Here is a 57671-nt window from a genome sequence, read left to right as displayed (position 1 = left end):
TGCACGAGGGCGAACACCGCTAGAGAAGCAATAACTGCGCCGAATCCAACCTCGGATGCGGTAGTAAAGCATGGCAAAATCGCATTTTTCGCACCATCGGAGAATTCTTTGACCGACTGCTTAACGCGCTTTGGGAACATCAGCACCATAACAAAAATGGCAAGCGCCAAAGAGAGCGTCGGTCCCCAGATACCAGTCAAAGATTGAATATCAGTGGCGCCATATTTTTCTCCTGCCAGGTAGGAAGTATCCATAACATCCGCGAAGTAAAAGACAAATGAAAAGTTGACGATGATGACAACCAGGATTGGGATTATTCCGAGCAGGCCTTGAACTTTCACCGAGGGATCGGTCTTCAGGGCCGAGTTTTCGCTCAGTTGCTCATCACCGATTCCAGTTGGAACTGGTTCATCTTCAGCATTAAGCGGCAAAAATTCTTCGCCAGTCTTATGTATTTGCTTCACCCGGTACTCAAGCCAAGCGGTGCCGGCTGCGAGCATAACTGCGGCAGCTCCCAAGCCGAAGTAGGGAGCAGCATAAACATTGGTTCCAAAATGGCTGGTAGGAATCGCATTATGTACCTGCGGGGAGCCAGGTAGCGCAGCTAGGGCAAAGGTAATCGTGCCTAATGCGATCGCAGCAGGCATGAGACGCTTAGGAATACGAGCTTCTTTGAACAGCGCTGTCGCAATTGGCACGATGGTAAAAGCAACGACCCAGGCGGACACACCACCATAAGTGAGCAACGCAGTAGCGACGACAGTTGAGAACATTGCTCGTTTGGGACCAAAGAGCGTGGTTATGCCTTTAGCAAGATAGCGCGCCAGACCCGTGGAGGTCATTAGATACCCAAAAATCGCGCCAAAGAGAAACAGTGGGAAATACTGCACAACAAAGTTGCCAAGAGCAGGCATGAAAATCTGGGTATACGTAGCCAAAATGGGCTGGCCCGAGAAAATTACTGCGATAAGTGCAGCAAATGGTGCAACCACAACCACGGAATGTCCACGGTATGCGAAAGTAATAAGGAAGACGAGGGAGAGCACGACTCCAATAAAAGCGATGATCAAGAGGTACTCCTTAGAAAGGGACACTAGTATTGGAAAGCATGGTTTCTGGTGCCCGTGAGCGGATTTTGGAGTGTTCCCGCCGACTCTTTAGTGAGCGGACGTTTTCGCAGGTGTCTTTGAAGGACATCGCTACTCAAGCTGATGTGTCTGTGGCGTTAATCGTGAAGCACTTTCACAATAAGGACGCCCTGTTTGAGGCCACTGTCGATTTCAGCAATTCCTCAAAGGCACTATTCGCGGGAGAGTTTGCCGATCTCGGTCGCACCGCTATCCGTGAAACTCTCACTGCGCCGCATAATGCGCCTTATTCGATGGCGCGGACTATCTCGGTGTCGGCGGGTAATCCGGATAGTCTCAATGCCATCGGCAAGCGGATTCGCTCCGACCTGCAAGAAGTATTGGTGAAAAGAATCCGAGAAGAAGCGCCGCACCCGACCCCCTCCCCGGAGCTGAGGGCACAATCGGCGCTGGCGCTTCTGCTTGGTTTGTCTATGATGCGCAGGTTTGCCGATACTGAATTTGAATCATTCAGTGAGCAAAGTTTGGAGAATCATTATTCGGAGATTCTCCAAAGCATTATTAACGGCGAACCTCGTTGATTACTGCGGAGAAATCGAGCGCGCCATTACCGGCAGCAACAAATTCTTCATAGGTCTGAGCAGCAATCTTTCCCAGCACGGTGTCGGTGCCGGTGGCTTCGGCTGATTCCATAGCCAAACGCAGATCCTTCAGCATGAGACCGGCGGAGAAACCCGGCTGAAAATCATTATTCGCGGGTGACGTCGGCACCACATCTGGGATGGGAGCGTTGACCGATAGGGACCAAGAGTTACCGGTGGCATTCGACACCACGTCGAAGAATGCCTGGTGCTCAAGACCAAGGCGTTCGCCCAACACGATGGCTTCAGAGAGCACCATCTGTTGCACGGCCAGAATCATGTTATTGCAGGCTTTGACCGCCTGACCATTGCCAGCCTGTCCGCAATGAGTAATGGAACGTCCCATGACATCGAGCACCTCGCGTGCCTGGTTGAAGGCTTCTTCGGTTCCGCCAACCATAAAGGCCAGCGTGCCGGCTTCCGCACCAGAGGTGCCACCTGAAACGGGAGCATCAATAAATTGTGAGCCGTGGTCAGCAACGAGCTCCCCTACCTCGCGGGCGTCCTGCACAGAAATGGTGGAGGAATCAATGAAGAGCTTGGATGCGGAGTCTGTTTCGAGCAGCTCACCGAGAACTTTCTTGACCAGGTCGCCATTCGGCAGCATGGTGATGACAACGTCCGCGCCTTCGGCGGCTTCTGTCGCGGTGTCAAAGGTAGAGATGCCTTGACTTTCTGATTTTTCTCGGGCCTCATCTGAAACATCGAAGCCGCGCACGTTCAGCTCTGCTTTGGCCAAGTTAGCGGCCATCGGACCGCCCATGTGGCCCAGGCCAATGAATGCGATAGTTGGATTAGACATGATGTGAATCCTTCCTTAATCCATAACGGGCATGGAGAACTGTGGGCCAGCATTTTCGTCCTCTGGCCAGCGGCTCGTCACGGTCTTGGTCTTGGTGTAGAAACGGAATGAATCAGGTCCGTGCTGGTTGAGGTCGCCAAAACCAGAGGCTTTCCAACCGCCGAATGTGTGGTAGGCAATCGGTACTGGAATAGGGACATTGATTCCGATCATGCCCACGTTGACGGAGGTTGCGAAGTCACGTGCAGCACCACCATTGGAAGTGAAAATGGCTACGCCATTGCCGTATTCGTGCTCGGTTGGAAGTTTGACGGCTTCCTCCAATGTGTCTGCGCGCACCATGGTCAGCACGGGACCGAAAATCTCGTCCGTGTAGATGGACATATCCGTGGTGACATTATCGAAGAAGGTAGGTCCTGCGAAGAAGCCATCGGCTAGCGATTCCCCTTCGAAGGAGGCAGATGACATGTCCAGGTCGCGGCCATCGGCAAGCAAGGTAGCACCGCTGTCGACGCCCTGCTGAATGTAGTTCTCAACGCGATCTTTGGCGTCCTGGGTGACCAGCGGGCCGTAGTCAGATTCCTTGTCCAAGCTGTGACCGACCTTGAGATTCGGAATCTTGGCAGCGATGGCATCGCGCAGTTTATCGGCGGTTTCTTGGCCGACGGGAACGACTACGGAAAGTGCCATGCAACGCTCGCCGGCTGAACCGAATGCCGCACCGACAATAGTGTCGGCGGTGGCTTCGATGTCGGCATCGGGAAGCACAATGGCATGGTTTTTCGCACCACCGAAGCACTGTGCGCGCTTGCCGGTGGCAGCGCAGCGCTCATAAATGTACTGCGCAATCGGGGTGGAACCCACGAAGCCGATGGCACGGACAACGTCTGAATCCAGCAATGCGTCAACTGATTCTTTACCGCCGTGGACCACGTTGAGGACGCCAGCTGGGCCGCCGGCCTCAATGAAGAGCTCTGCCAGACGATTCGGAACGGAGGGGTCGCGCTCTGAAGGCTTGAGAATAAACGCATTACCTGCTGCCAATGCAGGTCCGGCTTTCCACAGCGGGATCATCGCTGGGAAGTTAAACGGCGTGATACCTGCGACAACGCCGAGTGGCTGGCGCAGCGAATAGGTGTCAATGCCGGTACCGACCTCGCTGGAGTACTCACCCTTGAGCTGGTGAGGCGCACCTAGCGCGAACTCGAGCACCTCTAGACCACGCTGGATATCACCCTTGGCATCGGGGAAAGTCTTTCCGTGCTCGAGCGACAAGGTTTTAGCCAGCTCATCCATGTTGTCATTGATGAGCGCAATCCACTTCATGATGACGCGGACTCGCTTTTGCGGATTCAGACGCGCCCACACCTTCTGGGCTTCCTCAGCGCTAGCAATCGCGTGGTTCACGTCTTCGACATTGGCAAGTGCAACTTCGGCCTGCGCCTTGCCCAGGGAAGGATTGAGGACTGGCTGCGTATTGCCAGAAGTACCTTGATATTCTTTGCCGTCAATGTAGTGATTGATGGTTGTCATGATGAAAAGCCTCCTTGAATCGTGTAAGCCTGAGCCTAATGAGATTCAAGGCACTGTCGATAGGATTCTGTGCACTAAGACACTATTTACCCCCGAGACGACGCACCTAGCTGCGTAGTACGATTTAGTGAGTGGGTGTACACCATTCACCCTTCATCGCGAAAGGACGTTCACAATGGGTTCACGGAAAGACTGGGAAGCAGACGTCATCCTGAATGACGGCGGAATTGCTTCATTGCGCGCTATTCGCCCTGATGACGAGGAGAAATTGCATGATTTCTATTCGCGAGTGTCGGATGAATCCAAATACTTAAGGTTCTTCGGCAACCATCCCGTGCTCAATGAGGAAGACTTGCAGCGTTGGATGGATACTTCCGGATACACCAAAGTCACGCTGGTCATGGTGGAGCGTGATGACATCATCGCCGTAGCCGGATATGAATTGATTGAGATGTTCCTACCCGCGCGCGTGGGTGATGTGTCATTCCTGGTCCAAGACTCGCACCAATCGCGCGGCTGCGGAAATATCCTGCTCGAGCATCTCGCTGAAATCGGCCGCGAAGGCGGGATCGAGCGCTTCTATGCAGAAATGCTCATGAATAACCGCCAAATGGCTCAAGTCTTTATTCGCGCCGGCTATTCCGCCACTCCTGAATATGGCGATGGATTGCTCACGGTTGATTTCACTATCGAGCCCAATGAGAAATCACGCGAGGTCATGGAACGCCGCGAAATGCGGGCAGAGGCCAATTCCATCTCCCGGTTGCTCAACCCGGCTTCCGTTGCGGTCGTGGGATCAATCGAAGGCGTAGGAGAAGTGATCCCGTCTTTGGTACAGGGAAATTACCAGGGAAACCTACACATTTTGACCACTCATTCTGGCGAAGATTCGGTTTCAGAAACCCTGGAGAGACTCGACGTCGATGTCGATGTACTGCTGGTTGAGCATGACCCCGAGAATCTCACGGCAATTATGGCCGCCGCAGCTGCCAAGAATGCTAAAGGCATCATCATGGTGGCCGGAAATCAGATGGCACGAGTCTCAGCCGAAACATCACGAGAGATGGTACTTCTGGCCAGGGATTATGGCTTGCGCGCGCTTGGTCCGGCAGCGCTCGGAGTCATCAATACTGATGACGAGATTTCACTCAACTCCACCCCTGCACCCATGCCACGAGTAGGGCAAGTTGGAATCTTCACTCAATCTTCAGGAGTCGGCGCGCTCGTTCTCTCCCGGGCTATAGAACGAGGATTGGGTATTAGTTCATTCATCGCAGCTGGTTCCTTTGCCGATGTCACCGCTAATGATGTGATGCAATACTGGGGTTCAGATGACAACACCACAATTTGTTTATTATCGCTGGATACAATCGGCAATCCCCGAAAATTCTTCCGGGTGCTCCGCCGACTGGCGCTGGAGAAATTCGTGGTCGTATTCATGCCCTCGCGCGCTTTACGTACCTCCAGCCACTATGACCTGGAGCAAAGCTCCCACTTAGAAGAAGTTGATACCTTCGCGCTGGATGCAACCATCCGAAATACTGGTTCCATGGTGGTCACTAGGCGCGAAGCCATGTATGACATTGCGCAATTACTTGACCTCCAGCCGCAGCCGCAGGGCTACCGGATTGCGCTCATTTCCAATAGCACCGGGCTGACCTCCCAGATGGAGCAGTCAGCACTGCGCTTTGGTTTAATTCCGCAGGTAGTGATTTCTTCCGAAGACATTGTGGAGGCCGCAACTAGCACTCTTAGGAATCCGGAAGTTGACGCGGTCCTGTGCACGGTGGTGGATATTGGCCCAGGCCATGGCCTCAAAGTGGTTCGGGAAGAACTGGAGGCTCTGGCCAACACATCTGAAAGAATTCCGCTCATTGGCTCGTTCATAGGCTTTCATAAGTCTGACATCGCGCAAGGAAGCCTGCCGGTCTTTGACAATTACGCGGACGCGTTGGAAACACTCCAACTGATCCTGAATAATGAAGCCAAGCGCGCCGAAGCACGTCCCCACCCTGAGGATGAGCTGGCGGAAGGAAATGCTGGTCAAGCACAAGCACTGATCGATGAAATTCTGGAGCAGTCCCCGCAAGGCCGGTGGACAACAGATTCCGAGTGCGCGCAGATTCTCAAAGCCTATGGGATTGAAGTTGTTCCTTGGCTGGAAGTTACTTCCATTGAAGAAGCAATAAAGGCCGGCGACAAGCTTGGGTGGGATGTGGTGTTGAAGTCCCTAAGCCCAATGGCGCGCGGGCGCTCGGAGTGGCCGACCGTGATTCGTCATATCCGCGATGAACACAGCATGGAAGACGCGTGGAATACTCTCCGTGAAATGGCCATCGATCTAGATATCATCCCTGCTGAGAGCCGCGATATTTCTACCCTCAAGCCCGTCGTTCAAGCCAACGCCACCACCGGGGCATCACTGACCATCCGTGGCATTGAGAATTCAGTCGTAGGACCAATCGTTTCTGCAGGCATTTCCGGAATCCCGAATGACCTGCTGAATGACAAAGCGTGGCGCGTCCCGCCCATCCGCCGCAGTGATGCAGCCGCCATGTTGGAGTCTTTAGAGTCTTCTCCCCTCCTCACCGGCTACCGCGGGGCAAAAGCTTCCCGCATGTCCACGATTGAAGACATCATCATGGCGGTCTCGAGGTTGAAAGATGACATCAGCTCAATCGTCGAAATAGAGCTCACTCCCGTCATCGCGGGCGTCAATGTCACTGAGGTCGTCGGTGCACGCATGCGCATTGCGCCGCTTCGGTCCGAACGCGATCCGCTCGCACGTGCATTTTCTCAATAGGTGGTTTACATGAAGCATCTACTGATTGATACGGAAGAAATCCACCATTACAGCCTGGGCAACAATCATCCGATGGGCCCCGACCGCGTTGATAATGCTCTCGAGCTGTCCAAGCGGCTGGGCATTCTGGATAGTTTTTCTATTGAGCATCCCGCAGCGCCTGCCGATGAAATCCTAGAATTAGTTCATAGCAAAGAATATCTTCAGGCAACGCGCGTCCATAAGCCTAACCTGAAATTTGGCATTGGAACCGAGGATAATCCGGTGTCGCCAGGGCTTTCCGATGTCGCTGCGCGCATCAGCGGGGGCACCTTAGAAGCAGTGCGCTCGGTCTGGGATGGGAAAACAGAAAGGGCAGCAAACCTCGCGGGAGGATTGCACCACGCTTTTCCGGATTCGATGGCAGGTTTTTGCATGTATAACGATGCCGCAATCGCCATCATGTGGCTATTGAAAAACACGAATGCCCAGCGCATTGCCTACATAGATTTCGATGCCCACCATGGAGATGGCGTAGAGAAAATCTTCTGGGATGAGCCGCGGGTTCTCACCATCTCTGTACATGAGTCCGGTCTCTACATTTTCCCGGGAACTGGTCACGCGCATGAGGTGGGCGGCCCGAATGCGGCAGGAACAGCCGTCAATATTGCGGTCTCTAAAAATGCCGAAGACCATGAATGGCTGCAAAGCATCCACGCTGTAGTACCGGCAATCTTGGAGAAATTTTCGCCAGAACTAATCATCTCGCAGCATGGGGCAGACCCCCACCGTGCAGATCCTTTAACTGACCTGACGTTGAGTATGGATGCCATGGCTTTGGCTTATCATTCAATGTCTGCCTGGGCACGTCAATTTGCAGGTAACCGGTGGGTTGCCTTGGGAGGCGGCGGTTATGAACCACAATCAGTGTCGCGCGCCTGGACACATGTGTTGGCAGCGGTCACTGAGCAACCCATCGATGCCCACACCGAAGCGTTTCGGGGCGTGAAAATGGGAGATGAAGGAGTCGACATTGGGGCTCTAACGCAGTACAGCCCGCAACAGATCGCCACCTGCCAGCCAAGTCCGGCACTGGTGGCTACCACGCGGGCTATCTTCCCCTATTGGGGACTGCAGCCTTATGGCTAAACAAACGCAGAGACGCCGGTGATCGCCCGACCAACAATCAGAGAATTAATTTCATATGTGCCCTCATAGGTGTAGAGAATCTCCGTATCGCTCATCATCTTTGACAAGTCATAGTCTGTGAGAATGCCGTTGCCGCCGCCGATGTTGCGTCCAGCTGCAGCGGATTCGCGTGCCAAACGCGTGCAGGTAGCCTTTGCCAGTGCGGCATGGGGCATTTCCAGCTGTCCGGCTTCTTGAACTCGTGCAATTTGCGCCATCATGGACAGAGAGACTGTCGCATTACCCAAAATCCTGGTCAAGGCTTCTTGAACAAGCTGGAATTTAGCGATGGGACGTCCGAATTGGTCACGGGAGACCGCGTACTCACGGGCTTTATCAAAGATCCCCAGTTGAATGCCTGCTCCCTGCCATGCCACCCACGCGCGGGAGCTGCACAGGAAATCATTGGTGTTGGCGAAGGATTCTGCTCCCGGGATGATGTTCTCAGGCGGAATGAGCACATTATCGAAGGTGATATCTGCATTCTGCATGATGCGGAGTCCCATTTTTCGGGATATCTTCTCTGCTTTCACCCCATCCCGGTCCATTTCCACGATGAAGCCTTTGACCTCATTATTGGCTACATCGCGTGCAAAGCAGATGGCGAAGTCAGCAAAAGTGCCGCCACCGATCCAACGCTTCTTACCATTGATGACCCAGCCATCTGCAGTGCGCTCAGCTGTTGTGGCAAGGCCTCCCGCAATATCAGATCCATGGTCCGGCTCGGTGAGCGCGAAGCAACCGATCTTCTCGAATTTCCGCAAACCATCGAGCCATTTTTCACGCTGGGCATCACTCGCGAGCTGATCAATCAACGCCAACACAAGTTCATTGTGAATACCCACCAGTGCCGATATCGAGACGTCTGCGCGGGTTACCTCCGCATATGCAAGACCTCGATAGAGTCGCGAAGTGCCCGAGACAGCGATTTCCCCGAGCCCAAACTTCGCAAGTTCAGGTAGTAGATGGAATGGGAATTCTTCTGAATCCCAGTACTCTCCTACTTCCGGGCGAATCTTGGTTTGCAGAAACTCATGGAGCTCTTGCAGTCGCTGGGCTTCGTCAGGATCGAGTTGATCCGCAACGCCGAGGATATCTGCGTGCGGGAATGGAATCCCTTCGAATAATGCGTGTGCGGCATCATCGCTCTTTATAATCGGTGGCATAGTAGAACTCTCCCAACGTGGTATGGCTCGGGTCTCCCCAAACACCATGAGTACAATTTTGTTGATTATCGTACACATGAATATGGGCCATGTCACCAGTTTCCAAAACTGACGCAGCACAAGAAGGAATGCCATGACCAAAAAGAAGCCCCTCACACCCCGCCAGCGAGAGCTATTCAACGCCCTCCTGAGGGACTTTTTAGTCGAAGGTTTTGAATCCTTCACCATCGATAACGCCAGCAAACGCTACCACTGTTCGAAGTCGACAATCTATGGACTAGGAACCACCCGCGATGAAATTTTGACGCGAATCCTGGTGAGCTACTTCAAAGAAATTAGCCGCAGGACCGCCCCTGAAATTACCCCAGGGACATCGTTCATTCAGGCCTTCACAGACTACTTCGACGACATTAAAGAGGCACTTTCTGCAGGTAGTCCAAAATTTATGAAAGATCTAGCCAATGACCCGGTCGCGCGCGAAATCTACGCAATCAACACCAAAGCAGCGACGGGCATTATCCACGATCTACTCGAGCGCGGCGTGAAATCCGGTGAATTCACCATCGATTCCATTCCTTTTGCCTCCCGCCTCATCCAGCAGGCCATGGAAGACATCCAACAAGGCACCTATTCTGACGTGCTTGAAACCAAGGAAGCATACGCAAATCTTGGCCAACTCATCCTCAACGGACTGAGGAAATCCTAAAAGATTCCAATATCGCTAGATATTACTTCGACATCGAAGTAAGGTAGGTTAGGACGCAAGTCACATACAGAAGTGATACGTTGCCCAATACACAAAATTTCGGTGGATTTTTGGGCGGTGTCCATAACTAACCTTGAGGAGTCTCATGACTACGGTTACCGAACAATTCCTAGCAGCCCGCGACTTTCTCGTGGACAACCGTGAAAACTACCTTGGCGCAGTCGAAGGATTCGAGTGGCCACGATTTGAAACTTTCAACTTTGCCACTGATTGGTTTGATCATCTGGCCAGCCAACCAGAGTCCAAAGACCGCGCTGCTTTGGTCATCAACGAGCAGGACGGAACAAGCACTCGCCGTACTTTCGCTGAGATGTCTCAGCGCTCTCAGCAGCTGGCCAACTGGTTAACCGACCAAGGTGTTAAGCGCGGAGACCACGTAATGCTGATGCTCAATAACCAGCTTGAGCTGTGGGAAACCATGCTTGCATGTATTCGAGCTGGATTCGTACTCAATCCAGCCACCGCGATGCTGGGTACGGGTGATCTGCAGGATCGTACCGAACGCGCTGAGATTCGCTGGGTGGTGGCAAACGCCGAGGACGCAGCCAAGTTCCAGGATGTGACCGGTGACTTCACTGTCATCCAGATTCAGGATGGTGACGCCACCCAAGATTCCCATCCCACTTTGTACTACTCGGATTCGCACAATGCTGCCGGCGAATATACGCCTACCCAGCAGACCCAAGCCGATGAAACCTTGTTGCTCTACTTCACTTCCGGCACCACATCAAAGGCCAAGTTGGTGGAGCATACGCATACGTCCTACCCTGTTGGCCATCTGACCACTATGTACTGGATTGGTCTAGAGCCCGGCGATGTCCACCTCAATGTTGCGGCGCCCGGCTGGGCGAAGCATGCATGGTCTAACTTCTTTGCTCCATGGATTGCCGGCGCAACCATCTTCATTTACAATTACTCACGCTTTGACGCACCAGCGTTGATGGCTCAAATGGATAAAGAAGGCGTGACTAGTTTCTGCGCCCCACCAACCGTGTGGCGCATGCTCGTTCAGGCAGACCTGTCACTTCTGAAGACTCCACCAAAGAAGATTGTTGGTGCAGGTGAGCCACTTAACCCTGAACTCTTCAACGCGATCAAGCGCGGCTGGGGTGGTGAGATCCGTGATGGCTATGGGCAGACTGAGACCTCGCTTCAGATTGCTAATACCCCAGGTGAGACAGTAAAGCCTGGTGCAATGGGTAAGCCACTGCCGGGCTTTGACATTAGCCTCATTGATCCCGCTACCGGCGAGCATGGCGATACCGGAGAAATCTGCATCAAGATTGAACCGCGCCCGGTGGGACTAACTGTTGGTTATGTCGCTTCCCCAGAGAAGAATGCAGAAGTATTTCGTGATGGCTACTACCACACGGGCGATATCGCTGAGCGTGATGAGGACGGCTACATTTCTTATATCGGCCGTTCAGATGACGTATTCAAAGCATCTGATTACCGTCTCTCCCCCTTTGAGTTGGAGTCCGTGGTTATCGAGCATGCCGCAGTCGCTGAGGTCGCGGTGGTTCCGTCTCCTGACCCCATCCGCCTTGCGGTGCCAAAGGCATACGTTGCACTCACGAACGGCTACGAGCCTGATGCTGAGACCGCCGAATCTATTCTGAAGCATTGTCGTGATGGTCTGGCTCCATATAAGCGGATTCGCCGTTTGGAGTTCTTCGAATTGCCCAAGACTGTTTCCGGAAAGATTCGTCGCGTTGACTTGAGAAAGCGCGAGAATGAAATCCATGCCGAAGACGGCGGAGAGAAGAAGGTATCATCGGAATTCGCAGATTCTGATTTTCCAGCACTCAAAGGATAGAGTAGAAAATCAGTAAATTTTTCAGCAGCCAAGGAGGAACTCGTGAAATCACGCTCCTTGGCTGCTGCTTCTCTTGATTCCATTGCTGAGGTTCATCGGCAGTGGGAAAAGCATAATTCTACTGAAAGTGCTGATGGGCTAGCTACGCTAACGACTGCAGTTCGTATGGCAGAAATCCTGGTCCAAGGCGCAGAAGACGTACTCAAGCCTTTTGGCATAACTTTTGGCCACTTCGAGCTACTAACAATGTTGGTCTACTCTCGTCGCGGGGGCTTGCCGATGTCGAAAATCAGCGCTCGCTTGCAGCTTCCGCCAGCCTCTTTGACTCACAATGTGTCAAAGCTAGAGGCAGCCGGGCTCGTTGAGCGCAGCCAAGACCCCAAGGATAAGCGTTCTACCCTGGTCAATATCACCGATCAGGGGATCGCGCTATCCGGCGCAGCAGCTCCTGTATTAGATAACTATTTTGCTAACTTGCCCATGGCAAAAGCCGACCAAGCTGCCGTGCGCCGCATGGGTGCGGAGCTTCGAAGCCAGGCCGGCGATAAGGTTGATAAAACTTTCTAAGCGTTCTTGAAGTTGGTGTCGCGCTTTTCGGAGAACGCTGCCATGCCTTCCTTCTGATCTGCCGAGGAGAACAAAGCGTGGAACGTGCGGCGTTCAAATAGCAAGCCTTGCGATAGTGAACTCTCGTACACGGTATTGACCTGCTCTTTAATCATCGATGTTGCAATCTGTGACTTGGAAGCAATGAGCGCTGCTGTCTCCAGTGCTTTGTCCACGAGTTCTTCTGGACTCACAATCTGTGCCACTAGGCCGCTTCGTTCTGCTTCATTAGCATCCATCATGCGCCCGGTCAGGCACATTTCCATTGCTTTCGCCTTTCCGACCGCGCGAGTCAGACGCTGTGAGCCACCCATGCCTGGAGTGATACCGAGATTGACTTCGGGTTGACCGAACTTGGCCTTTTCCCCTGCGATGATGAAATCACACATCATGGCGAGCTCGCAGCCACCGCCCAGAGCATAGCCGTTAACCGCGGCAATGATTGGAGTACGCAGAGCAGTGAATTGGTCCCAATTGGCGAACCAATCAGCTTTATACATGTCAATGGCACTTTGTGACGCCATTTCCTTAATGTCAGCACCGGCCGCAAATGCCTTTTCCGAACCGGTCAGCACAATCGCGCCGATATTTGGATCCGCGTCGAAATCCGAGGCTGCCGCAATAATCTCCGTCTGGGTATCTTTATTGAGGGCATTAAGCGCCTTTGGGCGATTGAGGGTGATCAGCCCGACCTTGTCTTTCGCCTCTACGATGATGTTGTTGTATTCCATGATTATCTCCTTAGAACTCGGGTCCATTATCGCCGCGGCGGTCCAAAATCTTAACCGCTAGGTCCGCGTCTACTTCTTCAATACTCGAGTGCTTCCACTGGGGATTCCGGTCTTTTTCAATAATTTGGGCACGAACACCTTCAACGAAATCGCCATCGGTTCTCATGTTCAATGCCATCCAATATTCTGTGGTCAGTGCGTCCCCCAATGTACCGGTGGCTGCTCGGTCAAGCAGTAGCTCAGCCACTTTCAGTGAGAGCGGCGAATGCGCACGCATCTTCTGAGCCGCCTTAACCGCCCACTCATCTTCAAGTCTGTCCAGGCTGTTCAGGGTTTCTTCAACCGTGTCCGCGGAGTAGACATCAACCATCTTCTCGCGTGCGCCGTCAAAGCTCTCCCCTGCATCACCAACAAAAGATTCGATCTGTGCAACGTCGCCGGTCTCTGCCAAAGCTTCAACAAGTTGATCGAGCTGTTCTTCGGAAACGAAATGGTCAGCAAATCCCAGGTCAATTGCTTCAGCTGCACTGACATGAATGGCGGTATAAGCCAAGTGCCGACCAAGACGATCTGGGGACTGCGCAAGCACGTAGGAACCGCCTGCATCCGGCGCAAAACCAATACCGACTTCAGGCATTCCTAGGCGAGTCGTTTCTGTCACGATGCGGTGGGAACCGTGGCTGGAAATTCCAACTCCGCCACCCAGCACAATGCCTTTCATCAACGCGACATAAGGCTTGGGGTAACTGGCAATCGCATGGTTCAGTTCATATTCTTCTTTGAAGAATACTTTTCCCAGTTCTGGGTCCTTATAAAGATTCGCGATATCACCACCGGCGCATAGCGCGCGGTCCCCTGCGCCGCGGACGATGACGAGAGCAACCTCATCATCGTTTTCCCAATCCTTCAGTGCTTGCTTCATGCCCTGAATCATTTCAAGGTCTAAAGCGTTGAGTGCCTTAGGCCTATTGAGGGTGATAATGCCGGCTTGGCCCTGTCGCGTAATAAGTAATGAATCTGTCATATCGATCTCTCTAGTTTCCTTCCAAAAGCAGGGCTTCGCCTTGTCCTCCGCCGCCGCACAGTGCAACGCCAGCTTTCTTAGCACCATTAGCTAATTTATATGCGGCATGGACCACTAGTCGCGCACCCGATGCACCGATGGGATGTCCCATGGCGATGGCGCCGCCTTCAGCATTCACCCGATCTGGTGAAATCCCCAGCTCATTCGCGGAATGAACAACTACCGCGGCGAATGCTTCATTGATTTCAATGACCTCGAGGTCTTCGACGTCCCAGCCTTGGCGTCCGAGCGCCTTGTTCAGTGCGTTGGCGGGCTGCGCCTGCAAGGAACTATCAGGGCCCGCTACTTGGCCAACCGCGCGCAACGTGGCTAAGGGCTTCCATCCATTAGCTGCCGCATTCGCCCGCGTCGTGAGCACGACGGCCGCTGCGCCATCTGAAATTGGAGAGGCATTACCTGCAGTAATCGTTCCGGATTCTTCGAAAGCCGGGCGCAGCTTCGATAGCGAGTCGACAGTAACGCCCTCACGCACGCCTTCGTCTTTCCCGACGCTAAGGGTTTCCTTCCGGTTGCGGACTTCGATGTCAACAATTTCTTCCGAAAAATCCGCGGCAGATGCCCGTTGATGGGACAAAGCTGCTGCAGTGTCCTGTTCTTCACGGGTAACCGGGTACCGATCAGCGTATTTCTCCGACAAACTGCCCATGGAGATCTCAAGGTCAGCTGCGCGAAGACCGTCATAGTCCATGTGGTCGAGGGCCGTCATTGGCCCATACTTATGGCCAGCGCGCGATTGCGGAAGCAGGTGCGGTGCCTGCGACATCGATTCCATACCACCAGCAACAACCATTTCTGCCTCACCCGAGCGGAGAAGTCGCGCACCATCAATAATCGCGCTTAAGCCTGACAAGCAGACCTTATTCACTGTTGTGGTGTGCGCAGTAGCTGGAATCCCGGCGGCCAGAGCTGCTTGTTTCGTCGGATTCTGGCCGCATCCAGCTTGCAGAACTTGACCCATGATGACCGCATCCACGACATCTGCATCAATATTATTTTTGTTCAATGCTCCACTAATTGCATGGGCTCCGAGCTGTGTGGCCGGCACTTTCGACAAGCTTCCTAAAAGCTTTCCAAAAGGTGTTCTAGCTGCTCCAACAATGACAATTTCTGAATCTTCCATCGCTTCTCCTTTGCCCGAGATGCATAAATGAGGAATATGTACGCTTTAGCAACATATCGTACACCTAGCCTGTGTCTTGTGCCACTACTTTTAAACCTTTCGCCCTAAAGTTTCTAAAGAGTGACTTCTGCCATATAGTGGATAGGTTGGTGCTTCAAACCATAACTCCACCGAAGTGTTTCCGATTTTGATTATTTGAAAGCAAGAGGAGAATAGATCCATGTCTGAATTGAAGGTCACGGAGCCTCCTGAAACTAATCGAAAAGTGAATTCGTCATGGACGATCACTTTATTCGGCACCGCTGTCGGCGCCGGAATCTTGTTCTTACCTATCTCCGCCGGAAGCTTTGGTTTCTGGCCTCTTTTGATCGCCACGGTACTCATTGGCCCGATGACGTATTTCGCGCACCTCGCATTCTCGTGGATGATGAGCTCCACACGCATGCAGGGCAAAGATATCCTGGAAATTTTGACCAGCTACCTCGGCAATAAGGCTGGCATTATTATCGCACTGATTTACTGGTGCACTTTCTTCCCCGTCGTGCTCATTTACGGTGTCAGTATCGTCAACACCGTCGACAGCTTCATTGTGAACCAGCTTGATGGGCCATCGATTTCGCGTTGGATTTTGGCGCCCCTCCTGGTTGGCGCCATGACACTGGCGCTGGCTTTTGGTGAGAAGTTCATGCTGATTGTGGCCCAAGTTGTGGTCTATCCATTGATTATTGCCTTGGCTGCAGTCTCGCTCTATCTGATTCCGCAATGGGACTTAAGCTCCTTCATGGAAGCTGGCCCCAAAGACGCTGCTGGCATGACCAGCGCGATGATCCTGATTTTGCCGACCCTCGTCTTTGCGTTTTCTTTCGTCGCCGCAATCTCCCAGTTCGTTCTGGATATGGAAGACCACTACGGCGAGAATCATGGCCGACAGACCACGAAGGTCATCCGCAATAGTGTTTTGATGCTGACGATCTTCACCATGTTCTTCGTCTGGTCCAGTGCGCTATCCATGGGTGCGGATGGCATGCAGACCGCCAACGAGCAAAACCTACCTGTGCTCTCCTACTTCGCTAATGAAACCGGCACCCAGTTCATGGCGTACATGGCACCAATCGTCGTCATTTGTGCGATTACATCTTCCTATATTGGTCACGCCCTGGGCACCGTGGAAGGCACCAAGTACCTAGCGGGACTGGTCGTTCCATCAGCTAAAGACGTTCCTGCTCGAAAGATGGACTTGTGGGTTTATCTCTTCATGTTCGTCGTCACGTCCACCGTAGCTGTAGTCAATCCATCGATCCTGGACATGATTTCTGTAGTTGGCGGCATCTTCTTCGCGCTGATGACCTACCTATTGCCGATGTACACGATTTACAAGGTCAATGCTCTGAAACGCTTCCGCGCACGCAAGACCAACTACTTCGTGATAGTCATGGGCGTGATTGTTCTCATCGCAACTATCTGGGACATGGTCGCATAAATGCTTTAATGGGGCATGACTGAAAAAGCTGATCCTGGCGATCACTGCTTGTCCCACAGGCATCGCCCACACCTACATGGCGGCTGAAAACCTGGAAGCCGCCGCCCAGGACCTGGGTTATCAAATCAAGATTGAAACCCATGGCTCCAATGGCGTGGAGGGCCACTTCACCGCCGAAGACATCGACAAGGCTGATGCCGTGCTCATCGGCGCGGACACCGTCATCAATAAGAACCGATTCATCGGCAAGCGGCTTATTGCTACCGGCGTTGATGAAGCCATCGAGAAGCCCAAAGAGCTGATTGAAAAGGCTTTGAAAGCGCCGACATTTACGCAAGCCGAACAAAATGAGTCCGAACCAGAGGGCACCACAAATCTGTCTTTCGGGCAGACACTCTATAAGGCGCTGATGAACGGCGTCTCCCACATGATTCCATTCGTGGTCACCGGCGGTCTGCTGCTGGCGCTATCTCTATCGATTGGTGGTAACGCGACCGCGGAAGGCCTCGTCATTCCGGAAGGTTCGCCGTGGATGATGATTTCGCAGATTGGCGATTTGGCATTCTCACTCATGATTCCGGTGCTCTCGGGCTTTATCGCGGTTGGCATCGCCGACCGGCCCGGACTTGCGCCAGGTCTGATTACGGGCTTGATTGCTGTCAACGGTGACCTTTATGGTTCAGAAGCCAATGCCGGATTTATTGGCGGCATCATCACCGGTATTTTATCCGGCTACGTGGCGTTGGCGATTAAGAAGATTCCGGTTCATAAATTCGTCGCCCCAATCTGGCCGATTATTGTCATTCCGATCATCACCACGCTGGTGGTTGGCTTGCTATTTACCTGATTGGTGCCCCAGTAGCATCGCTTTTCGATGCTCTCACTGCCGCACTCGCCGGCATGCAAGGCGCATCTACGCTGGTATTGGGCGCGATTCTTGGCGCCATGGTGGTCGCCGATATGGGCGGTCCATTCAATAAGACGGCGTTTCTATTTGGCGGCGGCCTCATTGCCGCTGGCAATCACCTGCCGATGGGCATGGTTGCTACCGCCATCGCTGTTCCCCCCGATTGCCGTGGGCGTGGCAACTTTGCTGAGGCGTTCTTGGTTCAATAAATCAGAAAATGACTCCGGTATTGCCGCCCTCTTCATGGGATTCTTCGGCATCACCGAAGGCGCCATTCCTTTGGCTGCGGCACGACCGCTCCAAGTAATTCCAGCAAATATCGTTGGCGGCGCGGTTGCCGGTGCACTCGCCGGGATGTTCAGCGTGGCCGATAATGTCATGCACGGCGGCCCAATTGTCGCGGTCTTCGGCGCTGTCGATAATGTGCTGGGATTCTTCATCGCCATGGCAGCAGGTATCGCAGTCAACGCTCTGCTCATTATCGTGCTGGTTGGCCTTTCACAAAAGCGTAGCCCGGCAGCTGATTCTGAAACCGAGCCAGAGCATGCGGAAGAAGCCAGCAATTCACCGATTGCAACGAAGACCAAGACTGAGACAATCCCATTAATCTTTGAGGACATCGTTGTCTTAGATCAGACGTATTCTTCCCGTGATGAGGTCATCACCGCCCTAGCTCAGGCTGCGGGTGAAAAATTTAATGACACCAACGGAGTCATAGAAACTGCACTTGCCCGCGAAGAACAGCACTCCACAGCGGTGGACCACCACGTCGCGATCCCTCATGCACGCACCAATGCGGTGTCAGAACCCGCTTTGGCATTTGCCCGATTAAGTGCACCCGGGGTTGTGTGGGCCGAAGTCGAAGACCCATCGCGAAAAGCTTGCGCGCAATGTCATGAAGCAAGAATTCCGCGATGAACTCTACTCAGCACAAACTGCAGAAGAGGCCATCGCATCAATCCGCCAAGTACTGGATTAAGGAAACCCCAGATAGCTTCCTTTGGACCTTGCCACATCGGCACAGCCTTTTGGTTAGCGCAATCCACGCGATAAAAGCCATAACGATGGCTCAAACCTCACTCCGTCCGTTTCCCTAAGACCCGAGCTGCCATCAGTTCAAGATCACCCCTTCATGCAGTCATTTTTAGATGTGGATGGGACATCCGACAATAGTACGGTAATCAGGTAATCCGTATCCTTGATTGCCAAAACGGAACTATTCGCTGGAAGGCTGGACCGAGGCATCTAACGTCCGAGCATGCCTCAACCAGGCCATCTCCATGCGCGTATCCACATCCATCACAGAACGAGATGTGAGCTCTTCAAATTTGGCAACCCGGTAGCGCAACGTATTTTCATGAACGAAGAGCTGCTCACTGGCTTTGCGATAACTAAAACCAGTTCCGATGAATGTCCACACCGAATGCAGCAGCATATCTCCCTGGTCAGGCTCATCCGCCAGGGCATCCAGATAGATGGAACGAGCCAATTGCCCAACGGCCGGCACAGCTGCAACCGCTATGCGCCATGAACGAGAACGCAGATCATGCCAGCCTGCAGCCCCTTTTGGTAAAGAAGCACGAACCAGCTTGGCCTCCTCCCAGGACTCAGAAAGACTGCCCAAAGTTCGTGGCCCACCAACCGCAAAGAGCAAATCGGAATGGGATGGACGGGCCGGCCCAGCTGGGATCACAGCCGCCAAGTGCCCATTAAACTCACCCGCGACGGCAGGGGATCCGCCCGTTGAGCAAGCTCTTTCAATGGTCTCCATCCACTCCAAGCCGCCCTCAATCCCCAGTACTACGCGGTATTGGTAGGTAGTATCCAGCGAAAGGCTGCGAGCCTTGCTCACAATCGCAATGGAGTCAGGTTCCTCTGCCGACAGCAGCATAATCAGCTCATTCTTTTCCGAGCGTCGGTGCATAACCTCCCCGGTTGCGTGCTGCCGATAATCCCGCGCAACAGCAGTCATCAATCTTTCGCTCATGTCCCAGAAGACATCCATGACTTCCAGCCTGTCATCGAAAGGAAGACCCATCTGACCTGAGATTTCCTTGAACCTGTCCTGCGCAGATGCCAGCGTCAATCGGTGCCCACGCATCACTGAGTCGACACCAATATTCTGCCCAATACGTCGGTTTACCACAGCCTCCATCGAGAGGCTGGCGTCCCAGTTTGGTACGGTTCCGACGCCAATTTGGTCTAGCACCAAGTCGATGATTTCACGAACAGTTTTGACCAAATCCGCTCTATCCACAGAACTATATTCAGGTAGTTCATCATGAATCCGGTTCACTGCGGCAATAACGATGATGTCCTTATCTTGCCGAAGTTTGGACAAGACCGAATGAATTGTGGAGTAATGAATGTCCGACATGGAGATAATTGTAGAAAATTACAAAGGGTGCCGTGAGAGATTAGATGTTTTTCCATTGAGTTGATTTGTGCTCCACGTCATAGTTAATACATCGCCGAAGCCCCACAGCTTTTGGCACTCCCTCTTCTACTCTCAACCGAAGGCCCTCTCACTATGACTCAGGCAATGAATAAGGCTGCAGAAGTGATGCAGCCAGTCCGAACTCCTAAGCAAAAGCGCAAAGCATTCATCGGAGCTATCGCTGGCCACCTCATCGAGTGGTATGACTACGGTGTCTACGGCTTTGTCGCCGTATATATCGGCACGGCATTCTTCGCAGCGTCTACGCCAGCAATCGCGTTGCTCTCCTCGTTCGCAACATTCGCGCTGTCCTTCTTTATGCGACCTCTGGGCGGCTTAGTATTCGGCCCTCTGGCAGACCGCATCGGCCGTAAGAACACCATGGCTCTGGTTATGTTCTTGATGTCGGGCTCTACCTTCGCTATTGGCCTCATGCCAACATATGCCTCAATCGGATTCTTTGCCCCTGCACTCTTGATTCTGGCGCGCTGCCTCCAGGGGCTTTCCGCTGGCGGCGAGATCGGCACCGTAACTTCCTACGTCGCTGAGTACGGTGGTGAAAAGCGTCGTGGCCTGGCTACGTCCCTGCTCATGACCATTGCTGTATCTGGCTTGTTGCTAGGTTCCATCGTTGCCAATGGTCTGGCTGCAATCTTGGGCGATGAAGCTATGCAGGCCTACGGCTGGCGTATCCCATTCCTCATTGCCGGCCCGCTCGGCTTAATGGCAGCGTACATCCGTTCACGCCTTGAGGATTCCGCTCAGTTTGAGGCCATCTCCGAATCCGGCTTCCAAGAAAAGAAGCCGATTCGAGCAACGTTTGCTTGGTCCCGCAACCTCGTACTGGTGGCATGCAATATCGCACTGCTGGCGTCCATGTTCTACATGATTTTGACCTATGCTTCCACGTACTTCGTCAACACCTTGGGATTCAGCCCAACCACCCGTTTCTGGTTCATCACCGCAGCCGGACTCACCGCTGCTTGTTTGATGCCACTGGGCGGACTCATCGGTGACGTCATCGGACGCCGCCCACTCTTGGTAACCACATCTGCGCTGACAATCCCAGCACTCTGGTGGTTCTTCAACTCCGCGCCAGATGCAACCTCATCCTCAATCTTCTTGCCATTCATGTGCTGTGCAGTTCTCTTCGGTCTCTACTCATCCACGCCTTATGCAGTGATGACCGATATGATTCCAACTCAGATTCGCGCAACCGGAATCTCCATGTCCTACAACATTCCGGTGGCTGTATTCGGTGGCTCCGCCCCATTCATCGCTACCTACTTGGTAAGCCTGACCGATGATATCCGCTCACCAATGTACTTCTTCATCGGTACCGCAATCCTGTCTCTTATCTCTTCCATCATCATTGCTCCTCGTCACTACCAGGAAGTAAAAATGGCAGATAAGGATCTCCTTAACCGCATTGCCGCTCACAAAGCGTCGGACCGTGAAGAAGAATCTCTCCTGAAGTCACCTCTTCAGTAAATTAACTCCTGAACTTGCGCTTCACAGTGCGGCTTTCCTCTCAAATGGAAAGCCGCACTTTCTATATCCCCGCCACTATTGTTAAAAAAATAGCGTGTAGGGTTAAAGAAATGGAATCTGCTCGCGCATTAAGCGCTATTGCGCTAATCATCATCTGGCTCGCGATTGCTGGTGTGGGCGGTCCGACCTTCGGCAAAATTTCCGAGGTCAGTACAACCGATAAATCCACATTCTTGCCTGCCAGTTCAGAATCCACGCAGGTGGGTGAAATGGTGGAGGATTTCTCCGATAGCCAGGGAGTCCCCGCCATCGTGGTCGGTGAAACCGCTGAGGTCAATGATGAGCTTCTAGGCGCACTGGAATCTGTTGACGGGGTCCAACAGGTAATTGGACCGCAGGTCTCAGAGGACGGTGAAGCCGTTCAATATATAGCGCTCGTCGACTCAACCGACGTGGTCGATGAGCTTACGCCCGTGGTAGCCGACTTCGGGGACTACTATGTTTCCGGCCCCGCTGGTTTCAGTGCGGACTTGGTCAATGCATTTGCTGGTATCGACGGTATCTTGCTGCTCGTTGCGCTCGCTGCAGTGCTCGTGATTTTGATTGCTGTCTATCGCGCCATACTACTGCCACTGATTGTCATCTTGACTGCAGTATCAGCGTTGTGCGCTGCTATCTTGGCAACATATTGGATGGCGAAATCTGGCATTATCGTGCTCAATGGCCAATCCCAGGGCATTCTTTCTATCCTGGTCATCGGTGCGGCCACAGACTATTCCCTTCTCATGGTCGCGCGACAAAGAGAAGAATTACAAAGAACTTCATCAATTTCTAAAGCACTCATATCCTCCTTCAAGGCGTCCTTTGGGGCGATTACGGCATCGGCAGCAACCGTCGCCATCGCGCTTTTGTGCTTGCTGGTCTCCGATTTGAATTCCAATCAGTCTCTTGGCCCAATCGCAGCAACCGGCATTTTCTTCGCGTGGGTTGCTGCATTAACCTTGTTGCCAGCTCTGCTCTACTTAACTGGCAGAGCTGCATATTGGCCGGTCACTCCGAAAATCACGCAAGAACAAGACACCCACAAGTTCTGGCATAAGATCGCGAACTTCGTGGAATCTGGCCCACGCAAGGTCTGGGCGGGAACTTTAGTCTTGCTATTCGTTGGGGCTTCTTTCGTGCCAATGCTCAACGCCAATGGCGTCTCCACCTCGGATATCATTCTGACGCAAACTTCTGCCAAGCAGGGTCAAGAGATCCTCAACGAACATTTCGATGCCGGTGCGGGTGCTCCAGCATCCATTATTGCTCCGGTGGAATTACAAGAAGAAGTGATGGGGATTCTGGAAGAGCATCCAGAAATTTCCACGGTGACGGCGACTTCTGAATCAGGCGCACCGGCCAATACTCCCCCAATGAATCTAGAACCCAATGTGGTCGATGGCCGCGTGTATTTGCAAGCAACGCTCGATTTGGAAGCAGACTCCTTGGAGGCGCAAGACAGTATTGCGCAGCTACGTGAAGAATTCAGCGCACTCGACGGAAACGTCATGGTCGGTGGCGAATCCGCCACTGCCCTGGATTCCAACCTCACGGCGGAACGCGACCTGAAGGTCATTGTTCCGCTGGTACTCATCGTCGTCCTACTGGTGCTGATTGTCCTTCTGCGCTCGGTACTCTTGCCGGTATTGTTGCTTACCGCAACGGTGGTCAGTTTCGCCGCAGCAATGGGTGTATCTGCGCTAGTGTTTGAGCACCTCTTCAACTTCCCTGGTGCGGACCCTTCAGTTCCGCTATATGGATTCATCTTCCTGGTCGCGCTCGGCGTGGACTACACCATCTTCCTCATGACCCGCGCCAAGGAAGAAACCCCACTCATGGGAACACGCAAGGCGGTACTGCATTCACTGACGGTGACGGGCGGAGTGATTACATCGGCAGGCGTAGTGCTCGCCGCAACTTTTGCAGCGCTATCTGTTATTCCATTGATGTTCATGGTGCAGCTTGCGTTCATCGTCGCCTTCGGCGTCCTGGTGGACACATTCATCGTCCGTACACTGCTGATTCCCGGCCTGGTCCTGGATATTGGGCCGAAGGTGTGGTGGCCCAATAAGCAGCAATCAGAGGTAGAAACCAAGAGTTAAGCCTTCAAAATATCCCGAACAATTTCCGCGACGTGTTTGGGTGCAACTCCTGTCCCCTGGTCAATGTGGGTGCGACAGGAGAAACCATCTGCAATGACGGTGTGCTGATTCTTCTCGGCTTCACGCACCTTCGGGAAGAGCTCACGCTCGCCCAGGGCCATGGAGATTTCTCCGTGGCCCTTTTCAAATCCCCAGTTGCCAGCCAGACCGCAACAACCCGTGGCAATATCCGTTTGGGAAACCCCCAGGGCATCAAGCAACTGCGCTGAATGTTGTGGGTCCCCCAGTGACTTTTCATGACAGTGCACTTGGGTCAGCGCGCTGATATTGGCGGGCTGAATACTGCCTTCCGCGACTTTTTCCTTGATGATGGGCGCGATGAATTCGGCAAAACTCATGGTGGAGGCAGCGAGCTGTTGGATTGCCGGGTCTGAGGAAAGCTCAGTCGCTTCATTTTGCAGCATCACCGTGCAGGATGGTTCCACGCCAATCACCGTCAGGCCGCGGTCCAGGTAGGGCTTCATGACTTTGGCGGTTTGGCCCAGGACTTTCTGGGTCATGTCTAGCTGGCCGGTGGAATGCCAGGTCAACCCGCAACAGACGAATTCATGTGGGATTTCCACCTTATAACCGAGCTGCTCTAGAACCTCAACGGCCGCAGTCGCAGGCGAGGTATCCAGCGAAGCATTGAAAGAATCCGGCCACAGCACCACAGTCTGGGTGGCGAGTTGGTGATGTCGCTTCTTATGCCACTTGCGCAGGGACGTTGGTGCGAAACGAATCAACGGACGCGACGTATCCAGGCCACCGATTTTTCCAATCACCGTTTTGAGCCCAGGGGTTTGCATGGCCGCATCAATCAGGCGCGGGACCAGCGGAATCTTTTGCGCTACGTGCCCAAGTAACGGCAGCCAACCCATCATGTAGTGCGCGGCCGGGCGTACTTTACCCTGGTAATGCTTGTGCAGAAACTCTGACTTATAGGTAGCCATATCCACGTTGACTGGGCATTCGGAGGCACATGCCTTGCAGGATAGACACAAGTCAAGGGCTTCCAGTACCTCTTTGGATTGGTAGCCATCGGCCACGGACTCACCGCGGAACATCTCTGAAAGCAGGCGTGCGCGACCGCGGGTGGAATGAACTTCATCGCCAGTGATCTGGAAAGACGGGCACATAGAATGCTCCTCCGAACGGCAGGCAGAGACACCCACGCAGCGGTTGACCGCATTAACCATGGATCCTTTGTCATGGCTCAAAGAGTGCACTGGGGTCAGTTCCAGTTTTCTCTGACCTGGTGCCATACGTAGGCCATCAGTAACCTCATCTGCGTCAACCAAAACGCCCGGGTTAAACAGAGAATCAGGGTCCAGGATCTGTTTGAACTGCGTGAATACGTCACGCATCTCTTCTGAGTACATGCGGTCCAGCAGGGCAGAACGTGCACGGCCATCACCGTGTTCGCCAGACAAAGAACCATCGTAGAAGGCGACCAATTCAGCGGCCTCATTCATGAAATTGCGGAAAATCTTAATGCCTTCATCGGTGCCGAAGTCAAAGGAAATACGCACGTGCACGCAGCCTTCACCGAAGTGACCAAAAGGAATGCCGCGCAGACTGTACTTATCCATCAGCGTATAGAGGTCACGCAGGTAGTCAGCCAGGTTTTCCGGCGGGACAGCGGAGTCTTCCCAATTGGGCCATGCTTCCCCACCATCCGGAAGGCGTGTCACGACACCGGCGGCAGCTTCGCGGATGCGCCAGAGCTCGCGCATCTCACTTGGATCGGAAACCACCACGGCATCCACGGTGTCAACGGTCGCGGCGACTTTTTCGGCATTGGCAATGGCTTCTTCTGCATTGTCTCCGCCGACCTCGCAGTAGAGCCAACCGCCAGCAGGCATTCCTTTGCGGATACCGGGCAGATTGCCTCCGGCCTTTTCTTGACCATTTTTGGTGCGCAGCGCATCAAGCAGGTCACCGCCCATGCCCTCAATAGTGGCAACACCAGGCAGACGAAGCTGTGCTGCTGCCGATGCCGCATCATAGACCGTCTCAAATCCCAGTACAGCTAGGGCTTTTACTTTAGGAACCTCTACGAGTTTGACGGTCAGTTTCGTGATGACACCCACGGTGCCTTCTGACCCTGCAATGGCTTTCGCCGTATCAAAGCCATGCCTATCCAGCAGATAGTGCAGGCCATAGCCAGAGACTTGGCGCGGAAAACGCCCGAGTTCCGCATCAATGAGTTCGGAGTTTTCGTCTATAAGTTTGTGTAATTTCTGGTCGATGCTTTCGTCGGAGGTACCGCCCCTATCAAAGGTGACCTCTTGGCCATCGGCAAGCATGAGCGTTACTGACACCAAATTTTCTGCTGCCGTACCAAAAGCCACCGAGTGCGAGCCGCAGGCATTATTAGCCACCATGCCGCCGATGGTGCAGCGCGAATGTGTCGAAGGATCGGGGCCATAAGTCAAACCGTATTCAGCAACCGCATCCCGCAAGCCATCACACACCACACCCGGCTCCACCGTGGCGGTGCGGTTTTCAACATCAATGTCCAAAATACGGTTGAAGTAGCGGGAGGTATCAATAATGAGCCCTGTACCAATCGCATTACCAGCCACTGATGTGCCACCGCCGCGAGAGACAATTGACCACCCGCGCTGCTTCGCAATAGCGATACCATCACGAATATCTGCAACGGACTTTGGCTCCAAGACCGCCTTGGGTATCCGGCGAAAAATGGATGCATCCGAGGAATAGGCAGCGCGGGTGGTCATGTCCTCGCGCATGCCAGTGCGCGCAATCCGCTTGAATACGCTGGGGTCAACGCGATCAAACTTGATTGTATGCACGGGCATGTTCTTATTCATTAGAGGAACTTCACTCCCTGAGCCAGCGGCAATTCGCCGGAGTAGTTGACGGTGTTGGTCGCGCGGCGCATGTAGGCCTTCCAAGCATCGGAACCGGATTCACGGCCGCCGCCGGTTTCCTTCTCACCGCCGAAAGCGCCACCGATTTCGGCACCAGAAGTACCGATGTTGACGTTCGCGATACCGCAATCAGAACCGGATGCGGAGAGGAAGATCTCTGCTTCGGAGTTGTCCTGGGTGAAGATTGCTGAAGACAGGCCCTGCGGAACGGCGTTATGCAGGGCGATAGCCTCATCCAAATCGGAGTAGGTAATCACGTAAAGAATCGGCGCAAAGGTCTCATTGTGAACGATCTCGGATTGTTCCGGCATGCGCACCACGGCTGGTTCAACGTAGAAGGACTTCTCCGTATCATCCACGATGACGCGGTTGCCGCCGACAAGTACCTCACCGCCCTGTTCCTGGGCAGTCTTCAGCGCCTCTTGCATGCCTTCATATGCACCTTGGTTGACTAGAGGTCCCACCAGCACGGATTCATCGCGCGGGTCGCCGATGGTCAGCGTCTTATACGCAGCCACGATCTTTTCCACGAGGTCATCGGCAATGGACTCATGCACAATGAGGCGGCGCATCGTGGTGCAGCGCTGTCCAGCAGTACCGGCCGCGGCGAAGACGATGCCGCGCAACGCAAGATCCAGGTCAGCGGAAGGAGTCACGATGCCGGCATTATTTCCGCCGAGTTCCAGCAGGTAACGGCCGAATCGGGACGCAACGCGTGGGGCAACCTCACGGCCCATGCGGGTCGAGCCGGTGGCGGAGACCAATTCCACGCGAGGGTCATCCAGGAGTACTTCGCCGACGGTGCGGTCACCGAGGATGAGGTGAGAAATGTTCTGGTCCTCACCGCAGTCTTCGATGGCGCGCGCCAGCAGTGCATGCGCACCGAGCGCGGACAGCGCGCACATTTCAGAAGGCTTCCACACCACGGTATCGCCGCAGACCAGCGCGTTGGCAGTATTCCAGGAGTAGACAGCAACTGGGAAGTTGAATGCGGAAATCACGCCAACCACACCGATGGGGTGCCAGGTTTCCATGAGGCGGTGGCCCGGGCGTTCCGATGGCATGGTCTTGCCATACAGCATGCGGGATTGACCCAGCGCGAAATCACAGATATCAATCATTTCCTGGACTTCGCCTTCGGCCTCAGAAATGGACTTACCTGCTTCAATCTGAACCAACAGGCCCAGGTCATGTTTGTGTTCGGCCAGGAGTTCGCCCCAGCGCTTGACCACATTACCGCGGCGTGGAGCAGGTACTTCGCGCCAAAACTTGAATGCCTCATGCGCGGAGGAAATCATCTCGGTGGCTTCATCCTTGGTGGTGCGCGGAATATCAAAAAGCTCCTCGCCCGTCAGAGGGGTACGGGTGGTGAGTTCACCAGAACCGATCTGACCTTTGTAGCCGCAGGCAGCGAGGGATTCTTTGATAGTGTTCAGCAGCTGGTCATGAGTCTGAGTAGTCATAGTGGATATGTCCTTTCGAAGAGTTTTAGTTTGTGATTGCTGGGGTTGGGTGGATGGTCACTCCCAGTTGGCTGGCTGCCGCATGGAGTGAGGCCTGTTCTTGGGCTTGGTAGAGCTGATACGGTTCTTGGATGTCGCGGCCCACTATCTTCGACATAGCCGCCAGGTCGTAGTCGGTTCCTTGCTGTTCATTGTCGCGGGTTCCTTCATCTTTGAGGTTGGATTGGAAGATGCCCGCGGCAGAACGCGGCAGGAAATCTTCGTAGACGATGGGCTGGGCAACCAGCAAACCAGCATCAATGAGCTGCTCAACGTCATACTCCCCTGGCTCGGCCTCTCCTGAAACTTCATAGGTGAAGTAACCCAGGCCCTGCTCACGCAAGCCCTTTTCGGTATTCGGCAGGTGCTCTTTCCATACCTCACGAGCAAGCTCCACGCGGGTTTTATCTGAATTAGCGAGCAACTCATCGACCTGAGTATTCATGGAGTCATAGAGCGCGCGACCCTTCTCGGTCAACGCGATGCCACGTTGTTCGACCTCGCCGAAGCGCACGCGCAACGCACCCGGCCCAATGGTGCCATCAGCGAATTTGAAGGTGCGTTCTTCATCCAAAGCGCGGAAAGAGGTTTGGCGCAGCAAGATGTCGGGGCCTTCCCAGTCGGGTGGGCCTTGGATTTCATCAATCATCGTGATGCCGCGCGCTTCCATGCGTTCATAGAGGTCATCGATATCTAATACGCGTGGGGTCAGGTGGTTGATGTGGGTATAGCGCACGCCGCCGATATCACTGGCCACCGCGGAGATGGATTCAAGCTCGCGGTACCACTGCTCATCAATCGGTTCATCATTGAGCTCAAAAGCGGCGGTGGCTAATTCGATGAACTTGTCAGCATCTTCTGCTTCCAAGCCATTGCTTTCCGATGCCCTATTCGCCATCGCGATAAGTTCCTCGGAGAAAATACTGCGGCTATCGATGAATTCCTGCAGGCGCGTTTGCAAGTCTTCACTGAAGAAGCGAGGGTCATCGGCAGCCAGCATGGAGGTAAATACGCGGAAAGGATTCTTCGCCAGCTCATCTTTATCAATGGGGCGAAACGCAGTAGATACCACCGGAACAGATGACTTGGCGGCATCGCGCAAGTCATAGAAACCCACTGGGTACATGCCAAATCCGGCAAAGACCTGCGCCACCTGGTTCATTTCCTTCGGGGAGCCCACGCGGATCGCGCCGTGACGCTCCGCAGTGACGCGGCCGATGGAACCGAGACGCTCGCCCTTCTCACCCATCATGCGCATGAAATCCTGGTTGACGGCTTCGGAGACCTCCACCAAGGTGGTGTAGGCAGGGACTTCCTGGCCATACATATCTGACAAGCTGCGCGCGAAGCGGGCGCGAAGCTCCCAAGTTTCTTGAAATACCATGGTTATATTTCATTCCTTTAAGTTGGAAGTATTAGATGATGTTCTTTTCAATGACGGAGTTCAGCTCTTGGTCAAAACGTGCGGTGGAGAATCCATCATGGGGCAAGAATGATTCCTTGCCTTGTACGATGTCCGCGATGAATTCGCCGGCTGCTGGTCCTTGGAGGAAACCATGCCCGGAGAATCCGGTGCAGTAATAGAAGCCAGAAACCTTATCGGATGCGCCGATAATCGCGTTGCGGTCGGGAGTATTTTCATAGAATCCCGCCCAACCGGAATCGAGCTGCGGGTTCTGCAAGGTTGGTGCGAAGATTTTCGCCGCGGAGTTGAAGGCGCCGAGCCATTCAAAGCTGTAATCCCGGTTGAAGCTCGGTTCGGCTGGGTGCGAGATTCCCAGCAGCATGCCGTTGTAATAGTTGTGCATGTACATCGTGGTGGATAGATCCAGTGTAAAAGGCACAGTGGCATGTGCTTGGGGCTGCTGGGATGTCAGCCCAATCATGCGGCGAACAGGCACCACGGGAAGTTCATGGCCTGCCATGTCACCAATCTCGGCACTCCACGCCCCGGCGGCACAAACAATCTGGCTGGTGCGGATGACTCCGCGCTGGGTGGTGATAGATTCAATTGCGCCGCCCGAAGTGCCAATATCCAAGACTTCAGTGTGGTCCATGACGGTGACACCCAGCGAGATTGCTGCGCGCATATAACCTTCGACGGCTGCCGCTGGGCAGGCATAGCCATCATCTGGGGAAAGAGAACCAGCCAGGATGGCCTTGGGGTCAATGAAGGGGTTAACCTCAGCGACCTGCTCAGGAGTGATCATGGAGGAATTCACGCCGAGCTCATTTTGAGTCTTAGTGGCTTCTTCCAGGTTAGCCACTTCTTCATCTGTTCGAGCGAGGAAGAGATAGCCCACTTTTGCGAGTTCAATATTGGTGCCAAAATCCTCTGTCCAAGTGCGGAATGAGTCCAGGGAACGCTTGCCCAGGATGACATTCATGGGATCCGAGAAATTCGCGCGGACCCCACCCATGGGCTTGGCTGAGGAGCCTCGCCCTACCTGGTGCTGTTCAACCACCACGATTCCGGTGACGCCACGGGATGCTAAGTGCCAGGCGGCACTCATCCCCATGATTCCTCCACCAATAATGACGATGCTGGCAATCTCCGGTTGCTGTTGCGTGTAATTCGGAGACAGTGGAACTTTGACGTCGACCATTTCTTCCCCCTTTCGAGAGCAATGTATTTCACATCACTTTTAATCGGTTATCTGTTATCGATAACTCTAACCATGTCCTCGTGATCTGCGCAATAGTTTGAGGAGGGTAAAGTTTCAGAAAATAGAAAATCGCTGCTCATGACGAACATTGAGCAGCGATGAAGGAGGGATGTTTAGCAGTTATGAGGCCGAGCATAATCAAGATGCTTGAGCATAAGCTCGGCCGCCTGGTCAGGATCGCGATCCCTAACCGCATTGGCGATATCCACATGCTCCTGGGCAGAATACTGCAGGCCCTGATTGTTTTCCAGATAACGGTATGCCCCATTGACGCGCGATTCATCACGCAGATTAGAGACAATCTTGGACCACCGTGAATTACCAACGACATCAACCAGCGACATATGAAAATCATGATCCGCATTCAAATATGGCAGCGTCGAATCTGTCGAAGTTTCCGGCAATAGCTCAATCGATCGATGTGCCAGGGTGACAATGTCATCCAATTCATCTGCAGAAATATCGCGACTGGCGGCTTGCCGCACCGCCTCCACCTCGATGAGTACGCGCATTTCATAGACCTCAAAACGATCCTGCTCACTCAGCTGCTTCACCCGAAAACCGCGGTTGCGCACCGGCTCTAATAGTCCCGCGGCAGAAAGCGCCATCATGGCCTCACGCGCAGGTGAGTTAGAAATGCCCAGATGGCTAGCCAAGGAATTCGCCGAGTAGATCTCGCCAGGCCTCATGACGCCAGAAAAGAGCAGCTGGCGAATCAGCGATTGCGTGGATTGCTTCAAGGTTGATTGATTAACCCCCGCTTCACTGCCAACTTGCTCGATGCGCTTCGCCCACCCATCACCAGGTTCCATCGCGATCCACTCCACTTCTTTTCCAACTGAACCAATTTTAATCCTAAGCCCCCAATGTGAGGGTTTGGAAAAAGAATAATCTCAAACGCTTCACTTATTGGTTATCGATAACCTATCATGTAGTTTACGTCACAAATTCCCTTCAAAAGTAATCTTCTTCATTTTGTGACACGTTATCTCCTCTCCTTCATCAACCGAAAGGAAAAGAGTTGAGTACTACACACATCCTCGCCCAAGAAGGCATCGATGGTGCCATCCAAAGTTTCTTCGGCCCTGTCGTTGACGTGCTCGAAGCAGCCGTCTTCTTCTCTATTCCCGTTTTAGGCGCCGATCTTCCCCTCGTCATCGTGTGGCTGGTCGCCGGCGCCGTCTTTTGTAATGTGTACTTGCGCGTACGCCCCATCAAGGACGCCAAGCAGGCCTTTCGCGTGATCCGCGGCATGCTGGCAAAAAAGTCTGATCCTGGCCAAGTAACCAGTTTCCAAGCCTTCGCCACAGAGATGGCCGGCACGATTGGCCTGGGCAATATCGCCGGTGTAGCGGTTGCCATCACCATGGGTGGCCCGGGCGCCGCCTTCTGGATTGCCGCCGCGGGCGTTCTCGGCATGGCGGTCAAGCTCGCGGAAGCCACCCTGGGACAGATGTTTCGGCGAGTCAATAAGGACGGCTCCACGGTGTCTGGCCCGATGTACTTTCTGGAATACGGTCTCAAATCCATCGGCAAGCCAAAGCTCGGAATGGGCTTGGGCTATTTTTATGCCATCGGCATGGCGCTCGCTGTGATGGGTGCGGGCAATATTTTCCAGGCAAACCAGGTGGCACTCCACTTGACAGATATCACAGGTGGTGAAGAAAGCTTCCTCTATGGCAATGGCTGGATTGTTGGTATTGCCATTGCGATTCCGGCAGCGGTTGTGCTGATTGGCGGCATTAAATCTATCGCTAACGCCACCAGTCGCCTGGTTCCGCTCATGTCTGCGGTATACGCAGTCGCAGTCATTGTAGTTCTGGGCGTCAACTTCACTGATATTCCGAATGCTATTTCTCTGATTTTCCAGGGCGCATTTACTCCGGAAGGCATCTCCGGCGGTGTTCTGGGTGTTGCGATCATCGGTATTCAGCGCGCGCTATTCTCCAACGTTGCCGGTGTTGGTACGGCAGCGATGGCGCACGGAATTACGAAGAACCGCCGTCCGGCCGAAGAAGGTTTGGTCGCAGCGTGGGAGCCTTTCGTGGACTCCGTCGTCGTTTGTTCTTTGACCGCAATCGCGATTGTCGTTACCGGCGAATACCTCAACGAGGGCGCCGATGGCATCACTTTGGCAACCAATGCATTTGCCACCGTTTCCTATGGCTTTACTTACGTTCTGACCGCCTGCATCATTCTCTTCGCGTTCTCCACCGTGTTGTCTTACTGCTACTACGGCCAAATCAACTTCGGGTACATCTTTAATGAGTCCAAGCGTGCAAAGCAGATCTACAACGTCATCTACATCATCATGATCGTTGTTGGCGCATCCGTTTCCCTGGATACGGTGGTGCGCTTCTCGGACGCCACCTTCTTCCTGGTCGCTATCCCCAACCTGCTGGGCATCTACCTACTGGCCAAGCCATTACGCAAGGAAATCAGCGAATACCGCAAGGCAGCATATGCCGGTGAAATCGAACCTGTCCCCGAGTCCGAACGCGTCAACCTTATGGGCCGCGATGAATCAAAAGAGGTGTAATTAGCCATGAAAGGTTCAAAGATCGCGGCAGTCATGGCCTCCTGCCTGGTCCTCGGGGCGTGTTCCGGAACGGCGTCTTCTGATGGCCTGCTGGGGGCAATTGAATCCGGCGATGTCATGCTCGGCGTCAAATTTGACCAGCCTGGTATTGGCCTGCGCGAAGGCGATGGCAGCTTCACCGGCGCGGAGGTCGAAATTGCAAACCAGATTGTGGAAACCATCGCCGCGGATAATGGCTGGGATGCACCAAATATTGAGTACCGTGAGACCCCCGCCGCACAACGTGAGACGTTGCTGCGCAATGGTGAGGTGCAGCTGATTCAAGGTGGCTATTCCATCACATCTGACCGCATGGAGGAAGTCGATTTCGCGGGCCCCGTGCTCTTAACTCACCAGGCGCTGTTAGTGCGCACCGATGACTCCTCTATCCAGTCTTTGGATGACCTCGACGGCAAAATTCTGTGCTCTACCGCCGGGTCCAAGCCAGCACAGCGCGTCAAGGAAGAAATTCCAGAGGTGCAGCTGCAAGAATATGACACCAATTCAAGCTGTATCGAGGCTCTGGCCCAAAGCAATGTTGATGCGCTGACTTCCGATACCCCAATTCTGGCCGGCTATGCCAACCAATATGATGGCGATTTTGAAGTCATCGACATGACCACTGCCGATGGTGAGTTCTTCTCCGATGAATGGTACGGCGTCGGTCTGCAAAAAGACGATACCGAAGGCCTTGACGCAGTTAATGACGTATTAACCCGGATGAAAGAGTCCGGCGAGCTGGAAGCAATCATCCATGATCACTTTGGGGACCTGGATTCCATTGAAGAAACCACCCCGGGCGATCTCTCCGGTATCAGCTAGCACCGATTTGTCTGGCACCTATATATAAGGAGTAATTCCACAATGTCCCACATTGCCCAGCGCATTATTGAACAGCGGCGCTCCTCGCTTCGTCCACCCCTTGGCGTGGTCCCGCCCGGCGCGGTGTCTTTAGCGTTGGGTGAGCCAGACTTCCCGCCGCCCCAAGAGGTCATTGATGCCAGCATTCAGGCGCACAATGATGGCCGGACCCACTACGCGGACCAACACGGCATGGCCGAATTACGCCAAGCGCTGCTGGAGTCATTACCTGCTAGCGCACCAGGCTGGGATGAAAATAATGTGCTGGTCACGCATGGTGCAACGGCGGGACTCGGAGCACTCTTCTTTGCACTGATTAATCCCGGGGACAAGGTGGTCATTCCGCAGCCGGCCTATTCGCTCTATGCGGACCAAGTGGTTCTCGCTGGTGGAATCGTGGATTTTGTGCCGATGGGTCCAGATTTGCACTTTGATTTTGGCAAACTCGAAAAGGCGCTGACGGGCGCGAAGATGATTGTCTTTTCCAATCCTTCTAACCCCAATGGCATTGTGCATACCCGCGCCGAGTTGGAAAAGCTCGCTGACATCCTGCACGGCACCGATACCCTGGTGGTCTCTGATGAGGCTTATTCGGCATTGACTTATACGGAAGCGCCTTTTACCTCTGCGCTGGAGGTCTCTGGATTATTGGAGCGAACACTGTATGTTCAGACTTTTTCTAAGAAATACTGCATGACCGGTTTCCGTGTCGGGTACATCGCGGGAGACCGCGAACTCATTGCGGCAATTTCGCAAATGCATCGCACGTTTAATGGCTCCGTTTCCGAATCAGCACAGTTGGCGGCACTCGCTGCATTAGAGCTTCCAGAATCTATCGTTGCTCCGATGCTGGAGGAATATGCTGCGCGGCGTGACTTGGTGGTGGAACTTTTATCGCAGGTTCCCCACGTTCATCTGGTCAAACCTGAAGGTGCCTTCTATGCCTTCTTTTCCTATGACACAGGACTGCCGTCTTCCGAGGTCGCAGCGGCATTGGCCGAAAGAGGGGTCTTGGTGCGCGCGGGTGCGGAATATGGCCCAGATGCCGAAGGCCACCTCCGATTGTCTTTTGCAGCATCACAAGAAGACATCGAACGTGGCATTGGCATTATAAGGCAGTATTTTGAGCAGCTAGACTAGCTTGGCTTCAATATTCTTCGCGTCTTCCTCAACCTGTTCAAGGGAAGGCGCGCCTTCTTTTGTGCGCTTGATCCATGCGGCGAGTACCTCCGGATCAGTTGGCTTGGTGGCCAGTGAGACCACGATGTACACAACGGCGGAAAGTCCCAAGCCAACATAGATAGGCTCATTGGCGAAGACACCGTCGAAACGGCTTTCTGCCTGAAATTCCATCACTCCCATGGTGACCAACGTGCCCAGGGTTCCGGCTATCATCGCCCAAGTGGCGCCAGCGCCCGTGCCGCGTTTCCACACCAGTCCGCCAATAATCGCAACCAAAAGACCACCGACCAGAATGTCATAGGCAATGGTCAACGCGGCGACCACATCTGGCACTGCCATCGCGATGATGAGCACGAGGACACCAAAGAACAGCACCCAGCGACGGTTGAGTTCCATGTTTTCCTCAGCTTGTTCAGCGCGCGCTGCCGAAGCATCAGCAACTTTGACTACTTCCATCGGGCTAAGCTTGCGCGGTCCGCGCTTTTCAGCCATGCCTTTGAGCAAAGGAATGACATCGGCTTGCACCACGGTGGCCGCGGCGATCAATCCACCGGACGCCGTGGACATCATCGCAGCCACGCCAGCTGCCAGTGCGATGCCACCGATGCCAACGGGAAGAATCTCGACTGCCACGGAAGCGAATGCATCATCGCGGACGTCGATTCCTGGCAGCAGCACCGCGGCAGCCATGCCGATGATGGCACCGACAACTCCGAAGAGAATGCAGTAAATACCAGCAGCGGTTCCACCCAATCGGGCTACGCCCGGGGTCTTCGCAGTGAATACGCGCTGCCAAATATCTTGGCCAATAAGCAGCCCCAGGGTGTAGATGACAAAGTAGGTAATTATTGATTGCAGACCCATGCCACCAATATCAAAGAACTCCGCATCCAGGCGTCCCTGTAGCCCAGACCAACCGCCGGCCTGAGACAGCGAAATCGGCAGCATGAGGGCAAAGATGCCAATGGTCATGATGATAAATTGCGCCATATCCGCCAAGGCGATGGACCACATGCCGCCGATGGTGGCATAGATGAGAACCACTGCCCCACCCACGAGGATAGAAACCCAGCGTTCCCAACCAAAGAGCACCACGAATACGGAAGCATAGGCGCCCGAAGAGGTTGCGGCCAGCATCAAGGTGTACGCCAGCATGATGAGTGGAGATGCTTGCGTTGATTCTGAGCCATAGCGCAGCGTGAGCATCTGCGAGACTGTAAAGATTCGAAGGCGCTGCAGTGCGGGCGCGAAGGCGAGGCTGAGTATCAACACTCCCACGTCAATGGCGATGACCAGCCAGAAGCCAGAAATACCGTAGGTATAGCCCAGGCCAATTCCGCCGACAGCTTATGCGCCACCGAGGACGACAGCCACCATGGTGCCAGTGTAGAGAATTCCGCCGAGATTCCTGCCAGCAACCAGGTAGTCAGCGGTATTAGTGATTCTTTTGCTTCCCCAAAAGCCGAAGGCAATCATGCCCACGAGATATAGGGCCAGGACAGCGATATTGAGCCATTCCTTGTTGGATTCCTCTTGTTGAAGTGAGTAGTTGAAGTGAGTAATGGGCACGTCAGTTTCAAACTTATGTATCGCGCATCACAAGGTGTGCCCCTATACTAAACATTAGTTGCCCAATGGGCAACAGTGTTTAGAAATCAATCAAGTAGGCTGCCATCATGAAATCTCTTCCCATAGAACCGGGCGCAACCGAAATTGCACTCGGGCGCAAATTGCGCGCGCTGCGCGAACGCCGCCGCTTTACCATTGAACAGGTTGCAGAACGTACCGGCTTTTCCAAGGGCTTTATCTCCCGCGTAGAGCGCGATTTAACCAGCCCATCGGTGCAGTCTTTGGTGACGTTATGCCAGGTTCTAGGGATCAATCCGGGGCAATTGCTCGATAGCCCGGAGGTCTCCGTGGTGAAATTCGCAGATTCCCCACCGGTCGATTTGGGCGGTGACGGCATCGTGGAACGCCTGCTGACTCCGCGCACGCAGCGCGACATCCAGATCATCCACATGTCGATTGATGGCCATGGCCGAGGTGAGGAAGAACCTTACACCATGGACTGCAATATTGAATCCGTGCACGTCATTACCGGCTCTTTCGTAGTCACCACCTCGAGCGAAGAATTCCAGCTGCAGGCTGGAGACACCCTGACATTCCCCGGCGCAGAACCCCACACCTGGCATAACCCATCAGCTGACAAGGCTGAGGTGTTGTGGGTTCTGTCTGGGGTTTCTTAAAAGAAAGACTTAAACCATGCTAGAAATCCCCCGCGTTGAAGAAGGCGGACACATCGGGCCGGTCAATTCGGCACTGGTTCCACGCTTTGGCGGCGAAGCCACCTATGCTCTGCTCCCCCGCTTGCGCGATATCGAAGCGCAAGAGCACACAGCTGGAATCAAAGTGGTTGGCGTACCTTTTGACTCTGGCGTCTCCTACCGTCCCGGCGCGCGTTTTGGTTCCGGTCACGTGCGCCAATCCTCCCGCCTGCTGCGCCCATATAATCCAGCAACGGATACATCACCCTTCGCACAAACGCAGGTCGTCGATGCCGGCGATATGGCGGTCAACCCTTTCAATATTGAAGAAGCCATCGAAGCCATTCAGCAGGACGCGCTGGATCTCACCGCGGATGGTTCCTCATTGATGACTATCGGTGGCGACCATACGATTGCGTTGCCGCTGCTAAGGGCGGCATCGGTACGCGCCAAAGAGCCGGTCGCGCTGCTGCATTTCGATGCCCACTTGGATACCTGGGATACCTACTTCGGTGCTGACTACACCCATGGCACGCCATTTCGCCGTGCGGTGGAAGAAGGAATCTTAGATACCGAGGGCATCTGCCACGTGGGCACCCGCGGCCCACTTTATGGCAAGAAGGACTTAGAAGATGACCGTCGATTCGGCTTCGGCATCGTGACCTCTTCTGACGTATTCCGCCAAGGCGTGGATGAGATTATTGCCAAGCTGCGTGACCGCGTGGGCAAGCGCCCGCTGTATATTTCGGTGGATATTGACGTCCTGGACCCAGCGCATGCGCCTGGCACCGGCACCCCGGAGGCCGGCGGACTCACCTCACGTGAGCTATTGGAAATCATCCGTGGCCTGCGCGGACTCAACATTGTTGGCGCTGATGTCGTTGAAGTCTCCTCTGCTTATGACCATGCGGAGCTCACGGGCATTGCCGCATCGCACGTGGCTTATGACCTCATTACTCTCATGGCGGATCTGCGCGCCGGAACCAAGACCGAATAAGGAATAAGGAATGAGCAATCGCAATGGCGGCGACATCGTGGTCGAAACCCTAACTGCTTTGGGTATAACCGATGTCTTTGGTATCCCTGGCCAGCATGCACTGGGACTATTTGATGCATTGTCGCGGTCGAACTTGAATTTTTACTCCAGCCGCGTGGAAAATAATGCCGCATTTGCTGCCGATGGCTACGCGCGTGCCAACGGTCGCCCCGCAGCCTTGTTTCTTTCCACCGGCCCCGGCGCGCTGACATCGCTCGCTGGTCTGCAGGAAGCTTATGCCACGGGTGTGCCCATGCTGGTGGTCTCATCACAGATTCCGACACCTGGCTTGGGCGCGAAAAGGCGCGGCATGCTGCATCAACTAGATGAGCAGACCGAATCCGTACGCAATGTGACCAAGTTTCAGGCCACTATTCAGCATGCTTCTGCGATTCCGAGTGTGCTCGAGGAAGCTTATAAAGTTGCAATGACCGCACCCCAGGGACCAGTCTGGGTGGAGATTCCGCAGGATATTCTGCTTGATCCTCATAGCATTCCACCCATTGAATCGGCTTCTGTAAACGTGGAACAACCTGCTGCGAATCCCGCATTGGTTGAAGCTGCAGCCACGCTGATCAATCACAGCGCCACGGTCATTGTGGCTGGCGGAGGGACCAGGCGCTCAAGGGCGAGTGAATTGCTCACGCAGCTTGCAGAAAAGATAGATGCCCCTGTGGTCTGCACCGTTGGCGGTAATACCGCTATCCCCCGTGCGCACCCATTGGCGGTTAATTTCATCGAGGACCGCCACGTCACTAATCTCATGGAATCAGCCGAAACCTTGCTGGTCTTAGGCAGTTCACTAGGTGAAGTCACGTCCAATTACTTCACGATGAAGCCCAAAGGCCAAATCATCCAGGTCGATGCCGAGGCCAAGGTACTTGAGTCCAATCATCCGGGATTGGGCATTCGCGCGGATATTTCTGAGTTTCTACGTGCACTCATTCCGGCAGTTGATAAAGCACAGCATGGTGCGAAAGAAGCTGTGGAAGAGGTCAACGCAATGGTCGAGCAGCGCATGAGCAATGTGGGATTAGACCATGAGCGTGAGATCATGGCTGCTATTCGCCAGGCGGTACCCGCTGATATGCAGACCTACTGGGATATGACGATTGCTGCGTATTGGTCATGGAATGTGTGGGATGCCAAGGACGGTCAATTCCACTCGGCACAAGGTGCCGGCGGCTTAGGTTATGGCTTTCCCGCGGCTTTTGGCGGGGCCGTGGGCTTGGGCAAGCGCACATTTGCACTGGCTGGTGATGGCTCCAGTTTGTACTCCACCTCAGAGTTAGCCGCCGCAGTGCAGCATAATGTGCCTGTCACCTGGCTGATTGTGGATGATGGCGGCTATGGCATCTTGCGCGAATACATGAATGCTGAATTCGGGCAGGCCACGGCAACTGAGCTCGCACGGCCAGACTTTATAAAGCTCGCTGAATCTTTTGGTGTCCCAGCAACCAGGGCAACAAAAGAGACTCTGCAGCAGGTGCTGGAAGAAGCACTTGCCGCAGAGTCTGGTCCTAATGTGGTGGTCTTAGAAACCCACATGAAGATGTGGGAGCTGACCTAAAAGCCGTTATGCCCAACCGGCTGGGACGAGTCCGAAGATACTGCCGATGGAATAGAGGAAGGCCAAACCATAGACAATGATGATGGTCGCTTGGAAGATCGGGTGTGCCGCCCAACCAAGTGACCACTCAGGATTACGGTCACCATACTTGCGGGAAGCGTGCAGCAGCATCACCGGAATAATAGACATAACTACACCAGCAATACCACCGGCGTAACTGAGTGCGGAAACAAATCCGCCGAAGCCAGCGAAGGTAATAATCAGTGGCAAACCAACGGTCATGGCCACGGCAACACCGCGCTGCCAACCGTGCTGTGGCCAGTGGAAGATGTCCAAGACATTACGCATGGTGGTATAGCCAATGGCAAGGAATGACGTCATCATGGCGAAGAGTGCAAAGAGGTTCGCCAGGTAGTACGCAATGGGGCCAAGCTCCTCACCCCAGGAAACGGTAACCACCTCGGACACGTTGGTGCCCAGCAGGCCAAGAGCTGCGAAAGGAACCGCGGACAGGGTGATACCGGTGGCAGCCATGCCGCCGATAATGGTTGGCACGATCTTATCGGGGTGCTTATCGCGCATACCGCGGGCGAGCTCCGGCACCACGTACTGCGCCATGAAGGTAAACACGGCCAGGTTCATGATCGGGATGATGAAGTATGGGCGCAGAATCCACAGGTTGTCGAACTCAATGCCAGGGCCGATGAAGGTCCACATCACCAAGATGAGCACGATGGCCGCCATCGCAATGGTGATGGCGGCTTCTGCCACACCGGTTGCTTCCAAGCCCTTGTACATAATGAAGGTACCGAGCGCGAAGAATAACAGCGTGCCGATGGTCGGCGGTATGCCCAGCAGGTTATCTAAAAGTTCACCGGAACCAGCTGCATAACCAATCAGGGCACCGGTGCCGTTGACCGCAATTGCAGCAAAGACCAACCAGCGTCCCCAGTGGCCTAGGTACTGCTCCGCCAAACCAGAAAGCTGCAGTGGCTTATTGGTGCGCAGCGATACTTCTGCCACATACATCATGGACAGCGTGGTCAAAATACCCGCGATAGCCAGCGCGATGAATAGTGCTAGGAAGCCACCGTTCCGGCCAGCATAAGGAAGGCTCAAAATGCCGGCACCGATATTGGTACCGAAGATTAAGGCCACACCTTGCCACGGCGTGATGCGGCTTTCGCCCTGGTCTTCTTTTGAAGGATTGACAGAATCATCAACCGTGATGTTATTGCTATTCAAATTTTCATCCCCTCAATAATATGAGTGTCCCCCTGGCCAGCACCGTGAAAGATTCACTGGTCAGGGGTGTAAGTAGTAGTTATGACTCCAGGTGATTAGCCCAGCGCCGCACGGATTTCCTTGGTTAGGATGTCCAGACCTTCACGCAGGAGGTGTTCTGGGATGGTCAACGAAGGCAGCAAGCGGATGACGTTGCCATCCAGGCCACAGGTCAAGATGAGAATGCCCTGCTTCTTGCAGGCCGCGGCAATCGCAGCGGTGACATCGGCATTAATGAGCTCGATGGCCATCATTGCGCCACGTCCACGAACATCGAGCACAGATTCCAGCTCAGTCAGTGGCTCGAAGTACTCTCGAACGATTGCCTCGATCTCACGCGCGCGGCCCAAAAGGTCATGGGTTTCGTATTCATCGATAGCCGCGAGCGCTGCCGCACACGCGACGGGGTTGCCGCCATAGGTGCCGCCCAAAGAACCTGGGATTGGGCTATCCATGATTTCCGCACGGCCAGTCACACCAGAAAGTGGCATACCAGCAGCAATGCCCTTGGCGGTGGTAATCAGATCCGGAATGACCTGCTCATCTTCGGTTGCGAACCATGCGCCGGTACGACCGAAGCCGGACTGGATTTCATCGGCAATGAAGACCACGTCATTTTCGCGGCACCACTCGGCGATATCCGGCAAGAAGCCCTTGGCAGGAACGATGAAGCCGCCCTCGCCCTGAATTGGCTCAATGACCACGCATGCTAGGTTTTCTGCACCAACTTGCTGGTCAAGTACCTTAATCGCGCGTGCTGCTGCCTCATCACCCTTGAGACCATCGCGGGCAGGGTAAGACATCGGGATGCGGTGTACATCGCCCGCCAAACTGCCGAACCCAGTCTTGTACGGCTTATTCTTCGCCGTCATGGACATGGTCAGGTTGGTGCGGCCGTGGTAGCCATAATCAAATACGGCAACAGCATTCTTACCGGTGTGCTTGCGCGCAATCTTGACGGCGTTTTCTACTGCCTCTGCACCGGAGTTGAGCAGAACCGACTTCTTCGCGTGATCGCCCGGGGTGAGCTGGTTGAGCTTCTCGCACACAGCCACATAGGACTCATATGGTGAGACCATGAAGCTGGTGTGGGTAAATTCGGTTGCTGCCTTTGCAATCGCCGCGGCAACGCGCTCATTGGATGCGCCCACTGAGGTCACAGCAATACCGGATGCAAAGTCGATGAAAGAATTATCATCGGCATCCACCAGAACACCGCCATCGGCCGCAACGATATACCCAGGAAGACCCGGCGCCAGTGCCCGTGCGACTGCGTCTTGGCGGCGGGAATCGAGCGCAGCGCTGTTTTCTCCCAGTCCATCCGTGACCACTCGGCGTTCCTGCGGCAGGTGGTAATCGAAGTCCAACATGTGTCCTCCCCTTCAAGGCTCAAATTTTTGTGTTTCCAAACAGTATGGCCCGAAGGTGTGCCGTGCACCATGTACACTATGGCGAAAGAAGTTGAGTTAAATATACAGAAGGGACAGTGCGAGGTGCTGGAATTCGAGTGGCTTTTCAACCAAGGCGCGCTAGATATCAAAGAAATTGTCCCGCCCACAGCGAGTGAATTCGCCATTGTTCAAACCAATGAGTTGGAAGACGCCACGGAGTTCATCCAGCCAGATTCAGTGGTGCTGACCATTGCAATTGCTTTCGAGGACCGTGAAGGTGAGTTAGCTGATTACCTCACCCACCTGGCTAATGCCGGCGCCGTGGCAGTGGGCATCGGCACGGGTCTGATATTTCCCACCATCCCTGAAAGCATTATCGCCACGGCAGAAGAATTAGGCCTGGGACTTTTTGAGGTTCCGCGCCCAATTTCATTCATCTCGATTGTCTCCGCGGTACACCAAGAACAAAGCCGCCGGCACGATATCGCGCAGCGCCGGCGCCTAGATGCGCAGGAAAAGCTCACGCATACCGCAACCCGCGGCAACCTCACGGAACTGCTGCATGAAACGGCGTATTTGCTGAATGTGGAGATGCGGATCATTAATGAACGTGAGGAAATTGTTGCCAGCACCGCGCCCGCAACAAAAAGTGAATACTTCAGTTCTTATGCCATGACCGCACGCGGTGAGCGCCAGCACGTGCTCAAAGTAGATTCCCACCACCCGCTTAATACTGAAGACCGTTCACTGATTCGACACTGCGCTGGGCTTGCGGACATGCTGCTGGCCCGGCCCGCGGAGCTGCGCAAAGCACGCAATGAGCTCAATTCTTTTGCCATTCGTTTGAGCTTAGGTTTGCCGGAATCCACCACGCCGCAGGAGATGCTTCCTTCGACACTGGATTTCCCGCGGGATAAAGACGGCTTCACACGGCCGGTCATTGTGCTTGCCGATGACCCCCGCTCCCTCGAAAGAGCACACCATGCCTTGGATTCCGCATTGGAGGAACGCGGGCAATTTCTCTATCTCACCTACATCGACCGATTGAGCTTCCTCGCTCTTTTCAATGGCGAGCAAAGCTACCAAGACATCCTCGACATGTTCGGAACATCAAGCAGACGCATCCGTATTGCGATTAACCGTCGCGTCCGCGCAACAGAACTGAACGCCGAACACGTCGACGACCTACTTTCTCGCGCCCGGCCACTCCCCCTTGGCGAACAGCTGTTGCCGCGCGGTCAATCCATGCCGTGGCTGACAGAGCCTGCCGTACAGCAAGCATTATCGGCCAGGAACCGCGAGACCATCGGTCTGCTCAGGCAGGTCGACGCGAGGGAGAACTCCGAATTAGCGCGCACACTCACCGTCTTTTTACGCAAAGGTGGCCAATTAGGTGCTACCGCTGAGGCATTAGAGATTCACCGTCATACTGCGCGAAATCGGATAGCGCGCATCGAGAAGCTCTGCGAACTAGACCTTTCTGACCCCGCGACCTTCGGCGAGATGCTCTTTGCTGTTCTAGCGGAGAATTTCACACCCGAGCTGTGATGATTCACACCCCAAAACCAATCTGAATTCATATCTGGTTCACCAACTGTGAACCTATTGGTTCCATTGATAGGGCAACATCGACTGTTGGTCTAAATGTTCACCAACCTATCTATTGGAGTCCTATTTCATGTCTCGTTCCCTGATTCGCCGCTCACTCGCCACCGCATCCGCAGCGGTAACCGCCCTGGTCCTGGTTGCTTGTTCTGAGCCTTCTGAAGGTGGCGACACCGACGCTGAGACCACCGCTGCATCCGGCGATGAGCAGACGACTATCACCGTTTACACCTCAGAGCCTGAGGAAAAGGTTGATGAGATCAACGCGGCCTTCATGGAAGCTCATCCAGATATCAGCGTTGAGGTCTACCGCGCTGGCACCGGTGACCTGAACGCACGTATTGAGTCTGAGAAGGCATCCGGCGGTATTGAAGCAGATGTTCTGTGGGCGGCTGACTCCCCTACCTTCGAGGGCTATGCCGCCGACGGTGACCTGGCGGAGCTGCAAGATGTCGATACCGAAGGTTTGATGGAAGAAGTAGTTGATGAAGAGGGCTACTACGTGGGCACCCGCATCATCCCAACCGTCATCGCGTACAACACCGATGTCATCAGCGAAGATGACGCACCGCAGTCCTGGCAGGATCTGACTGACCCAGAGTACATGGATCAGCTGGTCATGCCAGACCCAGCAGTATCTGGCGCGGCAGCATTTAATGCCTCGGTGTGGCTCGAGTCTGAAGAACTCGGCGAGGAATGGCTCAGCGCACTGGCTGAAAACCAGCCCATGATTGCACAATCCAATGGCCCAACCTCCCAGGAAATCGCTTCCGGCTCACGCCCAGTTGGCGTGGTTGTTGACTACCTGGTGCGTGATCTGGCTGATGCCGGCTCTCCTATCGCAACTGCATACCCAGAAGAGGGTGCTCCATACATCACCGAGCCAGCTGGTGCCTTCGAAGCATCTGAGAACAAGGAAGCAGCAGAAACCTACATCAACTTCCTGCTTTCTGAAGAAGCCCAGAACTTAGCGGTTGAGCAGGCCTACCTGCCTGTCCGCGAAGGCATTGATACTCCAGAGGACACCCCAGCTTTGGAAGACATCAACTTGCTGAACCCTGACCTAGAAGCAGTTACTGAAAACCAGGATGACGCAGTCTCCACCTTCCAGGAGCTCATGAGCTAATTTAGGCTCTTTCTTCTTATCAGTTCATGCGACTACTTTCTTCTATTTCACTCCTCCGCCTTGGAGTCTGGTTCATCATCGCCGGGTTCTTCTTGATCCCGTTATCCATGGTGATTGGCCTGGCCCTAGGCGGAAACCAATTTCCTGTGCTGTTTAATCAGGGATTGTTTAATGCAGCCTGGAATTCTTTCTACACCACGCTGCTTTCCGCCATCGGTGCCGTCATCATCGGCACTGCCATGGCGATCGTGCTTGACCGCCTGGATACTTATGCCAGCAGGTGGCTGCGACTCTTTCTACTGTCACCGCTGCTGGTGCCGCCATTTATTGGCGCGATTGCGTGGATGCAATTATTCGGCCCAGCACAAGGTGTCAACCGATGGTTCGGGCAAGAACTCTGGAATATCTACGGTGCCGATGGCGTCACTCTCCTGCTGATTTTGCACTCTTATCCAATGGTGTACATCATCGTCTCCAATGCTTTGCGGTCTTTGCCTGGAGATTTAGAACAGGCCGCGCGTATCTCCGGTGCATCCAGTTTCACCACTTTGCGCACCATCACGCTGCCGCTGCTGCGCCCGGCGCTGCTTTCAGCGTTCACGTTGACTGCAGTGGCTAACCTCTCTGATTTTGGTATTCCGGCACTGATTGGTTCCCCGGCGCGCTTTGAAACTCTTGCCACGATGGTCTATCGATTCATGGATTCTGGCACGGTGGACAACCCGCTACAGGTGGTCTCCACCATCGGTGTGGTGCTGCTCTTTCTCGGTATTGCGGCTGTGTTCGCTGACCACATCGTGGCACGCTTTTCCGCATCTTCCCTGCAGGACACTGGCGCATCCGCTCGCATGGAGCTGGGCCCGGCGCGCGGACCGGTCTCCATCGTGACCTGGATTATTGCGCTCATTATCACCGTAGCTCCGATTGTGGGTCTGGCTTATCGCGCGCTTTTGCCCGCACCGGGTGTGGCCTTTACTGCGGAGAATATCACCCTGAGCAATTTCGAAGGCGCCATCAACAATCCCCGTGTCATCGACGGTTTCCAGAACTCACTCTTCCTCGCGGTCAGTGCCGCAATTGCCTGTGGTTTCTTGGGCTGGCTCGTGGGTCTTTTGGTCACACGCACCAAGCTCTTTGGCAATACTGCACTGACTCTTCTGGTCTTGCTCCCCACCGCGCTGCCAGGGCTTATCATTGGTGTCGCCTGGCTGATTTTTGGCCGCTATACCGGCATTTACAACACGGTATGGGTCATTCTGGGCGCATATATCTGTGCGTTTACGGCCCTGGTGTTGCAGGCTGTTCGTGCGCCTTTGCAAAATACCCCAGTTGCAGTTGAGGAAGCCGCACGGATTTCGGGCGCCGGTCCTGTACGTGCGCTGTTTAGCACCACGGGCATGATGACCATTCCCGCGGCTATCTCCGGCGCGGTCTTGGTATTGGTCACGGCAGTTCGTGAGCTCACCGTATCCATTTTGCTCATTGCTCCTGGCACCACCACTCTGGGCGTGCAGGTATTCAATCTGCAACAAGCCGGCAACTATAACCAGGCTTCCGCACTATCTTTGATGTTCATGGTCGTGGGCATCATCGCGCTCTCAGTGACGCTGAAGTCCCCGAAAGTAGGTTCTTAAATCATGTCTGCTATTTCTCTTCGTGAACTCGCTGTCACTTTCCCCGATGGCACCAAGGGGCTTCAGAACATCAATCTGGATATCGCTCCCCATGAGTTCATCGCACTGGTGGGGCCTTCCGGTTCGGGTAAGACAACTCTGCTGCGCACCATTGCTGGTTTTATCCATCCTTCGGAAGGTGCCGTTCATGTTGGCGGCAAGGACCTGACCGGGGTTTCTCCCGAATCTCGCGGCATGGGTATGGTCTTTCAACAGCATGCCGTATGGCCCCACATGAATGTGGCCTCAAATGTTGGTTACCCACTGAAATTCACTAAGGATTCTGCTGCCACCCGAAAAGACAAGGTCAACCGGACATTGTCTTTAGTTGGACTCGATGGTTTTGCCACCCGCAAGCCAGGGAGCTTGTCCGGCGGTCAGCGCCAACGCGTGGCATTAGCGCGCGCCATTGTTGCTGACCCCACCGTGCTGCTTCTCGATGAAGCGCTATCTGCATTGGATGAACCGCTGCGCGATAATCTGCGCCGCGAGCTGGTTGCGCTGACCAAGCGCGAGGGGCTTACTACCGTGCATGTCACCCACGACCGCAGCGAAGCACTGGCCATTGCCGATCGCATTGTGGTTCTCCAGAATGGCCGGATTGAGCAAGTATCGACCCCAGAGGAATTGCTGATTCGCCCGAAGTCAGCCGCCGTTGCAGGGTTTATCTCCGATGCCACCATCTTCCCCGCAGAGCTTAATACCGATGGTGCCTACTCCCCTGACCTGGATACCTCGTGGAGCTCAGACCTCATCGAGCACTCCGACTCCACGAACAACGGCAGGTCTGTACAGCTCGCGGTGTTGCCTGCAGATACCCAGTTGGTCTCCCCCGGTACCCAGGGCGCTATTGATGCCACCATCGAATCTGTGCTTTTTGAACGCGACCGTTTCTCCATCACCGCCAAGGCTGGTGCTCACACATTCCGCACCACTAGCTCGCAGCGCCCTGGTATCGGTGATGCCGTCGGAATCATCCCAACCCGCTTGTTGAGTTATCCCAACTAGACCAGCATTGCTACCGGCAGCAGCACCACCACTGGAGCAAGGATGCAGCCAAGCAGCATGAACTTGCCCCAACTAATGTGCACCCCAGCGCGGCGCAGTTGGTCATGCCATAACAACGTGGCCAGACTCGCCCACGGCGTAATGATTGGTGCCGCATTCACACCAATCAGCAACGCAATATAACTAGCCGGGGTACTGACGAGTGGCTCGAGGAATAGGAACGCCGGGATGTTATTCATCAGGTTCGCAGCGAGTCCGCCGGCACCAGCGATGGCAAGAAGCTCCGGATAAGAATCAGGGTTCGCCGGGTTCAGCCCATTGAGCCACTCTGCCAGTCCAATTGAGTGAGTCAGCGTTGCCACGGTGGACACAACCGTCACCAGCAGAAGTGAATTCCACGGCACCAGGTCAGCGGAGATTAAGTTTGAATGCCGAGGCACACACGCAATCAAGATAATGATGGCGGCCACCGAGGTGCTTAGCCAGTACGAAATTGGAGTCACCAGAACCGGGATGAGCACTACAACCACACCAGCACAGACAATGAGAAGTCGACTGCGAGGACATTGCGAGCTGGTGCTACGGGAAGAAATTTCGTGATTTCGCGAAATTCGTGATTGAAGCAGGGTGAAAATGCCTGCCGCTGCAACCGCGAGAATGATCGCCATGAGTGCTGGCTTCCACGAATAGGAAAGATAATCCAGCGTTCCCGCGAAAGCATCCGAGCCCAGTGCCAAAAGGTTAGTCAGGTTCGATACCGGCAAGGGCATAGATGCAATATTGGCAATCCACACCACGGCAAAAGCTACCCCGACAACCGGAATATTGTTTCGTCGCGCCAGAGGAATCGCTAGAGCCGTAATCATCACTGCAGTGGTATCGAGCGAAAGAAATACTGTTACAACCAGGGCCAGAAGGATGAGCAATGACCACAACACCATCGGGCGCAGAGCCTTATGCTTTGGTGCGAGCTTCTCCATCCTGGCAACAACTTCTTCAAAGAGCCCTACTTGCGAGGACACATTGACCACGATGGAAATCGCGATCACGAAGACAAAGATCGGAACCAATCGCCCCACTAGTTCACGCAGCGTGGCAAGCTCCACAAATCCCAATGCCGGAAGCATCACCATTGCCAGCACGGACAATATTGCGGTGAAATTCGCGCGTTTAATCACGTGAACATCATAGGCCGAGTTTTCATTATTCCTTTAGACCCGTATTTCAAGGGCACGTAGAAATTCAACGAGACCGATACAAGGCACTCCGAACGCATCCGCTACATCAGGGATCTTAATTCTCTTTCTAGCATCCGGAGCCCTAACTTCTTGAGTCACAATCGTCGCCTTCTTAGACACTCCAGCTGCTACCAGCCACGAATCCGCTGAGTTCAGGAATTCATCAACCGCACTCGATTTGGATAACTGCTTCTTCTCTCGCTCTAGAGCCCATTCGGACACATCGGCATAGGCAGCCAAAATGTCTGCATCTGATTTCAGTATCCCCTCAGTACCAATATGCTTCAGGTACCACTCGCTTTGTGGGTGTTTCCACGCCTTTTGCTCGTCATGAACTGCTTCATGGAAATATACTCCTTCCCGAAAGAGTTTCGTTTCAAGTTGGCTCCACAGAGTCGGGAAAATATCGGGTGGACAAATACCAACTAGCGTCCCTAGAAAGTTAGTATCCACCAGAAATTTCATTAGCCCACCGCACCGTTCGTCGCGATTAGCTTCTGGAATGAATCATAGTTTGCGGCGCCCAAGAACCTAGCTGCATCTTGCTCTGGCAACATTCCCGCTTTGGTCGCGTTCACAACTGACTTAAAGAATCGCTTCCCCACCCTGGATTTCACTAGAACAGGTCTTGAAGGACCGCCTTTTGATTTCTTCGAATCGGTCGCAGTAGAGCTTGCCCTGAACAAGGGGATCAGTTCATTTGCATCGCCCTGCGCAGCCAGACCGATTTCGACCAATCTCAAAACCAAAGCTTCGCGACTCAGACCGACCTTCACAGCCATGCCGTTTGTATTGTCGAGCACTGATTGCTCGGCGTCAAAGTGCTTTCGCACCAGTGCTTCTGGAGCAATGAATGCCGAAGCAAAGCGGTTGCACCAACTCTCGATGCTCACCTGATCTGAATCATCCGAGATTCCGGCCTGTCCACGGACGATATGTCCTAGTTCATGGGCAAGACTGAAAAGTTGCGCTGCTTTAGCATCCCGGGTGTTGACGAAAATCAAACCAAATCCATCATCGAGCAAAGTAAATCCACGGAACTCTTCAACGTCTAATGGCCTATTCGTCGCGTTGCCAACAATCGAGTTTCGCGATACTAGGATGCCAGATTCTTCAATCACACCGACCAATGCCGATACTTTATCGCGCCCAGGAATCGCGTTGCTGTGACCTAGCCCTAGGTGTTCGCGTGCTAATCGCGCAACTTCGGACGGATTACTTGCTTGTGGGACAAGCCCCACTATCTCCGGTGGTTCTACTCCAACTTCAAGAGAAAAATCGGAGTACCAGCCCAATCGATTTTGAGCAGACACAATTACTTCTCGAAGGTTCGGGCTAATGTCATCCACGTAGCGATTTCGAACTGTTCTGAAGTCGGGAACCCCTACGTCTTCACCAGATGGCTCGCTCATGAGCAATCGTCCGAATGGGATATGGGCAAGTTTGGCAAACTCCCGCGCTTGTTTCAGAGTCGGTTCAGCTTCACCGCTCTCCCACTGCTTGAACTTAGGAAACTTCTTCACCAGCTCTTCATCTGTCAGAGCAATCTTGGTACGAGCCCAATCGAAAACGGTGGGCTGTATTGGTACATGAACGGCCACAGCACACTCCTTCCCTTGGGAACATCTACCGCTCTCCAGAGCCTTGTTGCAATCGTACAACACCCATCAGAAATCTAAGCTCGCCCAAAATCACCCCCATTTCCACACATTCTCACGCAGGTCAGGGGTTCAACTTTTGGAAAACAGGGGGTACCGTTAAAGAGGCATGGTGAGCTGAGGCACTTGACAGTCCAAATGTGTACTGAGTAGGTTTAAGAAAAAGCCAATGCAAACGTTTGCATTCCCCCTAAAGGAGCCTTCCATGGTTACCGTGCCCACAACCCTCAGGGATATCGCACAAGCCTGTAATGTCTCTGTCTCTACTGTCTCCCGCGCGCTGGCGAATAACCCGCTCATCGCAAAGAAGACGCGTGAGCACATCCAACAGGTTGCGCGGGATTTGGACTATCGCCCGAATGCACAGGCCCGTGCGCTAAAAAGCTCTCGCACTGACGCTATCGGCGTGGTGGTACCAAGCCTGGTCAACCCCTTCTTTGCGGCCATGGCCGCAGCGATTGAGGATGAAGCCAATAAGAATGGGTATGCCACCATCATCACCAGCAGCGGTGAGAGCACACCGAAGATTGAACAGGCAGTAGATGCGCTGCGAGCCCGCCAGGTAGATGGCATCATCGCGGTCCCCCACGCAGAATCAATCGCGGCGCTAGAACATGTGGCAAAGTCGGTGGCGCTGCTCTTTATTGACCGTTATGTTGCAGGAAGTGACATTCCAGCGGTGGTTTCTGACCCAACACCAGGCATCCGTGCGGCAGTCGAAGCGCTGGCTGAGCGTGGTCACCACAAGATTGGGTACCTCGCTGGCCCGCAGACCACATCCACAGGTTCGGAGCGCCTACAGAAATTCTTGGAAGTAGCTGCAGAGCTCAACCTGGAACCAGTCGTTCACCACGGTGGCTACCTGCATGAAGAAGGTTTCACCGGTACTCAGCGGCTGCTCAAAGAAAACCCCACTGCGATTATCGCCGGTGACTCGATGATGACCTTCGGCGCGTTGGAGGCCTGCTACCGGGCGGGAGTGGGAATCGGCAAGCAATTGGCTCTCATCGGCTTTGATGACTTTGTCTTCATGCGCATCCAACCAGCACCGGTGGCCATCATTGACCAAAGCGTGGAGCAAATGGGCAGGATTGCGCTGCGCAACCTGCTCACGGCCCTTGCCGGGAAGTCACCACCGGAATCCGGCGTGGTGCAAACCCGCTTCATTCCCCGCGAATCCATTGAATTTACTCCCCCACATACTTAAAGCAAGGAGGTGCAATCCATGTCTGAACCCGACAACACTGTTCTGCAATTAGTGAACGTGTCCAAATCATTTGGGCCGGTCAACGTCATCAAAGATGTCTCACTGAATGTGCGGCGCGGGCAAGTCCAAGCGTTGCTTGGTGAAAACGGTGCCGGTAAATCCACCCTCATCAAGATGATTGCTGGCGTGCACACGCCGGATTCTGGCCAGATTTTGGTAGACGGCAAGGAAGTTTCCATTACGTCCACCAATGATTCTGAAAACCTAGGTATTGCCACCATCCACCAGGAACTCAACCTGGTGCCAACTTTGTCCGTGGCCGAAAATATCATGCTCGGACGCACGCCGAAGCGCTTCGGTTTGGTTAATTACAAGCATTTGAATGCCCAAGCCCAAGCCGCGTTGAACCTGATTGGCCTGGATGTGCCACTCAAGCAGCCGGTGGGTGAACTGGGAATTGCTAAGCAGCAGCTCATTGAAATTGCCAAGGCCCTATCCATGAATGCCCGCATTCTGATTCTGGATGAGCCCACTGCGGCGCTAACCGGCAAGGAAGTTGACGCGCTTTTTGCCATCTTGGATGAGCTCAAAGCCAAGGGCGTTGCCATGGTATTCATCTCCCACCACCTGGATGAGCTCGCGCGCATTGCGGATACCATTTCGATTTTGCGCGATGGCAACTTCGTGGCGGAGGTTCCCGCTTCTACCGATGAGGACACCCTGGTGCAGCACATGGTGGGCCGTGCCATTGAGGACCAGTACCCACGCGGCACGGTTCCGGAAGCAGGCACACCGTTGCTGGAAGTTTCGGGATTGACTTCTTCCGGCAAGTTCGAGGATGTCTCTTTCACCGTCCACGCTGGTGAAGTCGTGGGGCTAGCCGGTTTGGTTGGCGCTGGCCGCACGGAGGTAGTTCGCGCGATTGCCGGTGCTGATAAGTATGAATCCGGCAAGGTCTTGGTCGATGGAAAGAAGCTCAAGTCCGGCGATATCCAAGGCGCGATTCGCGCTGGCGTGGGACATATTCCAGAAGATCGCAAAGGCCAAGCGCTAGTGCTTGATGGCACGGTCAATGAGAACCTGGGTTATGCCACGTTAGCTTCATCAGCAAAAGGCGGACTGGCTGACCTAGGCGGACAAAAGCGTCGCGCTCAGGAAGTAGCTGAGAAGCTACGCATTCGCATGGCTCATATTGACCAACCGATTCGTAATCTATCCGGCGGTAACCAGCAAAAGGCTGTCTTTGGTCGCTGGGTGCTGGCGGAGTCCAATGTATTGCTGCTGGATGAGCCAACCCGCGGCGTTGACGTGGGCGCGAAGGTGGAAATTTATCAAATCATCAATGAAATTACCGCCAATGGTGGTGCGGTTTTGATGGTTTCCTCTGACCTTCCCGAAGTCCTCGGCATGTCCGACCGAATCCTGGTGATGTCCGGCGGTGCGCTCGCTGGCGAATTGCCGAAGGACACCACGCAAGACGAGATCATGGCGCTTGCCGTCTCCAACCTATCTTCTGCTGCCAGCGCCGACTCTGTTGGCGAGAGTGACCACGCCGCAGCCTTTGCCACCCTAGAGGAGGAATCCCAGTGACCACCACAGCAAACCCCGTAAACTCCGCGCCCAAGACCAAGGCGCCTAATAAGTTCCTCACGTGGGTGATGAATAATGGCGCGCTCGTAGGCCTCATCGTCCTCTGCGTGGCATTGTTCATCGCAACCCCACACTTCTTGACCGTCAACAACTTCCTTAACATTGGCATTCAGGCCGCGACGGTGGCCATCTTGGCATTCGGTATGACCTTCGTGATCATCACCGCAGGCATTGACCTTTCGGTTGGTTCGGTCGCTGCACTCGGCGCGATGGTTTCAGCCTCCTTCTTTACGGATTTGAATCTGCCGGGCTGGCTCTCACTCATCGTCGGTCTGCTAACCGGCCTTATGGCAGGTGCTATCTGTGGTATTGCTACTGCATACGGCAAGATTCCATCATTCATTGCCACGCTCGCAATGATGTCCATCGCGCGTGGTGCCACCCTGGTTATCTCCGATGGCTCCCCCATTGCCACCGCTGATTCCGTCAACTGGCTCGGTTCCACCGTGGCTGGTATTCCCATCCCGATTGTCATGATGGTGATTGCTGGTCTTATTTGCTGGTTCATCCTGGAGCGCACCGTGCTGGGCCGTTCCATGTACGCCATCGGCGGCAACTTGGAGGCAGCACGCCTATCTGGTCTACCGGTCAAGCGCATTCAGATTACGGTCTTCGCACTGTCTGGTCTCTTCGCTGCCCTGGCCGGTCTGGTCATGGCGGGACGTCTTTCCTCCGCACAGCCACAGGCAGGTGTGGGCTATGAGCTCGATGCGATTGCCGCAGTGGTCATCGGCGGTGCTTCCCTGGCTGGCGGTCAGGGCAAGGCGACCGGAACGTTGATTGGTGCACTCTTGCTGGCGGTTATCCGCAACGGCCTGAACCTGCTCAACGTGTCGTCATTCTGGCAGCAGATTGTCATCGGCTTGGTCATTGCCCTGGCTGTTGGCTTCGATGTCATCCGTAATAAGACGGCATCCTAACCCACAACTTGTAATAACATTATTCCCAAATCTCTATTTCGCTTCAAGGAGCACACCATGTTTAACTTCTCCACCACCGCACGTAAGACCCTGGCCATCACGTCCATCGCAGCCGTATCTTTTGCAGCAGTTGCCTGCAACCGCGGCGAAAGCTCTGAAGGCGCAAGCGGTTCTGTCACCCTGGCGCTGTCCACTCAGACCAACCCATTCTTCGTTGAGCTGCGCGACGGCGCACAGGAAAAGGCCGATGAGCTGGGTCTGAACTTGGATATCCAGGATGCATCGGATGATGCTGCAACCCAGGCTGACCAGCTGCGCAACGCAGAAACCTCCGGTGCTGATGTCGTCATTGTTAACCCCACCGACTCTGATGCCGTGGGCTCTGCTGTGGAATCGCTCAATAACGCGGAAATCCCAGTCATCGCCGTGGACCGTTCCTCCAACTCCGGTGACATCGCATCCTTCGTCGCGTCCGATAACGTAGCGGGCGGCAAGCAGGCTGCAGAAGAATTGGCGGCAGCCATTGGTGAGGAAGGCGAAATCCTCGTTCTGCAGGGCATTGCTGGTTCCTCCGCATCCCGTGACCGCGGCCAGGGCTTCCAGGAAGGCATCGCGGCTTACCCGGACATTGAGGTTGTTGCTCAGCAGACCGCAAACTTCGACCGCACCGAAGGCCTCAACGTCACCACTAACTTGCTGCAGGCCCACCCGAATATCAAGGCTATCTTCGCTGAGAATGATGAGATGGCGCTCGGCGCGATTGAGGCTCTGGGCGGCTTAGCTGGCGAGGAAATCAAGGTATTCGGTTTCGACGGCACCGCTGATGGTCTGGCCGCAGTTGAGGAGGGCACCTTGGAGGCCACCATCGCTCAGCAGCCAGATGAGCTGGGTGCACGCGCTGTTGAGCAGGCTGCTGCCATCTTGAATGATGAGACCCCTGAGGCTGAGGTCCCAGTTGAGGTTGTCACCGTCAATGCCGACAACGTCGCTGAGTTCAAGTAAGTTCGGGGCAATGGGAAACTTAACTGTTGTCGGATCTATCAACGCTGACTTAACCACCCGCGTGGCGCGCCACCCGAACCCGGGTGAGACCCTCCTGGGTGCCGGTGGTGGCATCACCGCGGGTGGCAAGGGCGCGAATCAAGCTGTCGCTGCTGCTTACTTGGGCGCAGACGTGAAATTCGTCGGCGCGGTCGGTAATGATCCTTACGTCGAGCCCGCTCTTGAGCACCTCAAAGCATCCGGTGTGAACTTGGATGATGTAGCCACAGTCGATGACACCACTGGCCTGGCCATCATTACGGTCTCCGATGATGGCGAAAACACCATCGTGGTCATCCCTGGCGCGAATGCGCACGTTGATGCGGACTTCGTCAATGCCAAAGCTGCCACCGTCAAGGATGCAGAGATTGTTCTGCTGCAAGGTGAGATTCCTGCCGATGGTTTCGCGGCCGCCGTTGCCAATGCCACCGGCCGGGTAATCACCAACTTGGCTCCGGTTATTGAGGTGGACAAGGATGCGCTGCTGGCTGCCGATCCGCTCTTGGCAAATGAGCACGAAGCGGGTCTGGTGCTGGAACAACTGCAGCTTCAGGCGTCATCCGAGGAACCTCGTGATTTGGCGCAGGCGCTTATCGATGCCGGCTTCAACTCCGTTGTCCTCACGCTCGGCGCTCAGGGCGCGCTGGTTGCCACCAAGGATGGCCTGACGGATATTCCAACTCCGAAGGTCACCGCGGTGGATACCACCGGTGCGGGCGATGCTTTCGCCGGTGCGTTGTGCGCAAAGCTGCTGGAAGGTGCTGACTTGGTGACCGCTGCGACTTTCGCCGCGCGCGTGGGCGCAACCTCCACCCAAGGCAATGGCGCGCAGGCGTCTTATCCGCAGCCTGCTGATGTTCTGCCGGAGGTAGATAATGCTTAGACGCGGACTCATTAACCCGCAGCTCAATGAAGCACTCTCCTACCTTGGCCACACGGATGCTTTCGTCTTCGCGGATGCAGGTCTGCCGCTTCCGGAAGATGTCGCCGTCGTCGATCTGACCGTCACGTTTGGTCTACCAAGCATGGAAGATGTGATGCGCGCAGTCATGGCAGAGCTGGTCGTCGAAGGCGCTATCGTTGCTGAGGAATGCTCGGCTGAGTTCACCTCTTTGGTGCAGGAAACAGGCAAGCTTTCCGATGCCGCCATCAGCACCGTTAGCCACGAAGAGCTCAAAGCACAGCTTTTCGATGCCAAGCTGATCATCCGCACCGGCGATACCACGCCTTTTGCCAACGTCATCTTCCGCTGCGGAGTGCCGTTCTAGTAAGACCCCGAGCTCCGGGGGTAAAGCATTGCCGCTCCCTGGAGCCTGCGCCCATAATGTAAGAATGAGTTCTGTCATTCGCGTTGTGGGCGCCGTTTTTCGCTCTGGCGATACCATCCTTGCCTGCCGTAAAGCTCCTGGAAAGTCTTTGGCTGGATATTGGGAGTTTCCCGGCGGAAAGATTGAATCCGGTGAAACACCGAAAGAAGCGCTCATTCGCGAAAT

44 protein-coding genes and 2 pseudogenes (2 of these 46 only partly in view) are annotated in these 57671 nt (G+C 54.3%); 27 read left to right on the top strand and 19 right to left on the bottom strand.

Features of this window, described 5'->3' with window-relative positions; genetic code table 11:
• Positions 1-1070, bottom strand: partial view of a GntP family permease gene (locus tag ACG98I_RS04295; protein WP_394718658.1) — the 5' portion only. It extends 367 nt beyond the left edge of the window; only the first 1070 of its 1437 coding nucleotides appear in the window; it begins with the start codon at positions 1068-1070; the stop codon falls past the left edge of the window.
• 38 nt (positions 1071-1108) lie between these two features.
• Here ACG98I_RS04295 and ACG98I_RS04290 point away from each other — a divergent pair, with 38 nt between their 5' ends.
• Entirely contained in the window at positions 1109-1669 is a 561-nt protein-coding gene (locus ACG98I_RS04290) for a TetR/AcrR family transcriptional regulator (RefSeq protein WP_394718656.1), read from the top strand.
• On the opposite strand, the gene mmsB is transcribed toward ACG98I_RS04290, so the two are convergent.
• A complete protein-coding gene (gene mmsB / locus ACG98I_RS04285) occupies positions 1650-2531 on the bottom strand; it encodes a 3-hydroxyisobutyrate dehydrogenase (protein WP_394718655.1) in 882 nt (293 codons plus the stop codon). The genes ACG98I_RS04290 and mmsB overlap by 20 nt on opposite strands.
• A gap of 15 nt (positions 2532-2546) precedes the next feature.
• Entirely contained in the window at positions 2547-4064 is a 1518-nt protein-coding gene (locus tag ACG98I_RS04280) for a CoA-acylating methylmalonate-semialdehyde dehydrogenase (protein ID WP_394718653.1), read from the bottom strand.
• 175 nt (positions 4065-4239) lie between these two features.
• On the opposite strand from ACG98I_RS04280, the gene ACG98I_RS04275 reads away from it, so the two are divergent.
• A complete protein-coding gene (locus ACG98I_RS04275; RefSeq protein WP_394718652.1) occupies positions 4240-6867 on the top strand; it encodes a GNAT family N-acetyltransferase in 2628 nt (875 codons plus the stop codon).
• 9 nt (positions 6868-6876) lie between these two features.
• Positions 6877-7995 (top strand): acetoin utilization protein AcuC, encoded by a 1119-nt coding sequence (locus ACG98I_RS04270; protein ID WP_394718651.1) that lies wholly within the window; start codon positions 6877-6879, stop codon positions 7993-7995.
• Here ACG98I_RS04270 and ACG98I_RS04265 read toward each other — a convergent pair.
• Positions 7992-9200, bottom strand: coding sequence for an acyl-CoA dehydrogenase family protein (locus ACG98I_RS04265; RefSeq protein ID WP_394718649.1), 1209 nt, complete (start codon positions 9198-9200; stop codon positions 7992-7994). The genes ACG98I_RS04270 and ACG98I_RS04265 overlap by 4 nt on opposite strands.
• 133 nt (positions 9201-9333) lie before the next feature.
• On the opposite strand from ACG98I_RS04265, the gene ACG98I_RS04260 reads away from it, so the two are divergent.
• The 3 genes from ACG98I_RS04260 (at position 9334) to ACG98I_RS04250 (ending at position 12349) form a co-directional block, all read left to right on the top strand.
• A complete protein-coding gene (locus ACG98I_RS04260; RefSeq protein WP_394718648.1) occupies positions 9334-9906 on the top strand; it encodes a TetR/AcrR family transcriptional regulator in 573 nt (190 codons plus the stop codon).
• A gap of 145 nt (positions 9907-10051) precedes the next feature.
• Positions 10052-11782: an AMP-binding protein gene (locus ACG98I_RS04255; RefSeq protein ID WP_394718646.1), complete on the top strand. Its 1731-nt coding sequence runs from the start codon at positions 10052-10054 to the stop codon at positions 11780-11782.
• A 42-nt stretch (positions 11783-11824) separates the two neighbouring features.
• Complete coding sequence (locus tag ACG98I_RS04250; RefSeq protein ID WP_394718644.1) at positions 11825-12349, top strand: MarR family winged helix-turn-helix transcriptional regulator; 525 nt, start codon at positions 11825-11827, stop codon at positions 12347-12349.
• On the opposite strand, the gene ACG98I_RS04245 is transcribed toward ACG98I_RS04250, so the two are convergent.
• The 3 genes from ACG98I_RS04245 to ACG98I_RS04235 are packed head-to-tail and all read right to left on the bottom strand — an operon-like array spanning position 12346 to position 15323.
• Positions 12346-13119: an enoyl-CoA hydratase gene (locus tag ACG98I_RS04245; RefSeq protein ID WP_394718642.1), complete on the bottom strand. Its 774-nt coding sequence runs from the start codon at positions 13117-13119 to the stop codon at positions 12346-12348. The genes ACG98I_RS04250 and ACG98I_RS04245 overlap by 4 nt on opposite strands.
• Before the next feature lie 10 nt (positions 13120-13129).
• The gene (locus ACG98I_RS04240; RefSeq protein WP_394718640.1) at positions 13130-14143 is read right to left on the bottom strand and encodes an enoyl-CoA hydratase/isomerase family protein; all 1014 of its coding nucleotides are present in this window, start codon (positions 14141-14143) and stop codon (positions 13130-13132) included.
• Positions 14144-14153: 10 nt separating this feature from the next.
• Entirely contained in the window at positions 14154-15323 is a 1170-nt protein-coding gene (locus ACG98I_RS04235) for an acetyl-CoA C-acyltransferase (protein WP_394718639.1), read from the bottom strand.
• Positions 15324-15543: 220 nt separating this feature from the next.
• Here ACG98I_RS04235 and ACG98I_RS04230 point away from each other — a divergent pair, with 220 nt between their 5' ends.
• Positions 15544-16803, top strand: a complete 1260-nt coding sequence (locus tag ACG98I_RS04230) for a septum formation initiator (protein WP_394718638.1) — start codon at positions 15544-15546, stop codon at positions 16801-16803.
• A gap of 76 nt (positions 16804-16879) precedes the next feature.
• Positions 16880-18689 (top strand): annotated as a pseudogene (locus tag ACG98I_RS04225) (fructose-specific PTS transporter subunit EIIC).
• A gap of 237 nt (positions 18690-18926) precedes the next feature.
• On the opposite strand, the gene ACG98I_RS04220 reads toward ACG98I_RS04225, so the two are convergent.
• The gene (locus ACG98I_RS04220) at positions 18927-20087 is read right to left on the bottom strand and encodes a PucR family transcriptional regulator (protein WP_394718637.1); all 1161 of its coding nucleotides are present in this window, start codon (positions 20085-20087) and stop codon (positions 18927-18929) included.
• 153 nt (positions 20088-20240) lie between these two features.
• Between ACG98I_RS04220 and ACG98I_RS04215 the strand changes: the two genes are divergently transcribed.
• Together ACG98I_RS04215 and ACG98I_RS04210 are read left to right on the top strand one after the other, a co-directional pair.
• On the top strand, positions 20241-21638 hold the full coding sequence (locus ACG98I_RS04215; protein WP_394718636.1) for an MFS transporter: 1398 nt from the start codon (positions 20241-20243) through the stop codon (positions 21636-21638).
• A gap of 110 nt (positions 21639-21748) precedes the next feature.
• Positions 21749-23782: an MMPL family transporter gene (locus ACG98I_RS04210; RefSeq protein ID WP_394718635.1), complete on the top strand. Its 2034-nt coding sequence runs from the start codon at positions 21749-21751 to the stop codon at positions 23780-23782.
• On the opposite strand, the gene ACG98I_RS04205 is transcribed toward ACG98I_RS04210, so the two are convergent.
• The 5 genes from ACG98I_RS04205 to ACG98I_RS04185 all read right to left on the bottom strand — a co-directional run bounded on the left by ACG98I_RS04205 (position 23779) and on the right by ACG98I_RS04185 (position 31698).
• On the bottom strand, positions 23779-26646 hold the full coding sequence (locus ACG98I_RS04205) for an FAD-binding and (Fe-S)-binding domain-containing protein (RefSeq protein ID WP_394732530.1): 2868 nt from the start codon (positions 26644-26646) through the stop codon (positions 23779-23781). The genes ACG98I_RS04210 and ACG98I_RS04205 overlap by 4 nt on opposite strands.
• Positions 26647-26657: 11 nt before the next feature.
• Positions 26658-28181, bottom strand: coding sequence for an aldehyde dehydrogenase family protein (locus ACG98I_RS04200; RefSeq protein ID WP_394718633.1), 1524 nt, complete (start codon positions 28179-28181; stop codon positions 26658-26660).
• Positions 28182-28206: 25 nt separating this feature from the next.
• A complete protein-coding gene (locus tag ACG98I_RS04195; protein ID WP_394718632.1) occupies positions 28207-29604 on the bottom strand; it encodes a 2-oxoadipate dioxygenase/decarboxylase family protein in 1398 nt (465 codons plus the stop codon).
• Between the two features lie 31 nt (positions 29605-29635).
• The gene (locus tag ACG98I_RS04190) at positions 29636-30826 is read right to left on the bottom strand and encodes an NAD(P)/FAD-dependent oxidoreductase (RefSeq protein ID WP_394718631.1); all 1191 of its coding nucleotides are present in this window, start codon (positions 30824-30826) and stop codon (positions 29636-29638) included.
• 173 nt (positions 30827-30999) lie between these two features.
• On the bottom strand, positions 31000-31698 hold the full coding sequence (locus tag ACG98I_RS04185; protein ID WP_394718629.1) for a GntR family transcriptional regulator: 699 nt from the start codon (positions 31696-31698) through the stop codon (positions 31000-31002).
• A gap of 209 nt (positions 31699-31907) precedes the next feature.
• Between ACG98I_RS04185 and ACG98I_RS04180 the strand changes: the two genes are divergently transcribed.
• Genes ACG98I_RS04180 through ACG98I_RS04170 form a run of 3 tightly spaced genes read left to right on the top strand, consistent with a single transcriptional unit; the run spans position 31908 to position 35465 of the window.
• Positions 31908-33425 carry an alanine/glycine:cation symporter family protein gene (locus ACG98I_RS04180; protein WP_394718628.1) on the top strand — a complete coding sequence of 506 codons (1518 nt, stop codon included), beginning with the start codon at positions 31908-31910 and terminating at the stop codon, positions 33423-33425.
• 6 nt (positions 33426-33431) lie between these two features.
• Entirely contained in the window at positions 33432-34286 is an 855-nt protein-coding gene (locus ACG98I_RS04175) for a transporter substrate-binding domain-containing protein (protein ID WP_394718627.1), read from the top strand.
• A 42-nt stretch (positions 34287-34328) separates the two neighbouring features.
• On the top strand, positions 34329-35465 hold the full coding sequence (locus ACG98I_RS04170) for a pyridoxal phosphate-dependent aminotransferase (protein ID WP_394718625.1): 1137 nt from the start codon (positions 34329-34331) through the stop codon (positions 35463-35465).
• Here ACG98I_RS04170 and ACG98I_RS04165 read toward each other — a convergent pair.
• Positions 35457-36983: pseudogene (locus tag ACG98I_RS04165) on the bottom strand (sodium:solute symporter). The gene ACG98I_RS04170 and the pseudogene ACG98I_RS04165 overlap by 9 nt on opposite strands.
• 200 nt (positions 36984-37183) lie before the next feature.
• Here ACG98I_RS04165 and ACG98I_RS04160 point away from each other — a divergent pair.
• From ACG98I_RS04160 to ACG98I_RS04150, 3 genes are read left to right on the top strand one after another with little or no spacing between them, the layout of a single operon-like run.
• Positions 37184-37753 carry a helix-turn-helix domain-containing protein gene (locus ACG98I_RS04160; protein ID WP_394718624.1) on the top strand — a complete coding sequence of 190 codons (570 nt, stop codon included), beginning with the start codon at positions 37184-37186 and terminating at the stop codon, positions 37751-37753.
• A 16-nt stretch (positions 37754-37769) separates the two neighbouring features.
• Complete coding sequence (gene speB / locus ACG98I_RS04155) at positions 37770-38768, top strand: agmatinase (RefSeq protein ID WP_394718623.1); 999 nt, start codon at positions 37770-37772, stop codon at positions 38766-38768.
• Between the two features lie 10 nt (positions 38769-38778).
• The gene (locus tag ACG98I_RS04150; RefSeq protein WP_394718622.1) at positions 38779-40377 is read left to right on the top strand and encodes a thiamine pyrophosphate-binding protein; all 1599 of its coding nucleotides are present in this window, start codon (positions 38779-38781) and stop codon (positions 40375-40377) included.
• A 6-nt stretch (positions 40378-40383) separates the two neighbouring features.
• Here ACG98I_RS04150 and ACG98I_RS04145 read toward each other — a convergent pair whose 3' ends face one another.
• Both ACG98I_RS04145 and gabT read right to left on the bottom strand, forming a co-directional pair.
• On the bottom strand, positions 40384-41553 hold the full coding sequence (locus tag ACG98I_RS04145; RefSeq protein WP_394718837.1) for an aromatic amino acid transport family protein: 1170 nt from the start codon (positions 41551-41553) through the stop codon (positions 40384-40386).
• Positions 41554-41717: 164 nt separating this feature from the next.
• Positions 41718-43031, bottom strand: coding sequence for a 4-aminobutyrate--2-oxoglutarate transaminase (gene gabT, locus ACG98I_RS04140; protein WP_394718620.1), 1314 nt, complete (start codon positions 43029-43031; stop codon positions 41718-41720).
• A 78-nt stretch (positions 43032-43109) separates the two neighbouring features.
• On the opposite strand from gabT, the gene ACG98I_RS04135 reads away from it, so the two are divergent.
• The 4 genes from ACG98I_RS04135 to ACG98I_RS04120 all read left to right on the top strand — a co-directional run bounded on the left by ACG98I_RS04135 (position 43110) and on the right by ACG98I_RS04120 (position 48464).
• Positions 43110-44600, top strand: coding sequence for a PucR family transcriptional regulator (locus ACG98I_RS04135; protein WP_394718619.1), 1491 nt, complete (start codon positions 43110-43112; stop codon positions 44598-44600).
• A gap of 130 nt (positions 44601-44730) precedes the next feature.
• Positions 44731-45783, top strand: coding sequence for an ABC transporter substrate-binding protein (locus ACG98I_RS04130; RefSeq protein WP_394718618.1), 1053 nt, complete (start codon positions 44731-44733; stop codon positions 45781-45783).
• Between the two features lie 26 nt (positions 45784-45809).
• Positions 45810-47417, top strand: coding sequence for an ABC transporter permease (locus ACG98I_RS04125; RefSeq protein ID WP_394718617.1), 1608 nt, complete (start codon positions 45810-45812; stop codon positions 47415-47417).
• A 3-nt stretch (positions 47418-47420) separates the two neighbouring features.
• Entirely contained in the window at positions 47421-48464 is a 1044-nt protein-coding gene (locus ACG98I_RS04120) for an ABC transporter ATP-binding protein (RefSeq protein WP_394718616.1), read from the top strand.
• Here ACG98I_RS04120 and ACG98I_RS04115 read toward each other — a convergent pair.
• The 3 genes from ACG98I_RS04115 to ACG98I_RS04105 are packed head-to-tail and all read right to left on the bottom strand — an operon-like array spanning position 48461 to position 51303.
• A complete protein-coding gene (locus ACG98I_RS04115) occupies positions 48461-49642 on the bottom strand; it encodes an SLC13 family permease (RefSeq protein ID WP_394718615.1) in 1182 nt (393 codons plus the stop codon). The two genes, ACG98I_RS04120 and ACG98I_RS04115, sit on opposite strands and share 4 nt — an antisense overlap.
• Positions 49643-49675: 33 nt before the next feature.
• Positions 49676-50167 (bottom strand): DUF4411 family protein, encoded by a 492-nt coding sequence (locus ACG98I_RS04110; protein ID WP_394718614.1) that lies wholly within the window; start codon positions 50165-50167, stop codon positions 49676-49678.
• Positions 50167-51303 (bottom strand): ImmA/IrrE family metallo-endopeptidase, encoded by a 1137-nt coding sequence (locus ACG98I_RS04105; RefSeq protein ID WP_394718612.1) that lies wholly within the window; start codon positions 51301-51303, stop codon positions 50167-50169. Before ACG98I_RS04105 ends, ACG98I_RS04110 begins: the two co-directional genes overlap by 1 nt.
• A gap of 262 nt (positions 51304-51565) precedes the next feature.
• Between ACG98I_RS04105 and ACG98I_RS04100 the strand changes: the two genes are divergently transcribed.
• From ACG98I_RS04100 to ACG98I_RS04070, 7 genes are all read left to right on the top strand, one after another.
• Positions 51566-52567 carry a LacI family DNA-binding transcriptional regulator gene (locus ACG98I_RS04100; protein WP_394718610.1) on the top strand — a complete coding sequence of 334 codons (1002 nt, stop codon included), beginning with the start codon at positions 51566-51568 and terminating at the stop codon, positions 52565-52567.
• A gap of 18 nt (positions 52568-52585) precedes the next feature.
• Positions 52586-54157: a sugar ABC transporter ATP-binding protein gene (locus tag ACG98I_RS04095; RefSeq protein ID WP_394718608.1), complete on the top strand. Its 1572-nt coding sequence runs from the start codon at positions 52586-52588 to the stop codon at positions 54155-54157.
• Positions 54158-54225: 68 nt separating this feature from the next.
• The gene (locus ACG98I_RS04090) at positions 54226-55137 is read left to right on the top strand and encodes an ABC transporter permease (protein WP_394718835.1); all 912 of its coding nucleotides are present in this window, start codon (positions 54226-54228) and stop codon (positions 55135-55137) included.
• A 57-nt stretch (positions 55138-55194) separates the two neighbouring features.
• A complete protein-coding gene (locus ACG98I_RS04085; protein WP_394718606.1) occupies positions 55195-56139 on the top strand; it encodes a D-ribose ABC transporter substrate-binding protein in 945 nt (314 codons plus the stop codon).
• Positions 56140-56149: 10 nt separating this feature from the next.
• On the top strand, positions 56150-57061 hold the full coding sequence (locus tag ACG98I_RS04080; RefSeq protein WP_394718604.1) for a ribokinase: 912 nt from the start codon (positions 56150-56152) through the stop codon (positions 57059-57061).
• Positions 57054-57446, top strand: a complete 393-nt coding sequence (gene rbsD, locus ACG98I_RS04075) for a D-ribose pyranase (protein WP_394718602.1) — start codon at positions 57054-57056, stop codon at positions 57444-57446. The genes ACG98I_RS04080 and rbsD overlap by 8 nt, the downstream gene beginning before the upstream one ends.
• Before the next feature lie 64 nt (positions 57447-57510).
• Positions 57511-57671, top strand: partial view of a (deoxy)nucleoside triphosphate pyrophosphohydrolase gene (locus ACG98I_RS04070; protein WP_394718600.1) — the 5' portion only. The gene runs 232 nt beyond the window's last position; 161 of the gene's 393 nt are visible here — the first part of the coding sequence; the start codon lies at positions 57511-57513; its stop codon lies beyond the right edge, outside the window.

The sequence above is a fragment of the Corynebacterium sp. L4757 genome (assembly GCF_043673995.1).
GTDB lineage: Bacteria > Actinomycetota > Actinomycetes > Mycobacteriales > Mycobacteriaceae > Corynebacterium.
Note: the sequence above shows the minus strand (reverse complement) of the source record. Positions and strands in the feature narration are given on the sequence as shown.

Excerpts from the sequence above, each read along its gene's own strand:
- ACG98I_RS04290 (WP_394718656.1), top strand. The coding sequence starts at position 1,109 with ATGGTTTCTGGTGCCCGTGAGCGGATTTTGGAGTGTTCCCGCCGACTC.
- mmsB (WP_394718655.1), bottom strand. The coding sequence starts at position 2,531 with ATGTCTAATCCAACTATCGCATTCATTGGCCTGGGCCACATGGGCGGT.
- ACG98I_RS04280 (WP_394718653.1), bottom strand. The coding sequence starts at position 4,064 with ATGACAACCATCAATCACTACATTGACGGCAAAGAATATCAAGGTACT.
- ACG98I_RS04275 (WP_394718652.1), top strand. The coding sequence starts at position 4,240 with ATGGGTTCACGGAAAGACTGGGAAGCAGACGTCATCCTGAATGACGGC.
- ACG98I_RS04270 (WP_394718651.1), top strand. The coding sequence starts at position 6,877 with ATGAAGCATCTACTGATTGATACGGAAGAAATCCACCATTACAGCCTG.
- ACG98I_RS04265 (WP_394718649.1), bottom strand. The coding sequence starts at position 9,200 with ATGCCACCGATTATAAAGAGCGATGATGCCGCACACGCATTATTCGAA.
- ACG98I_RS04260 (WP_394718648.1), top strand. The coding sequence starts at position 9,334 with ATGACCAAAAAGAAGCCCCTCACACCCCGCCAGCGAGAGCTATTCAAC.
- ACG98I_RS04255 (WP_394718646.1), top strand. The coding sequence starts at position 10,052 with ATGACTACGGTTACCGAACAATTCCTAGCAGCCCGCGACTTTCTCGTG.
- ACG98I_RS04245 (WP_394718642.1), bottom strand. The coding sequence starts at position 13,119 with ATGGAATACAACAACATCATCGTAGAGGCGAAAGACAAGGTCGGGCTG.
- ACG98I_RS04240 (WP_394718640.1), bottom strand. The coding sequence starts at position 14,143 with ATGACAGATTCATTACTTATTACGCGACAGGGCCAAGCCGGCATTATC.
- ACG98I_RS04235 (WP_394718639.1), bottom strand. The coding sequence starts at position 15,323 with ATGGAAGATTCAGAAATTGTCATTGTTGGAGCAGCTAGAACACCTTTT.
- ACG98I_RS04230 (WP_394718638.1), top strand. The coding sequence starts at position 15,544 with ATGTCTGAATTGAAGGTCACGGAGCCTCCTGAAACTAATCGAAAAGTG.
- ACG98I_RS04220 (WP_394718637.1), bottom strand. The coding sequence starts at position 20,087 with ATGTCGGACATTCATTACTCCACAATTCATTCGGTCTTGTCCAAACTT.
- ACG98I_RS04215 (WP_394718636.1), top strand. The coding sequence starts at position 20,241 with ATGACTCAGGCAATGAATAAGGCTGCAGAAGTGATGCAGCCAGTCCGA.
- ACG98I_RS04210 (WP_394718635.1), top strand. The coding sequence starts at position 21,749 with ATGGAATCTGCTCGCGCATTAAGCGCTATTGCGCTAATCATCATCTGG.
- ACG98I_RS04205 (WP_394732530.1), bottom strand. The coding sequence starts at position 26,646 with ATGCCCGTGCATACAATCAAGTTTGATCGCGTTGACCCCAGCGTATTC.
- ACG98I_RS04200 (WP_394718633.1), bottom strand. The coding sequence starts at position 28,181 with ATGACTACTCAGACTCATGACCAGCTGCTGAACACTATCAAAGAATCC.
- ACG98I_RS04195 (WP_394718632.1), bottom strand. The coding sequence starts at position 29,604 with ATGGTATTTCAAGAAACTTGGGAGCTTCGCGCCCGCTTCGCGCGCAGC.
- ACG98I_RS04190 (WP_394718631.1), bottom strand. The coding sequence starts at position 30,826 with ATGGTCGACGTCAAAGTTCCACTGTCTCCGAATTACACGCAACAGCAA.
- ACG98I_RS04185 (WP_394718629.1), bottom strand. The coding sequence starts at position 31,698 with ATGGAACCTGGTGATGGGTGGGCGAAGCGCATCGAGCAAGTTGGCAGT.
- ACG98I_RS04175 (WP_394718627.1), top strand. The coding sequence starts at position 33,432 with ATGAAAGGTTCAAAGATCGCGGCAGTCATGGCCTCCTGCCTGGTCCTC.
- ACG98I_RS04170 (WP_394718625.1), top strand. The coding sequence starts at position 34,329 with ATGTCCCACATTGCCCAGCGCATTATTGAACAGCGGCGCTCCTCGCTT.
- ACG98I_RS04160 (WP_394718624.1), top strand. The coding sequence starts at position 37,184 with ATGAAATCTCTTCCCATAGAACCGGGCGCAACCGAAATTGCACTCGGG.
- speB (WP_394718623.1), top strand. The coding sequence starts at position 37,770 with ATGCTAGAAATCCCCCGCGTTGAAGAAGGCGGACACATCGGGCCGGTC.
- ACG98I_RS04150 (WP_394718622.1), top strand. The coding sequence starts at position 38,779 with ATGAGCAATCGCAATGGCGGCGACATCGTGGTCGAAACCCTAACTGCT.
- gabT (WP_394718620.1), bottom strand. The coding sequence starts at position 43,031 with ATGTTGGACTTCGATTACCACCTGCCGCAGGAACGCCGAGTGGTCACG.
- ACG98I_RS04135 (WP_394718619.1), top strand. The coding sequence starts at position 43,110 with ATGGCGAAAGAAGTTGAGTTAAATATACAGAAGGGACAGTGCGAGGTG.
- ACG98I_RS04130 (WP_394718618.1), top strand. The coding sequence starts at position 44,731 with ATGTCTCGTTCCCTGATTCGCCGCTCACTCGCCACCGCATCCGCAGCG.
- ACG98I_RS04125 (WP_394718617.1), top strand. The coding sequence starts at position 45,810 with ATGCGACTACTTTCTTCTATTTCACTCCTCCGCCTTGGAGTCTGGTTC.
- ACG98I_RS04120 (WP_394718616.1), top strand. The coding sequence starts at position 47,421 with ATGTCTGCTATTTCTCTTCGTGAACTCGCTGTCACTTTCCCCGATGGC.
- ACG98I_RS04110 (WP_394718614.1), bottom strand. The coding sequence starts at position 50,167 with ATGAAATTTCTGGTGGATACTAACTTTCTAGGGACGCTAGTTGGTATT.
- ACG98I_RS04100 (WP_394718610.1), top strand. The coding sequence starts at position 51,566 with ATGGTTACCGTGCCCACAACCCTCAGGGATATCGCACAAGCCTGTAAT.
- ACG98I_RS04095 (WP_394718608.1), top strand. The coding sequence starts at position 52,586 with ATGTCTGAACCCGACAACACTGTTCTGCAATTAGTGAACGTGTCCAAA.
- ACG98I_RS04090 (WP_394718835.1), top strand. The coding sequence starts at position 54,226 with ATGAATAATGGCGCGCTCGTAGGCCTCATCGTCCTCTGCGTGGCATTG.
- ACG98I_RS04085 (WP_394718606.1), top strand. The coding sequence starts at position 55,195 with ATGTTTAACTTCTCCACCACCGCACGTAAGACCCTGGCCATCACGTCC.
- ACG98I_RS04080 (WP_394718604.1), top strand. The coding sequence starts at position 56,150 with ATGGGAAACTTAACTGTTGTCGGATCTATCAACGCTGACTTAACCACC.
- rbsD (WP_394718602.1), top strand. The coding sequence starts at position 57,054 with ATGCTTAGACGCGGACTCATTAACCCGCAGCTCAATGAAGCACTCTCC.